Origin of the sequence: Nonomuraea sp. NPDC050394, assembly GCF_044459065.1 — a bacterium.
In the GTDB taxonomy this organism is placed as follows: Bacteria; Actinomycetota; Actinomycetes; order Streptosporangiales; family Streptosporangiaceae; genus Nonomuraea.
The window spans coordinates 1-57671 of the sequence record NZ_JBITIO010000016.1; the positions used below are offsets into that span (position 1 = coordinate 1).

Genomic DNA, 57671 nt, shown 5'->3' on the forward strand with positions numbered 1-57671 from the left:
CGGCACCGACATCTGGACCGCCCTGGCCTGGTGCGCGGGCATCCTCATCGCCGCCTACCTCCTCGCCATGAACACCTACCGCCGCAAGATCGCCTAAGAGCCTGGGGTCGCGGAAAGTCCGCACGGCACCCGAACCTCCTCGAACACGTCATAACGCGAGATGGGAAGTGCCATGAGTGAATCCCTCCACACCGTCACGACGATGCCGGCTGCCCGTCAGCCCGGCTGTCCCTTCGACCCGCCCAAGGAACTGCTCGACATCCGCGAGCGCGGCCCCATCGCCCGCTTCTCCTTCCCTGACGGGCACCAGGGCTGGCTGGTCACCGGGTACGACCTGGTCCGGACGGCGCTGGCGGACAAGCGGTTCAGCTCGCGCAAGGAGCTCATGCGCCACCACCCGACCATCGACTTCGGCGACATCGAGGTGCCGCCGGCGCCGCCGGGTGAGTTCCTGCTGATGGACGATCCGCAGCACAGCCGCTATCGCAAGTCGCTGGTGGGCAGGTTCACGGTACGGCGGATGCGCCGGCTCACCGAGCGGGTCGAGCAGGTCACCGCCGAGCACCTGGACGCGATGGAGCGGGCCGGAACCACGGCGGACCTGGTCACCGCGTTCGCCAAGCCCATCCCGGCCGTCATGATCTGCGAGCTGCTGGGCGTGCCGTACGAGGACCGGGGCTCTTTCCAGGAGAACATCGACAAGTTCATGAGCGGGGAGACCAGCGACGAGGAGCTGATCGCGGCCTACACCGCGGTCCAGGACTACCTCGCCGAACTGGTGGCCGCCAAGCGTGCCGACCCCACCGACGACATCCTCAGCGAGCTCACCGACAGCGACCTCACCGACGAGGAGCTGAAGGGGATGAGCCTGATACTGCTGGCGGCCGGGCTCGACACCACCACGAACATGCTCGCGCTGGGCACCTTCGCCCTGCTGCGGAACCCGGCCCAGCTGGCCGCGCTGCGCGCCGGCCCCGAGCTCATCGACAGCGCCGTCGAGGAACTGATGCGCTACCTCAGCGTCGCCAAAGGCGTCGGGAGGGTCGCGCTGGAGGACGTCGAGCTGGGCGGCCAGACCATCAAGGCCGGGACGACGGTGCTCCTGTCCTACAACACCGCCAACCGGGACCCCAGGCGCTTCGCCGATCCGCACATACTCGACCTCCGGCGGCAGGACGGCGGTCACCTGGGCTTCGGCCACGGCATCCACCAGTGCCTCGGTCAGCAACTGGCCCGCGTGGAAATGCGGGTCGCGTTCACCGCCCTGGTCAAGCGTTTCCCCACGCTGCGGCTGGCCGTACCGGCTGAAGAGGTCGCGCTGCGGCCGGAGACCGCGGACATCTACGGCGTCAAGAGCCTCCCGGTCGCCTGGGACGCATGATGACAAGCAGCGGTGATGCCATGGCCTCGCCTGAGGACGGCCCTTCCGCCGTTCGGTACTCGGCACGGTGGGCAGGCACATGTCGAGACGAAGACCATCTACGGGCGGTGGGACTCTCCACGCAGGACATCCAGGCCGTGCGCGATCGCCTTCTCCATACGTGACCTGTGCATCTGGGTCGTGGGCGGGGAGCGTCGAGCCGCTCCTGATCGAGTTCACGCATGATGGCCGGGCGGGATGGCCGCGGGAGGTGTCGTCTCGGGCCTTCGCGGTCGTGGGCGAAGGCCCGAGGGGCGGTTACCAGGCGATGGGGCCGAGGCGATCGATGAAGATCCCGGTCGGTCCGTCGGCGTCGATCGTCGCGAGTTCGACGATCGGGTCGGTGCCCTCGGTGACGGTGAGCTGGCCGGTGTGGTGGTTCATGTCGGTGGCGGTGAACTTGTGGTTGGCCACCTCGCCGGGAGTGATCATGTTGAACTTGATGTCCGGGAGCGCTTGGGCGTACCTGACGGTGATCATGTTCAGCGCCGTTTTCGACGAGCTGTAGGCGAGCTCGTGCATCTTCGAGGCGGGCTGGTCCGGATCGGTCACGACCGCGAAGGTGCCGACGGCGCTGGACACCATCACCACCCGCGGATGGTCCGCCGCCCGCAGCAGGGGAAGGAACGCGTGTGTGACCCTGACCGGTCCGTACACGTTGGTGTCGTAGACGGAATGCATCTCTTCTGCCGTCGCGTCGGCGGGAGCGATGGCCCGCCCGGTCGCGCCGGCGTTGTTGATCAGCACGTCCAGCCGGTCGGTGTGCTCGCGCACAAGCCGCTGGGCGTCGCTCACCGACTCGTCCGAGGTCACGTCCAGCGGGACCATGACGACGTTGGCGCCGCCGTCGGTCAGCTTGGCGGCGGCCGCCCTTCCTCGCCCCGGGTCGCGTGAGCCGAGGAAGATCGTCCATCCGAGTTCCCCGAGCCGCCGGGCCGTTTCGAGACCGAGTCCTTTGTTTCCTCCGGTGATCAGCACCGAAGTCTGTTCCGGTTTCGTCATGCCCTCTGAGACGAGATGCCCCGCCCGGCTGTGACACACCCGGTCACTGTCACAGGCGGAGGTGCTGTCTCGTCTAAAGGGGTGTAGGCAATCGTCCGTCAAGGAGCAGATGGTGAACATCGCGCTGTGGATCGCCGCCGGACTGCTGGCCGTGGTGGCCTTGGGTGGCGGCGTCATCAAGGTGTTCGTACCCCCGCAGAAGCTGGCCGCGGCGCCGGGTGGTGGCTGGACCGCGGACTTCGGCGTGGGCTTCGTCAAAACCCTCGGTGTCCTGGAGCTCCTGGCCGCGGCGGGCCTGGTCCTGCCTGCCGCGCTGGGCATCGCGCCGGTTCTGGTGCCGGTGACCGCGGTCTGCTGGGTCCTGCTGATGGTCGGCGCGATGATCACCCATGGGCGGCGGGGCGAATCCGCGTTCGTGGCGCTGAACCTGATCTATCTCGCGCTCGCGGCGTTCATCGCGTGGGGCCGCTTCGTCGTCGAGCCCTTCACCGGCTGAGTGGCTACTCTTCCCGGGTGCGTCTGTACGGCCCTGCGAGCGCCGTGTCCGGGTCTGGCGGCAGGGTTCAAGGAGGAGCTGACATGAGCGGTGCCGAGGAGTTTCAGGAGCTCCGGCCACTGTTGTTCTCGATCTCCTACCGGATCCTGGGCAGCGTGAGCGAGGCCGAGGACGCGGTCCAGGAGACCTGGCTGCGCTTCGAGGCCACCCCGACCGAGCCCAGGTCGGTCAAGGCGTTCCTGTCGGCGACGGTGACCCGGATCTCGATCGACGTGCTGCGCTCGGCCCGCGTCAGGCGGGAGGAGTACGTCGGGCCGTGGCTCCCCGAGCCGCTCCTCGCCGACCCCTACGAGGACCCGGAGCGCTCGGCGGAGCTGGCTGACTCGTTGTCGATGGCGGCCTTGGTGTTGCTGGAGCGACTGTCCCCGCTTGAGCGGGCCGTCTTCGTGCTCCGGGAGGTGTTCGACTTCGGCTTTCCCGAGGTCGCGTCGGCTGTGGGGCGCTCGGAGGCGGCGTGCCGCCAGCTGGCGGTGCGGGCGCGGCGCCATGTGGCCGCGGGCCGGCCCCGCTTCGAGGCGGACCGCGAAGAGCGGCGGGAACTGGCGTCGCGGTTCTTCGACGCACTTCGCGAAGGCGACGTCGCCGGTCTGCGGCACCTGCTGGCTGCCGACGTGTCGATGGTCGGCGACGGCGGCGGCAAGGCTCCGCAGCTGGCCAAGGCCGTCATCGGCGCCCAGAACGTGGCCCGGCTGCTCGCCTCCATCTTCCCCCAGATGGCACTGGTCGGCGTGACGAGCGAGCCGCGCGAGCTCAACGGCCAGCCCGGCGCGATCTTCCGCGACCGGGACGGCAAGGTGCTGCACACCCTGGCGCTCGACGTGCTCGACGGGCGCGTCCAGACGATCCGCGCGGTGATCAACCCCGACAAGCTCGGGCACATGGGCCCGGTGGCGGACGCCTGGGAAATCGACCGCGAGGTACGACAGGTGCGCCACCCCAGGCGATAGCCGGACCCCGCTCCAAGCCGTTCGTCGCCGGGGAAGGCGTCCCCGGCCGGCAAGGGACCGTGGAGGAGCTGGGCGGGCGGGCACGCCGGTTGAAGCGGTCACCGCCGGCAGGCGCGCCTGCCTCACGCCTCCAGAGGTGCCGGTTTCAGCAGTTCCTCGCCGCGCCGCAGGGAACGCAGCCAGTTGGCGCGGGCCGCTTCGGCCGCGGCCTTGGCGTCGCCGGCGCGCAACGCGGCGAGCAGGACGCGGTGCTCCTCGTAGGCCTCCTCGTGAACGGGGACGTAGCCCCAGATGTGCCGCTCTATGCGGCGCAGTTGTTCGTCGAGTGATTCGAGCAGCTCGATCAGTACCGGGTTGCCGGCTCTTCGGTAGTAGACCCGGTGGAACTCCTCGTCGAGGGCGCTGAGCCGGTCGGGAGCCGAGGTGCGGGCCATCGAGTCGAGCAGGCCCTGCATGAGGTTCAGATCGGCTTCGGTCATCAGCGGCGTGGCCAGCTCGGCGGCCAGCGCGTCGAGTGGCGCGCCGGCCTGGAACAGGTGCGGCGCCCGGTCGAGAGGCAGCCCGGCGACCCGGGTCATCCGGCTGGCACTGGCCTCGATGAGTCCTTCCTGGCCGAGCCTGATGAGCGCTTCGCGCACGGGCGTACGGCTCACGCCGAGGAACTGCGCGATCTCGACGTCGCGCACGACCTCGTGGGGCTGCAGGACTGCGTTGAGTATCCAGCTGCGCAGCTCCTCGTAGGCGAACTGCTGAGCGCTCGTGTAGCGCCTTGCTGACTTCACTAGCGGGAGGGGCACCGCTCAAATATATCGGTTCTTGGCGCCGGCCGCGATCCCCGGGCCGAATGTGCGCGATGTGCGGCACATAACCAGGGTCTTGTCCTAATTTGGCTGACCGATATACTGGCCGCCATTCCGCGACGAACCCCGGTGATCCCCCAGGTCGGCACGGCCACCGCCGGGGCGCGGCCTGGCCCACGCCCGTGAACCCGCGTGTGGCCAGAGCCTCGTGTGGGCACGGAGAAAGAAGGCAAGCCGGTGAAACCTCAGACTCGGATCGCCGCGTTGTCCCTGGTCGGTCTGCTGGCCGCGGGGTGCTCAAGTGGTCAGGGCACGGCTTCCCCCGCTGCGGGGAAGGGGGGCGGCGTGCTGCGGATCGGCACCACGTTCACCTGTAACTCGATCAACCCGTTCGCGTCCACGGGGACCACCTGCGCGATGATCTTCCGGTACAACTACCCGTTCCTTGTCCAGTACATCAGTTCCGGTGCCGTGGAAGGCGACCTGGCGACGAAGTGGACCACGTCACCCGACGGCCTCACATGGACGTTCGACCTGCGTCCGGGCACGAAGTGGTCCGACGGCGAGCCCCTCACCGCCGCCGACGTGGCCTTCACCATCAACACGATCGTGAAATACCGCAAGGGCGCGACCGCCTCGGAAGCCGCGTCGGTGAAGAACGTCAAGAGCGCCTCCGCCACCAGCCCGGCCCAGGTGGCCATCACCTACGACAAGCCGACCGCCAACGTGCTCGGCCGCCTGGTAAAGATCCCCGTGCTCCCCGCCCACGTGTGGCAGCAGTACGCCACCGGCGACGGGATGCGGCTCAAGCAGACCCCGAACGCCGCGCCCCTGGTCGCCGGTGGACCGTTCCGGCTGGCCAAGTACACCAAGGACCAGATCGCGCTCATGGAGCCCAACCCCCACTGGTACGGCGACAAGCCCAAGCCGGCCGGCTTCGGCCTGCAGTTCTTCAGCAGCCCCGACGCCATGGTGAACGCGCTCAAGACCAACAGGATCGACTACGCCGCGCCGTTGCCCATCACCGCGGCCAAGCCCGTCGAACAGGCGGGCTTCACCGTGACCCGGCAGCCCGGCTTCCGCATGCACAACCTGATCATCAACCAGTCACCCCACCAGAAGGCCCACCCCGAGCTGCGCGAGCCGAAGGTGCGTGAGGCGTTCGAGGCCGCGGTCGACAGGAAGCGCATCATCGAGGTCGCCTACCTCGGCTTCGGCACGCCCGGCAGCTCCATCATCCCGCCGGTGAGCGGCGAGTGGTACGACCCGTCGGTCAAGCCCGACGCCTTCGACCTCACCCGCGCCGCCGCCCTGCTCGACGAGGCCGGATACAAGCCGGGTCCGGACGGCATCCGCGTCGCCGGCGGCGCGACCATGTCGTACGAGGTGATCATTCCGGACGTCGAGGGCGGCGAGGGAGAACGCGCCCTGCAGATCGTCACTGAGGACTTCAAGAAGATCGGCGTCCAGCTCAAGCCGCGACCCGCCGACAACGCCACCGCCTTCGACCAGATGACCGGCACGGACAAGAAGTACGACCAGTACACCGTCGCGCAGTGGGGCTGGATCGCCCAGCGCGACCCCGACTTCCTGCTCAACGCCATGACCTGCGACCAGTGGGGAAGCTGGAACGACAGCGCCTACTGCGACAAGAAGTACGACGAGATGTACGAGCGGCAGGCGAGCACGGTCGAGGACGGAGCGCGCAAGAAGCTCGTCTGGGAGATGCAGAAGACGGTCAAGGACGCCCGGCCGTACGTCGTCACCCACTACGACGACGTCGTGGAGGCCCACACCAGGAGCTGGAGCGGGTTCGCCACCTCCGCGCTCGGCATCCTCGACTCGCAGTCCCGCTTCGGCCTGCTGTCGTCGAGCTCCGGATCCTGAGGATCGCCCGTGTCGCGTACCAGCCATCTGATCAGGCGCCTGCTGGCGGCCCTGGTAACCGTCTACGCGGTGGTGACGCTGAACTTCCTGCTCTTCCGCGTGCTGCCGGGGGACGCCGTGGCGAACATGTCACGCGTCCCCGGCGGTTCGCCGGAGCTGACCGCCGCGCTGCGCCGGCAGTTCGGGCTCGACCTGCCGCTCTGGGACCAGTACTGGATCTATCTCGGCCGCCTGGCGGGCGGCGACCTCGGCGTCTCCTTCGCCACGCAGGAACCGGTCGGCGTGCGCCTGGCGGAGGCGTTCGCCAACACGCTGCCCCTGGTCACCGCCGGGCTGCTGCTGGCCCTGGTGCTCGGCCTGGTCAGCGGCGCGCTGGCGGCCTGGTACCGGGGCGGGTGGGTGGACAAGCTCAGTACCAACACCGCGATCGCCTTCTACTCGGTCCCGACGCACTTCCTGGGACTGCTGCTGATCATGATGTTCGGCGGTTACCTGCCCGCGCAGGGGATGCGCGACGAGTTCCTGATCGACCCGTCCGGGGCCGAACTCGTGGCCGACCTGGTCAAGCACATGACGCTGCCGGCCATGACCATCGCGCTCATCGTGTTCGGCCAGTACACGCTCGTGGTGCGCTCCTCGATGATGGAGACGCTCGGCGACGACCACGTGCTGACGGCGCGGGCGCTCGGCGCCGGACCCGTCCGCATGCTGGCCAGGCACGTGCTGCCCAACGCCATGCTCCCCATCACCACCCTCGTCGCGCTCTCACTCGGCGGCCTCATCGGCGGCTCGATCCTGGTGGAGAGCGTGTTCTCCTGGCCGGGCGTCGGCCGGGCCATGTACGAAGCGGTGGTCCAGCGCGACTACCCGATGCTGCAGGGAGTCTTCCTCGTGCTCACCGTCTCCGTGGTCACCCTCAACCTGCTGGCCGACCTGCTCTACGTCCGGCTCGACCCGCGGGTGGCCCGATGAGACGCCTGCGCGCCAACCCCAGGGCCACGGCGGGCGTGGCCGTCCTGCTGCTGCTCACCGCCATCGCCCTGCTGGCGGGATGGCTCGCGCCGTACGGCCCGGCCGAGCAGGTCGGCCCCGTCTTCGGCCCGCCGGAGCCCGCCCACCCGCTGGGTCTGGACGACGGCGGCCACGACGTCCTCAGCCTCCTGCTGTACGGCACCCGCCCCACGCTGTTCGTCGGCGCGGCGGCGGCCCTGGTCGCCATCCTGGTCGGCGGCGTCATCGGCGTGGTCGCCGGATACTTCGGCGGCTGGATCGACGGGCTGCTCATGAGGATCACCGACTACGCCATCGTGATCCCCGCCCTGCCGCTCGGCATCGTCATCGCGGCGGTGTGGGGCAGCAGCATCGGCCATCTCGTGGTGGTGATCGCGCTGCTGCTGTGGACGACCACCGCCCGCGTCATCAGGGCGGAGACCGCCTCCCTCAGGAACCGGCCCGCCATCCAGCGTGTACTCGGGCTCGGCGCGAGCCATCTCCGCGTCATCGTCCGCTTCCTGGTGCCGCAGCTCGCGCCGCTGCTCAGCGCGATGGCCGCGCTCACCATCGCGCTGGCCGTCTTCACCGAGACCGCGCTCACCTTCCTCGGCCTCGGCGACCCCGACACCGTCACCTGGGGGACCATGATCCGCTTCGCGTTCCAGCGGACGGCGATGACACAGGGCGCCTGGTGGGCCTTCGCGCCGCCCGGCATCGCCATCTCGCTCGTCGTCATGTGCTGCTACTGGGTGTCGCAGTCGATCGAGGACACCCTCAACCCCCGGCTCAAGGTCGCGCACGCGTCCCGGACGTACTTCCAGGTGGTGAACAGATGAGCCTGCTCGGCATCCGCGACCTGGAGGTCACCTTCTCCACCGGCGGCGCGCAGGTGCGCGCGGTGCGCGCGGTCAGCCTCGACCTCGCCCCCGGCGAGCGGATCGCCCTCGTCGGGGAGTCGGGCTGCGGCAAGACCTCGGCCATGCTGGCCATGATGGGCCTGCTGCCCGCGAGCGCCACCGTCTCCGGGCAGGTGCTGCTCGACGGCACGGACATCCTGGCCGGCGGCGAGAGCACGATGCGGCCGCACCGCTGGAGCGACATCGCGATGGTCTTCCAGGGCGCGATGAACGCGCTCAACCCGGTCCGCCGGGTGGGCGCCCAGATCGTCGAGGCGGTCCGCATCCACGGCGGCTCCCGGCAGGAGGGCAGGCTGCGCGCCCGCGAGGTGCTCGACCTGGTCGGCCTGCCGCCGGACGCCGTGTCCCGCTACCCGCACGAGCTGTCGGGCGGCCAGCGGCAGCGGGCGGTCATCGCGCTCGCGCTGTCGTGCCGGCCCAGGATCCTGCTGGCCGACGAGCCGACCACCGCGCTCGACGTGATCGTGCAGGACCAGATCGTCACCCTGCTGAAGGAGCTGAGCGACTCGCTCGGGCTGGCGGTCGTCCTCGTCACCCACGACCTGGCGCTGGTCCCTCGCCTGTGCGACCGGGCCGCCGTGATGTACGCGGGCTCGATCGTGGAGAACGCGCCGTGCGCCGACCTCGTACGCGGCCCGCGCCATCCGTACACCAGACGCCTGATCGAGGCGACCCCCGACCTGGCCGGTGAGCGCCCGCTGACCTCCATCCCCGGCGCGCCGCCCAGGCTCGACGGGCCGCTGCCCGGCTGCGCCTTCCAGCCCCGCTGCGGGGAGGCGCTGGAGCGGTGCGCTACCGCCGCGCCGCCGCTGCTCCAACTGGCCGGCGGCAGATCCTGCGCCTGCCACCTGACGGAGGTGCCCGCGTGAGCCTCGTCGCCGACGACGTCGTCGTCACCTACGGCCGCAAGGGGAGCGCCCCGGCACTTGACGGGGTCGGACTCACCCTCGGCAAGGGGTCCATCGTCGCGCTGGTCGGCGAGTCGGGCTCGGGCAAGAGCACACTGGCCCGCTGCCTCGTCCGCATGCGGGAGCCGGCCGCCGGCCGGGTCAGCCTGGACGGCACCGACCTGCTCACCCTGCGGGGCAGGCGGCTCAAGGCCTTCCGCCGCCGCGTCCAGATGATCTACCAGGACCCCTACGAGTCGCTGATCCCACGCCAGCGGGTCCGCGACATCGTCGCCGAGGGCCTGGCCATCCACGGTGTCCCGAAGGGCGAACGGGACGGGCGGGTCCGCGAGGCGCTGATGGCCGTCGGGCTCACCCCGGTCGAGTCCTTCCTCGACCGCCGGCCGTTCGAGCTGTCCGGCGGGCAGCGGCAACGCGTCGCCATCGCCGGGAGCCTCGTGCTCGAACCCGCGTACCTGATCGCCGACGAGCCGGTCTCGATGCTGGACGTCTCGGTCAGGGCGGGTGTGCTCAGCTTGTTCGGCGACCTGCGCCGCACCAGGGAACTGGGCATTCTGCTCATCACCCACGACCTGGCCACCGCCGTCCACGTCGCCGACCGGATCGTGGTCATGCACCGGGGAAAGATCGTGGAAGAAGGCCCGGCCAGGCGGGTGACGGCGGAACCCGCCCACGACTACACCCGTGCGCTCCTCGCGGCCACGCCGGACCTCGGCCGCCCGTGAAGCCAGGTCAAGAACGGAGATCCATGCGCATCGCCATGGTCCAGATGTCGTCGGGGGACGACCGGGCCGACAACCTCCGCCGGATGGCGGCCACGCTCGACCGGGCGGCCGGCGAGGGGGCGGAGCTCGTCCTGTTCCCCGAGGCGTGCTCCTACCGGGGCGAACTCGCGGCCGAGCACGTCGAGGACAGGACGGGGCCCACGCTGTCGCTGCTGTCGGAGAAGGCCGCGGGTCTCGGGATCGCCGTTTTGGCCGGGGGGCTCTGGCTCACCTCCGGCGATCCGGGCCGGCCGTACAACGCCTGCGTCTTCGTCGGACCCGGCGGCGAGCTCGCCGCGGAGTACCGCAAGGTGCACCTGTTCCGGCTGCGGGCCGCCGACGTGAACGAGGACGAGGGCGCCTACACCACCCCGGGCGAGCGCCTGGTCAACGTCTCCTACCGGGGGTTCAGCTTCGGCCTCTCGATCTGTTACGACCTGCGCTTCCCCGAGCTGTACCGGGCGCTGGCCCGCTCCGGCGCGGACGTGCTGTGCGTGCCGTCGAACTTCTCCGCCGTCACCGGCGCCGTCCACTGGGAGCCACTGCTGCGCGCCCGGGCGATCGAGAACCTCTGCTACGTCCTGGCCCCGGCCCAGGAGGGCGTCAGCCCCGACGGGTTCGTCACCCACGGTCACAGCCTGGCCGCCGACCCCTGGGGCCGCGTGCTCGCCTGCGCCCGGGACGGCGCAGGGCTGGTCATGGTCGAGCTCGACCGCGGCGCGCTCGACCAGGCTCGCGGCGCGCTCAACGCGCCGTACGAGACAGTCCCTTCCGTGTACGGCGGGCCGGTCGCGCAGGAGCCGGTCCATGGGTGAGACGGTGGAGGCGGTGCGGGTGCCGGCCGGCCCACGCCGGTTCGCCTACGACAGCGGCGAGCCCGCCGTGGCCGAGGTCGCCAGCGGGACCAGCCTCGTCTTCGAGACTCTCGACTGCTTCTCCAACCTGCTGACCTCGCCCGAGCAGCGCTTCCGCACCGAGGCCGAGCTGATCGAGCTGGTCGGCGCGTTCAACCCGGTCTCCGGCCCCGTGGCCGTCCGCGGCGCCGTACCCGGGGACGCGCTGGCGATCACCGTCGAGCGCGTCAGCCTCGGCGCGCGGGCCGTGACGGTGCTCCACGCCGACCCCGAACTCGACCTGCCGTACGGTGACACCCGCGTCTGCCCCATCGAGGGCGACACGGTGTGGTTCCCGACCTCGCGGGGGCGCCTGGCGCTGCCGGCCAGACCCATGATCGGCACGCTCGGCGTGGCCCCCGCGGGTCCCGCGTTCCCCTCGCTGCTGTCGCACGGCCGCTGCGGCGGCAACATGGACTGCCAGGCGCTGCGGCCGGGAAGCGTGCTCGTGCTGCCGGTCGAGGTGCCGGGCGGGCTGGTCTCGCTCGGGGACGTGCACGCGCTCATGGGCGACGCCGAGATCACCGGCACAGCGCTGGAGGCCCCGGCCGAGGTCACCGTGACGGTCGAGCTGCTGCCGGGGCTGGGCCGGGCGATGGCGGGGCCGTACCTCGACGAACCCCATCGGATCGGCGCCGTGGGCTGTGCCCACGGCGTGAGCGTCGACCACAACCTCCGCTCGGCGATGACCGAACTCCGGCGCAGGCTGGTCGAGGAGTGCGGCTACCTTCCCGGTGAGGCGTACGAGCTGCTCGGCGCGGTCGCGGAGGTCACCGTGAACCAGTGCGTGCACGGCGGCTGGTCGTCAGTCCACGCGGCCGTACCTCGCTACGTCACTTCCTGATACGAGGCATCATGCACCGATCGCGCAAACTCTCCGTTTGGGACATAGGCCGCACTCCGCTGTACGCGTGCCAGTACGACCAGCGTTTCTCCTACTGCCTGTACGTCCCCGACGACTACGCGCCGGAGGGCGACAAGGTCTACTCGCTCGTCGTGCTCGTCCACGGCACCGAACGGGACGTCCAGTCGTACCGGGACAGCTTCGAGGACTTCGGCAGGGCCAACGACTGCATCGTGCTCGCCCCGCTGTTCCCCGCGGGCATCCCCGACCCCGGCGAGCTCGACGGCTACAAGTATCTCGAACACCGGGGCATCCGCTTCGACGAGATCCTGCTCTCCATGGTCGAGGAGATCTCCGCCTGCTACCGGGTCGAGGGGGCCAGGTTCCTGCTGTTCGGCTACTCGGGCGGCGGGCAGTTCGCGCACCGGTTCGTCTACCTGTATCCCGAGCGGGTCCGCGCGGCCTCGATCGGCGCGCCGGGCGCGGTGACCCTGCTCGACGAGGACCTGCCCTGGCCCGCGGGCTTCGCCGGGGCCGAGGCGGCACTGGGCAGGAACGTGGATCCGGCCGCGCTCAGCGGTACGGCCATGCACCTGGTGATCGGCGCCGACGACACGGGAACCCAGACGAACAGCGTGCCCGCGGGCCATCCCGCCTGGATCCCCGGCGTCAACGACGAGGGGGTTCCGCGCACCACGCGGCTGCGGGCGCTGCGGCGCAGCCTGGAACGGCACGGCATCCCGGTCCGTTACGACGTCGTGCCGGGCGTCGGTCACTACGGTCCCGGTGTGGTGAGCAAAGTGAAGGACTTCTTCACCCACGTGCTCACCGTCGACGCGGAACGGACCACATCGAACACGGGCTGACCCGCACCGGCCGGAGAACCCGCGCGATGAGGCCGGGTCGCGTCCGTGGACCTGACCCGGAACCTGCTTGCGTCTCCCGTGGACCTATGGGCACATTCCAGGTAGCCGTGTAAGGCACGGCGTTCCCGTGTTCACGAGGGCTTGCCCGGTGATCTGTATGGCGGATGTGGACCGATCCCGAACGGACGAGGTCCTGCGGATGCGCGGCGGCATTCGCGCCCGGATGACGGCGATGGCGGGTCAGGCACGCGGCGGTCTGCTCGCCATGGCGCCGAACGCACTGCTGGTCCTGCTGTGCACCAGCGCCCTGGCGCCGCTCATCCCCTTGGGCGGCGCCGTCGCGGTAGGCGGGGTCGTGGGCTCCGTCGGCGCCAACATGCTCAGTGAGCTGATCAGCAGGTCGCTCGACGCGCTTCGCCGCCGCTCCGACGCGCGGCGACCGTCTCTTGACGACGTGGAGCGAGAGCTGTCCCTGCGGATCACGCGGGTCCTTGACCGGCACGACACCGACGCGAACGAACTGCGCGCCGAGATGGCCCTGCTGCTGGAGCGTGCCGATGCCGCCAATGTGGCCATGGAGACGCTGATCGATCACGCGGACCTCGAGACCCAGGTTCACGTCGCCCAGACGATGACGCGCCTGGGTCAGGAGTTCACGGTCTTCGCCGGTCTGATCGCCGGGATCGGGGAGCGGGCCGCCGACATCCAGACCATGCTTCACCGTCAGGAAGCCGAACACCGCCATGACCGTGATCGGATCCGCGAGCAGAGCATGCAGCTGACGCTCCTGCGGGAAGAGCTCTCCGTCATCGAGCAGCGAACCAGGCGGCCCGGACAGCACAGCGAGGGGCGGCCCTGGCCGGGCGGCTGCCCGTATCGAGGGCTCTCCGCCTTCGACGAGCGTGACCTGGACGTCTTCTACGGCAGGGAGCACGCCACGGCGCGCCTCCTGGCCAGGCTGTCGGAGCGGCTGACCGGTCTCGGGATGCTGGTCGTCACCGGCGCCTCGGGGTCCGGCAAGTCGTCCCTGTTACGCGCCGGGCTGATGCCCGCGCTGGCCAGAGGATTGCTGCCGGGGGCCCCGGACAGCCGGCGCTGGCCGCGGCTGTTCATGACGCCCACGCGGGCGCCTCTCCACGAACTGGCCAGTCACCTGGCCGCCCACGCGGGGCTGGATCCGCTCGCGGTGTCCGGAGCCCTCGCACAGGACCCGCACCGCACCCACATGATCGTTCAGCATGTGCTGCTGACCGATGCCGCCCGTCACGAATCCGAAGACCGAGCCCGGCCGCCACGACCTGAACGGCTCGTCCTCGTCGTCGACCAGTTCGAGGAGATCTTCACTCTCGCGCCCGCCGAGGAGGGCGCGGCTTTCGCCAGGGCGCTGCTGGCCGCCGCCGGTGGCGGGTTCGCCGAGGCTCGTCGCGAACCGAACGCACTGGTGATCCTGGGGATCCGCGGAGACTTCCTGCACAGGTGCGCCGCCGACCCGGGGCTCGCTTCGGCCCTGGAGGAGGGCCAGTTCGTGGTCGGCCCGATGAACCGCGCCGACCTGCGGCTCGCGATCACGGGTCCGGCCTCGGTCGCCGGCCTCACCCTTGAGCCAGGTCTGGCCGACCACATCCTGGACGAGCTGGGGGCGCCGATCCTCGGCGCGGACACCGCTGCGGGCACCCTTCCCCTGCTGTCCCAGGCGATGCTCCTCACCTGGGAGAATCGGGAGGGGGAACGGCTGACACTGCGCGGCTACGAACGGTTCGGCGGCGTCAGCGCGGCGGTCGGCACCGGCGCGGAAGCCGCGTACTCCACCCTCTCGGCGAGCGAGGCGGCAGCCGCCCGGCGTATCTTCCAGCACCTGATCGTGGTCGGCCGCGATGGCCACCTCGCGCGCCGCCGCCTGGCGCTGGACGATCTGCCCATCGGGGATCACACCGCCGTGCTCGACGCGTTCGCCCGGCGCCGCCTGCTCGTGCTCCAGGACAGGAGCGTGGAGATCGCCCACGACGTGCTGCCGCAGACGTGGCCACGCCTGCAGGGCTGGATCGAGGACCTGCGGGCGAGCTTGATCGTCTACACCAGGCTGCTCGACGACGCGCAGTCCTGGGATGCCCATGGCAGAGATCCCTCCTTCCTGTATCGGGGCGCCCGGCTGGCCTCCGTCCGGCAGGTTCGGCCGCTGTGGGAGGCGGATCACGACCGCTACCCGGCCCTCACGCGCACGTGCGAGGAGTTTCTGGAGGCCGCGGAACGGGCGAGTAGCCGCTCGGCGCGACGGCGGCGGGCCATGGTCGGCACGCTGGCCGGTCTGCTGGTCGTCGCCGTCGCGGCCGCGGGTGTGGCCGTCAGCCTGGCGACCGCGGCCACCTCGCGAAGCGCGATCGCTCTGTCCCGTCAACTGGCCGCCCAGAGTGAGTCGCTGCACCAGATCGACCCCACGACGGCGCAGCTCCTCGCCGTCGCCGCGTGGCGGGTCCGGCCCACCCCGGACGCACGGCACAGCCTGCTGGCGGTGCTGGCATCGGCCGGCCGGGGCGCGATCAGCAGCTACGGTGGCGTGAATCCCGTTAAGCATCTCGGCCCGACCGCACCCGCCATGGCCTTCAGCCCCGACGGGAAGGTCCTGGCCTCCGCCGACGACAACGGCACGTTCCGGTTGTGGGATCCGGCCACCCGGCGTCAGATCGGTGATCCCTTCACGGGACACACCGATCACGTCAGGCACCTTGCCTTCAGTCCCGACGGGCAGGTCCTTGCCTCGGCGAGCGAGGACGGAACGGTACGCCTGTGGACCACCTCGACCCGGCGCCCTCTCGGCCGCGCCCTTACGCGTCACACCGGCGGACCGCTGGCGTTCAGCCCGGACGGGCGGCTCCTGGTCACCGGTGATCAACTGGATGCCACCCTCCAGCTGTGGGACCTCAGAACCCGCCGGCCCGCCGGCACCGTCCGGACGAACATTGACAAGTACCTTGATTCCTTGGCCTTCAGTCCCGACGGGTCGGCCATTCTCGCCGTCGGCGACAGCCGTACCGCCCGATGGTGGAAGGTGGGCGGCCCGCCGCAGGCCAGCCGTTCGCTGACCGAGCCGCGGATCGCCGTCACGCGGGCACGGATGAGCCCCGAGGGGAGCACGGTCGCCGTCCTGACAAGGGACGGCGCGGTCAGCCTCGTGGATCGGGTCACCCGGCGTAGCCTGGGCCGGAACCTGTCCACCGCGGGCGCTGTCGCCATGGCGTTCAGTCCCGGCGGAGCGGTCCTGGCACTCGCGGACGCCGCCGGATCCGTCCAGTTGTGGGACACCGCCGCCCACGCCCCGATCGGCCACCCGCTGCCGGGACCCGTCGGGGGCGTCTCCAGCCTGGCTTTCAGCCCGGACGGCACGACACTGGCCGCCGCCGCCACCGACGGGTCCATCCATCTGCGGGACACCAGCGTCCACCGGGCCCTGGGGCAGCCACTGCGAGGACACTCTCGCGAGATCACCGGTTCGGCCGTCTCCCCGGACGGCCGGACGCTGGCCACGGCCAGCACCGACGGCAGCGTGCGGTTGTGGGACCTGCCGAAGCGCCGTCTCCTCGGAGCACCCCTTGATCGCGGAACCTGGTTCACCCACGTGACCTTCAGCCCGGCCGACGACATCCTGGCCGTCGCCGAGATCGACGGGAGCGTCAAGCTCTGGCGACTCACCGACCGCCTCCTCGTCGGGCGGCTGGTGGCGGGGAACGAGGGCCTGGCCGACATGACCTTCAGTCCCGACGGGCGTCAGCTGGTGACGGCGACCAGGCAGGGAGAGATCCAGCAGTGGGACGTTCCTACGCTGCGCCGGCTCGGCCCGGCCTTCCCCGGTGGCCCGGGGACCGAGGTCGCCTTCAGCCCGGACGGTTCGCTCCTTGCCGTGGCCACGGCGGACACCGTCAGGCTGTGGAATGCCGCCGGCCGTACCCCCGTGGGCCAGCCGCTGAAGGCGCGGGGCACCGTCCGGGCCCTGGCCTTCGGCCCTGACGGCGCCACGCTGGCGACCGGTGGGGACAGGGGCGAGGTCCTGCTGTGGAACACGGCTGATCAGAGCCTCCTCGGTCAGCCGCTGGCGGGACATACCGAAACGGTGCGCGTTGTGGCCTTCTCCTCCGCGGATGTCCTGGTGACGGGAAGCGAGGACGCCACCGTGAGGCTGTGGGAGGTCTCAAGCCGGCGGCAGGTCGGCGAACCGCTCACCGGACACACCGCCGCCGTCTCCGGAGCCGCCTTCGTGCCTGGTGGGACCCTCCTGATCACGGCGGGCTTCGACCGCACCGCCCGGCTGTGGAAGGTGGCGGTGCCCAGCGACCCCCTCGCTGCCGTATGCGGGATCGCCGGGCGCTCCCTGACGGTCGAGGAGTGGAGCCTCCACCTGCCCAGCGAGTCCTTCCGGCGGGTGTGCCCGTAGGAGCCAAGGTCCCGGCGGCACGCTGCCGTCCCGGTAGTCCTCATGATCGTTTTGAAGCGGCCGCCCGAGCGGAAGGCATAGGGGCATTGACGATGGGGGCGCTCAACGAGGTCGTGACGGTGTGATCCTGCGGACGCACGTGTCGCGGCCGACGTGGCACTTCGTGGCCCGCGCCGACCTGCGTCGGCTGCTGGAGTTGACGGCGCCGCGCTGCGGGTCGCGGCCGGTGAGCTGGGCGCGTTCGTGGGCGTACGCGCCGTCGTCTTGGCCAGACCGCTGTGAACCGGGCGTGCCGTCAGGGCAGCAAGCCGAGTGCCTTGGCGAGGCCGGGGTCGCGGCCGTTCGAGAGGTCCTTCGCGGTGAGGGGGGCGTGGTGGTCCGGCGGGACGCCGATCGTGTTGATGATCTCCTTGTTCGGGCCGAGGCCGTACTGCATGGGCAGTTCCAGAACGCTGCCGTCGTCGAGGAGGAACCCGCCGGCGGGACCGGAGACGAGGCCGGCGGTGCGGGTGCCGACGAGCGTGCCCAGGCCGAGGTCCTTGACCGCGGCGCTGAAGGCGTCGCAGGCCGACGCGCAGCCCCGGTCGGTCAGGACGACGAGCGGCAGATTCAGCAAGGGGACCGTGTCGTCGGTGACCTTGGGCTGACAGGTGTTCTTCGCATCGCACAGGTAGCCGATGGTCTTGCCGTGGGCGAAGGCGCTCACGAGCTTGTTGGCGGTGCCGGGAAAGCCGCCGCCGTTCCCGCGCAGGTCGAGGACAACGCCGCGCAGCGGGCCTTCGTGGCGCATGCGTGCGATGTCCTCGAAGACCCTTTTCTCGCCACCGGGGATGAAGCCGGCCAGTTTGACGTAGGCGACGCCGCCCTCCAGGCGCTTGGAGAAGCCCAGCGGGGATCCCTCGTACGCGGCGGGCTTGATCGTCACGGACCAGGTGCGACCGGTGGCGGGCCGGTGCAGCGTCAGCCGTACCGGCGCCTTCGTGGCCGGATCGCCGATGAGGACGTTCACGGTCTTACGCGGCAGGATCCCGTCGGTCAGCGCCGGGGTGCCGTTGACGGTGCGGATGACGTCGCCGGGACGCACGCCCAGCCGGGCGGCCGGGCTCCCGGCTCGCACCATGGTGATGAACAGCGGCGGCTCGCCGGCCGGATCGTCCTCGGCGGGTGAGTGGCCGGCGATGCCCGTGCCGAACTCGATCATCCGGCCCGGCTTGACCTTCTCCTTCACCGGGGGCGGGCCGGGTTCCTCCCGTACCCAGGCCGCGTGGTTGTCGTGGAGGGCGGAGACCATGGCCTTCATCGTGGCCGCCGCGAGGGCTTGGCGCAGGTCGGGGTCGCTGGGCAGCCGGTCGGCGATCCGCTGGTAGACGGTGCCGAAGGCGGTCCAGTCGGCGGTGCGATCACCGGTGAGCGGGGGCAGCATGGCGTCCGGCCGGTCCCTGCCCCGGCGCTGGAGCTCCTGGGTGAGCCCGGCGAAGGCCGCGGTCAGCAGCACCTGATGGTTCAGTACGGGTCCGCCGGCGTACTTGGCGAAGATGCAGTGGTAGGCCTGGGCGAGCGTGCCGGCGGTGGTCGGCTTGAGCGGTGGCGGCTCGCCCATGGGGGCGGGCGCGCACGGCGCCGCGACGGCCGGGGCCGCCGGTGCCGGCGTGGCCATGCAGCCGAGGGTGACCAGGGGCACGAGGGCCGCCGCGAGGAGTGAGCGTAGGTTCATGCGCCAAGGCTGGAAGAGGCCGAGCCGGCCGCGCATCTGCCCACGGTCATGCTCTGAACCCTGACTTCAGGCATATGGGCGCCCTACGTGTCAGCTCCTAGGCTCGCGAGGGTATGGACACTCTTCTGCGCAAGGCGGCGATCCAGGATGGCGGCCTGGCCGTCGCCCTGCTGATCGCCACGATCGTGCTGAACGACGCGGGCACCGGCGTGCGTAGAGGCGCCGGTCTGCCGGTGGACGCGGAGTGGCCCGCCGCGCTGACGATCTGGTGGATCGCGACCGCGGTCTGCGTGGTGGCCGTGGCCGTCCGCCGCCGATGGCCGATCACCGCGCTGGTCGCAGCCTGTCTCGCGACCGTGGCGCACATGGCCGTGATCGCCGGGCCCACGCCGGCGGACCTGGCCGTCCCGATCACGCTCCACGCCGTCGCGCAGCTTCATCGCCGCAGGGTGCCGCTGGCCCTGTTCGGCGCCACGTTGCTCGTGGCGAGCGGATGGTCGGCGTTCGTGGCGCTGGACGGCCGGACGGACGGCTGGTCCTTCGGCGAGTCGCCCGGAGCCGAGGCTGAGCTCGTCGTACGGCTGCCACCCGGCAAGCAGCAGGCCGTGCCGGTTCCCGACGAGCGGCACCGGCCGCCGATCGGGCCGACGGACTGGGGCGGCTTCCCCATCCTTCTGCCCGTGCTGGTGGCCGGATGGGCGATGGGAGCGGGAGCCCGTAACCGCCGCGACTACCTGGACGAGCTCACCGCGCGCGCCCATGACCTCGAACGCGAGCGCGACCAGCAGGCGGCCCTGTCCGCGGCCGCCGAGCGCGGCCGGATCACCCGTGAACTGCACGACGTGGTCGCCCACGGCCTGTCGGTGATCGTCATGCAGGCGCAAGGTGGCGCGGCCGCGTTCGCCAGGCGCCCGCAGGACACGATCGCCGCGCTCGACACGATCGTCGAGACGGGCCGCGCCTCGCTGGCCGACATGCGGCATGTCCTGGCCGCCACCGGACCGCCCTCCACGCATCCCGTCGCAGGACTCGTCCGGCTTCCTCACCTCGCCGACCAGGTACGCGCGTCAGGCACCCCCGTCGAACTGCACGTCGGCGGCCCGCCGAAGCCCCTGCCGACCGCGGTCGACCTCGCGGGATATCGGATCGTCCAGGAGGCGCTGACCAACACGATGAAGCATGCCGGGCCCGGCGCACGGGCGCGCGTGGACGTCACATACGGCGAACGGGAACTGATCGTCGCGGTGAGCGACGACGGCATCACCGCCCGCCGGCCGGGGAGCGCGGGCAACGGGCTGCGCGGGATGCGCGAGCGCGTGTGGGTGCTGGGCGGCTCGATCAGCGCGGGACCCGGCCCGGACGGCTTCGCCGTACACGCTCGACTGCCTTATGGCGGAGGCCCGGCATGATCAGAGTCCTCCTCGTCGACGATCAGGCCCTGCTCCGCGCCGGCCTCCGGATGATCCTGGACAACGCCGACGACATGGCCGTCGTCGGCGAGGCGGCCGACGGCGGCGACGTGGTGCCGCTGGTCGCCGAGACCGGGCCGGATGTGGTGCTCATGGACATCCGCATGCCCGACGTCGACGGCGTCGAAGCCACGAGCCTGGTCCGCGCCCGCTTCGACCGGCCGCGCATCCTCATCCTGACCACCTTCGACCTCGACGAGTACGTCTACGCGGCGCTGCGGGCCGGCGCCAGCGGCTTCATACTCAAGGACACCCTCGCCCCCGACCTGCTCTCGGCGATACGCGCGGTCGCCAGAGGCGACGCGATCGTGGCGCCCGCCGTGACCAAACGCCTCATCGAGCGTCACATCGGTACGAGCGCGGACCCCATGCCGCGCTCCGACCTCGAACTGCGCACCCTGACCGAGCGGGAACGGGAGGTGCTCGAACTGATCGCCCGCGGCCTGTCCAACGCCGAGATCGCCGGGCGGCTCTTCCTCTCCGAGGGAACGGTCAAGGGGCACGTGAGCCGGATCCTGGCCAAGCTGGAGCTGCGAGATCGTGTCCAGGCGGTGGTGTTCGCCTATGAATGCGGCCTGGTCAGAGCGGGAACCTGGTAGCCGGCCGCCCACGGTGACAGCCGCGACTACCCGGGCGTCTCGGCGAGCGCCGCCTCGACGCGGGCCTCCGCCCACGGCCACATCAGGTAACCGCGCTTGACCGCCAGCACCTGTACGTTGGCCGTCCACGACTGGATGCCGGGGATGGAGGCCAGGGTCCGCGAGGTGAAGTGGTGGATGTCGGCGGTGGTCGGCATGATCACCTCGCACATCAGCGACGCCTGCCCCAGGGTCGCCGTGATGAGCCGGACCCCGCGCTCGGCGTTGAGCCGTTCGGCGACGCTGTCCAGCATGGCCGGCTCGACCGACAGCCAGAAGAGGATCTCCGCCTCGAAACCCAGCGCGGCCGCCGGGATGAAGGTCGCCACGGTCGCGCAGCCCCGTTCGAGCATCGCCTCCAGCCGCCGCCTGGCCGTGCTCTCGCTGATGCCGAGGCCGTCGGCGATCGACTGGAAGCTGGCGCGGCCGTCGGCGCGGGTGGCCGCGAGGATCCCGCGGTCGACCTCGTCGAGGTGGCCGGGCTCGCACGACTGCGGCTTCGGCGGTACGGCCAGCGTCTTGTCGGCCTGGTCCAGCAGTTGCAGGCTCCAGTCGTAGGTCACCTTGTACGTGTGCAGGACCAGGTCCGCGCTGCTGTTGAGCGTGCCGGGGATGTGGTGGACGTAGTCGACGAGCATGGAGTATAGGTCGCGGGCCTTGGGCGCGACGAGCTCGAAGACGATGTCGTGGGCGCCGGTGACGATGGCGACGAACCGGATGTCGGGGTTGCGCGCCAGCAGTCCCGCCACCTGGAGCTGGCTGCCGGGGGCACAGTTGACGCGCACCATGAAGACGTGCACCGGGCCGTCGTGCTCCAGGTTCGGCACGACCGCCACGCGGACGGCCCCGGAGGCGAACAACTGCTGGGCGCGCCGGGCCACCGTGGTGGTCGAGGTGCCGATCACCTGCGCGATGTCGGTCCAGCTGGCTCTGCCGTTCACGTGCAGTGCCGCGAGGATCCTGCGGTCGAGCTCGTCGAGATCATTCATCGGAGGCATCATCGCGCGTTCACCACCCCGCGGGCACCTTCTGGCTGAGGCGAGTTCACCGGGCGCCGAGCGCCTTGCCCAGGAACGCGCGGACGGTCGCCTCCCACAGCTCGGCCTCCTCGACCTGCGGCGAGTGCCCGGAGTGTTCGAAGACGCGCAGCTCGGCGCCGGGTATCAGCGCGGCGATGGTCTCGCTGCACGAGACGGGGGTGATCCAGTCATGGCGGCCCACGGTGACGAGGGCGGGCGCGGTGATGCCCGGCAGCAGGTGCTTGATGTCGTAGTTCGGCTGGTTGTGGGCGAAGGCGTAGTTGTGCGTGCGGTAGTGGTACGGCGTGGCCTCCGCCCGCGCGCGCACGGCGGCCGGGTCGTAGGCGTGGTCGTACAGCGGTAGGATCTCCAGCCAGCACGCGCGCAGGTCGGCGTCGTCGCGTACGGTGCCCGCCATGATCCGGTCGAGTTTGGCGCGGTCGATCCTGACCCGCGCGGAGGCGGCGGCGTTGCGGGTGGCGAGCTCCTGGTTGGCGTTGTCGGCGGAAGTGTCGCGCAGCACCATGGCGCTGACGCGCGAGGGGTGCCTGGCCGCGTACTCCATCGCGATGAACCCGCCGTAGGAGCCGCCCGCGATCACGATCCGCTCGGCGCCCGCCCACTCGCGCAGCGCCTCGACGTCGGCGACCCACTGCTCATGCGTGTACGGCCCGGCCTCGCCGCTGGCCCCGGAGCCGCGGGCGTCGAAGACCACGACCCGGTAGGCGTCGGCCAGCCGGCCGAAGCTGGAGCGCGGCTCGGCCAGCGAACCGAGTCCCGGCGCGCCGTGATGCGCGATGATCGTGTGCTCCCCTTGCCCGAGCACCTCGACGTTGAGCGGGTTGCCGTTGATCTCGACGAACACGTGACTCCTTCAGATGACGACGTCGGACAGCTCGCGCGGGTAGGAGGTGAGGCGGCGCGGCACGCCCTCGGTGACCAGCACGGTGTCCGAGATGCGGTAACCGGCGTGGCCAGGCACGTAGACCCCGGGCTCGCTGGACAGGATCATGCCGGGGGCCAGCACGGTCGGGTCGCCGTCCTCCAGCCAGGGCGGCTCGTGGAAGCCGAGGCCGATGCCGTGGCCCTGGCGGTGCCTGAGGTGGCCGCCCAGCCCGGCGTTCCTGATCACCGACAGGCAGCGGCCGTTGGCCTCCGCGCAGGTGCCGCCCGCGAGCAGCGCCTGGGTGCCGACCTCCTGGGCCTCGCGAACGGTCTCGTAGTAGAGGATCTGCTCGGCGGTGGGCTCGCCGATCACGAACGTGCGCTCGCTCTCGACGAACCGGCCGCCGACGGCGCAGCCGAGCGAGAGCATGAAGGTCTCACCGCGGCGCAGCCGCTCGCCGCCGGGCAGGCGGTGGGGCTGGGCGGAGTTGGGGCCGCCGTAGACGAGGCCGCCGGTGAGCATGGGCACGACGACGACGTCGGTGTGCTCTGCGTACATGAGGCGGGAGCCGTAGCCGATGACGTGGGCGGCCAGTTCGGTCTCCGCGGGCAGCTCGCCGCCGGCGGCCAGGGCGTCGCGTACCAGCTCCACGCCTGCCGCGATCATCGCGTCGGCGATCCTGGCGGCCTCCTCGTGCAGGACGACCTCCTCGGGCAGTTTGCGCTGCCGTACCGGGCCGAGCACGTCGGCCGAGCGCCAGCGGGTGCCGGGGAAGGCCCGCGCGAGCGCGTCGGCGCGGCCGACGCTCGTGGAGGGCGCGTACGCGGCCGTGCCGGGCGCGGGCACCTGAGCGGCCAGTACCTCGAACGGCGAGCGCACGCCGGGGAACTCCGGGTAGACCGCGATCTCGGCCCGCGCTCCCTGGTCGGCGGCGTACTCCCGCTCCAGGTCGGGGACCAGCAGCACCGCGGGGCCGTCGAGGGGCAGCCAGCAGGCGACGGGCCGTTCGTTGGGGAAGTGCGTGAAGCCGGTCAGGTAGGCGACGTCGAGCGGGTCGTCGAGCAGCAGGGCGTCCAGGCCCAGGTCGTACATGGCGGTCCTGACCCGCTCGCATGCCGTGTCGTAGAAGGAGACGGGCAGGCGCTGGGAGAAGCTCATGAGGCGCTCCGGTGGTTGCGCGCGTCGTTGTAGGCCACCGACAGCAGCGTGGTGGACAGGACGAGCAGGAGAATGGCGAGAGAGGGGAACAGCGTGGTCCACCACGCGGAGGCCAGCGCGCCCGACTGCTGCGCCTTGTGCAGGATGGTCCCCCAGGACCAGCTGTTCGGGTCGCCCAGGCCGAGGAAGGAGAGCCCGGCCTCGGCGAGCACCGCCCGCGAGGTGGTCAGCACCACGGACACACCGACCACGGGGACGACCCCGGGCACCAGGTGCTTGCGCACGATCCAGAACGCCGACCCGCCGATCACCTTCGCCGCCGAGACGAACGGCATGGGCACGATCGCGATCGCCGACGAGCGCACCACGCGGGCCACCTCGGGCCAGCTGAACAGCGCGATCACCACGACCAGCGTACGCACGCTGGGCCCGGCCAGCGCCGCCACCAGGATCATCAGCGGCAGCACGGGCAGCGACAACGACAGGTCGACCAGCACGCCGAGCGGGGTGTCGAGGCGGCGGAAGTAGGCGGCGCAGATGCCGACCACCAGGCCGATCACGATGGCCAGCACGGAGGCGCTGAGGCCGACCGCCATGCTCACCCTGGTGCCCCAGATGACCTGGGCGAAGACGTCCTGGCCGATGTCGTCGGTGCCGAACCAGTGCTCGGCGGAGGGCGGCTGGAAGGTGTCCTCGCCGTACCCCTCGGGGAAGGGCGCGATGAGCGGCGCGCACAGCGCGATGACCGCCAGCGCGAGCAGGATCGCGGCGCTGGCCAGGCCGAGCGGGTTGTGCCGGAAGGCGGTCCAGGTCCGTTGCCGGGGAGTGAGGTCGGTGATGACGGCCGTCATGAGGTGCGCACCCGGGGGTCGAGGATTCCGTAGGCCACGTCGGTCAGCAGGTTCGCGGCCACCACGGCCGCCGCCAGCAGGACGAACGCGCCCTGGAGGACGGGGAAGTCGAGCTGGCCGACCGCCTCGTAGATGGCGCGGCCGATGCCGGGGTAGGCGTAGATCGTCTCGGTCAGCACCGCGCCGCCGACGAGCGTGCCGAGCTGGAGGCCGGCGATGGTGGTGGTCGGCAGCAGCGCGTTGCGCAGGGCGTGCTTCCACACCACCGCGCGCGGTTTGACCCCCTTGGCCTTGGCCAGCGCGACGTAGTCTTCGCCGAGCGCCTCGATGAGCGTCGAGCGCATGGTGAGCACGTAGCCGCCGAGCTGGATCAGGACCAGCGACAGGCAGGGCAGTACCAGATGGTGCAGCATGCTGAGCCAGGCGGCCGGGCCGGTGGCGTCGAGGTCGACGGCGCCGCCGATCGGGAACCAGCCGAGCGTGACGCCCATGACGTACATGAGGAAGATGCCGACGCTCGGCACGAACAACGACTGGGCGGTGATGCCGGTCAGCTGGATCACGCGGTCCACCCAGCCCTTGGCCCGGGTGGCGGCCAGTACGCCCAGCGGGATGCCGAGCACGATCGTCACCAGCATCGCCGAGCCGGTGAGGATCAGCGTCCACGGCAGCCGGTCCATGAGCACGGTGGTGACCGGGATCGACTGCCTGAAGGACGTCCCGAGGTTGCCCTGGACGAGCTGGGCCAGATAGTTGAGGTACTGCACGCCGAGCGGCTGGTCCAGGCCGAAGTCGGCCAGCAGTTTGGCGCGCAGTTCCTCGGTCATGTTCGGGTCGGCCACGGCCAGCACGGGATCGCCGGGCAGCAGGCGCACCAGGAAGAAGGTCACGGTGACCGCGAACCACAGGGTGAGCAGGCCGCGCAGCAGCCGGGTGACGACGAACCGCATCGGGATCAGCTCGCCGGCTTCACTGCGGCCAGCGAGAGCGGGTTGACGATGGACAGCAGCTCGCTGGGCATCGGCCTGAACCCGGTCCACTTGGTGGAGTGGGCGATGTTGAAGGTCTCCACGTAGAGGACGTTGTCGTAGACCTGGTCATGGATGATCTTCGCGGCCTCCTGGATGGGCACCTTCGCCTCCTGCCGGGTCAGCGCCCGCTGGCCCTCGTCGATCAGCTTGTCCAGCTTGGGGTCGCTGACCTGGGCGTAGTTGATGAACCCATCGGTCTTGAAGGCCAGGCCGAGGTTGGCGGGAGGGTTGTCCATGATCGCCCAGGAGCCGGCGTAGATGTCGAAGTCCCGCTTGAGGGTCTTGTCCAGGTAGGTGTTGCGCTCCAGGCCCTGCAGCTTGATCTCGATTCCGGCCTGCTTGGCCGCGTCCCTGACCATGGGCGCCCAGCGGGCGATGTTCGGGTCGGCCTGGTCGTAGATCATGCTCAGGCTCAGGTTCGTGACTCCGGCCTCCCGCAGGAGCTGCTTGGACTTGGCCGGGTCGAAGGCGTACTCCGTCACGCTCGGGTCGGCGTAGTCGGGCTGGGAGGGGGTGAGCACGCTGGAGTTGGCCGACTTGGCGTAGCCCTTGAGCGCGATGTTCCTGATCGCCTCGTAGTCCACGGCGTGGGCCAGCGCCTGACGGACGCGTACGTCGTCCATGGGCTCGCGCTTGGTGTTGTACTGCAGGTGCGCCCAGCCCAGCGAGGGCACCTGCACCAGCTTGAGCTTCGGGTCGTTCTTCAGGTCGGCGGCCGTCGAGGGCGGCAGCACGTTGCCGATCAGGTCGATCTCGCCGTTGCGCAACGCCAGCACCTCGGTGTTGACGTCGGGGAAGACCCGGAAGACGATCTCCTTCACGGTCGGCCGGCCCGGCCCGAAGGGCTCCACGCGCTCCATGATGTAGCGCTGCCCGCGCTCGACCTTGGTCAGCTTGTACGGCCCCGCGCTCACCCAGTTGGCGTCGTTGGCGAACTTCTGCACGCTGGGCGCCTTCTCGAAGACGTGCTTGGGCACGATCGGCAGCCAGAAGCCGACGTTGTCCAGGAAGGTGCCGTCCGGCCGGCTGAGCGTGAACTTCACCTCGGTCGGGGAGACCGCCTCCGCCTTCTCCATGGCGGTGATGAGCCCGGCGACCACGCCGAACTTCTCCTTCTGCACGGCCGTCACGGCGAACACCACGTCGTCGGCGGTGACCGGCTTGCCGTCCGACCACTTCATGTCGTCGCGGAGCTTGACGGTGGCGGCCTTGCCGTCCTCGGAGTAGGACCACTCGGTGGCCAGGTACGGGATGCGCTTGCCCGCCTCGTCCATCTGCGTCAGGTGCGGGTACATCAGGTTCGTCACCCACGAGTCGGTACGGCTGTTGCCGACCAGCGGGTTGTAGTTGACCACGTCGGCGGTGGTGCCGATGGTCAGGCGCTCACCCGTCGGCGCCTGGGATCCGCCCTGGCCGGTGGAGCCGGGCACGCTGGGGGTGCTGCACGCGGTGAGCAGGGCGATCGCGGCCGCGGCCGCCAGGAGGAATCCACGTCGCATCAGATCCAGACCTCCTCAAGGACGCGCATGACGTTCCCGCCGACCACCTTGGTGATCTCCTCGTCGGAGTAACCGTGGGTGACCAGCCAGCCGATGATGTTCCAGAAGCACTCGGTCGGGTTCTCCAGGCCGTCGACGTACTCGACCTTGGGGTAGGTCGTGCCCGCGTGCGCCTCGTTGATCGACAGGTGCTGGGCGAAGGCGTCGTGCAGCCCGACGTGGTCGCCGAAGAGCGTGTCGGGGCCGAAGGCGACGTGGTCGATGCCGACCAGGTCCACGCAGTAGGTGAAGTGGTCCATGACCGACTCCAGCGAGTGCCTGGGGTGGCCGGGCGAGAGCGTGGTGTGGGGGGCCGCCTCCAGGCCGATGACGCCGCCGCGCTCGGCCGTCGCCTTGATGACCGAGTCCGGCTTCATCCGGTTGGTCGGCCAGACGGAGCGGGCGCCGGCGTGGGTGATGAGGATCGGCCTGGTGGAGTGGCGGATGGTGTCGAGCGAGGTCTGGTCGCCGGAGTGGGAGACGTCGATGGCGATGCCGAGCTTGTTCATGCGCCGCACGGCCCGCTCGCCGAAGGTGGTCAGGCCGCCGTCACCGCGTTCCTTCAGGCCGCTGCCCAGGGTGTTGGCCTCGCTGTAGGCGATGCCCATCTGCCGTACGCCGAAGCCGTACAGCATGTCGATCCGGTCCACCTCGTTCTCGATCATGGTCGCCGCCTCCAGGGCGAGGACCAGGCCCATCCGGCCGCTCTCGTGCGCCTCGCGCACGTGGGCCAGGCGCTCGACCTTGAGGAGGTAGTCCTGGTGGGCGAGGTCGGACAGGCGCATGCCGATGTCCGCGACCACGTCGGTCCACTTCCAGCCGGCCTGGCTGGTGATGCAGCAGGTGCCGTCCATGAGGTTGTCGAACACGACCGTGATGCCGGAGTGGGCCAGACCCTTGTACCCGGTGTGGTGGCGCGCCGTCCGGTTGTAGTCGACGGTCTGGCCGATGTCCTCGGGGAAGACGGAGGGGTGGTCGTGCAGGGAGACGACGAGGCTGTCGGTCAGCAGGCGCCGTACGCGTGTCTCCTGTTCCGCGCTCAGCTCCAGCCCCTGGTAGGCGGGGACGCGGCCGAGTTCGGGTGCGAGGTCGAAGACCCGGTAATCGGAGCCCGCCTCCAGATATTCGTACGAACGGTAGCCGGTGTAACCCTTTGCCGCTTCTAGCACCCTTTGTCTCCTCTCGGCATTTTTCTTGGAGCTTGCCAGAATCATTCATAGAGGTCAATACTGAAGGTGTTTTCAGGCATGAAGCGTCAGGCTGATGCAAAGTTCCGTCATCGGATAGAGGAGGCGTTGTGAGCGACACGGTTCTTGAGGTGCGTGACCTCCAGGTCACGTTCACCGCCTCGGGACGCCCGCTCCCCGCGGTGCGCGGCGTCGACCTGGTGATCGAGCGCGGCCAGACCCTCGCCCTGCTGGGCGAGTCCGGATCGGGAAAATCCGTCACGGCCAAGGCGATCATGGGGTTGCTCGACCACCCCGGGGTCCAGGTCGGCTCGCGGGTGGCCCGCCTCGGAGAGCACGACCTGCTGACCATGAGCGCCGAGCGACGGCGCGCGTTGCGCGGCAACGACATGACGATGGTCTTCCAGGACGCGCTGTCCGCGCTCAACCCCGTCCTGAGCATCGGTGACCAGCTCGGCGAGCTGTTCCGGGTCCACGTCGGCGCCACGCGCGCCGAAGCCAGGGCACGCTCGATCGAAATGCTGGAGCTCGTCGGCATCCCCGCCCCCCGGAAGAGGATCGACGACTACCCCCACCAGTTCTCCGGCGGCATGCGGCAGCGCATCCTCATCGCCATGGCCGTCGCGCTCGAACCCGATCTGATCATCGCCGACGAGCCCACCACCGCCCTCGACGTGACCGTCCAGGCGCAGATCCTGGAGCTCATCGAACGGCTGCGCCGCGAGCTCGGCACCGCCGTCCTGCTCATCACCCACGACCTCGGCGTGGCCGCGGAGGTCAGCGACCGCGTCGCGGTCATGTACGCCGGCCGGATCGTGGAGACCGGCGACGTCTACGAGCTGTTCGAACGGCCCGCGCACCCCTACACCCGGGCCCTGCTCGGCGCCATCCCCGACCTGGAGCGCCCCGCCAGCGAGCTGCGCGCCATCCCCGGCCAGCCGCCCAGCCCGTCCTCGCTGCCCGCCGGCTGCGCCTTCGCCCCCCGCTGCGACCGGGTCACCGCGCTGTGCACCGGGACCCGCCCGGAACTCACCCTCCTGGACGGCGGGACCGGCCGGGCCGCCGCCTGCCACCACACCAAGGAGCTGCTCGATGTCGGCTGAGCCCGTGCTGCGCGCGGTGAACCTGCACAAGACCTACCGCGGTGGCCTGCTGTCCAAGGGCGGCGCCGTACGCGCGGTGTCGGGGGTGAGCCTGGAGCTGCACGCCGGTGAGACGCTCGGCATCGTCGGCGAGTCAGGGTGCGGCAAGTCCACGCTGGCCAGGATGCTCGTCGGGCTGGAGAAGCCCGACAGCGGCGAGGTCACCTTCCGCGGCCGCCCCTTCCCCGCCCGCGACGTGCGGCGCAGCGTCCAGATGGTCTTCCAGGACCCGCTCACCTCGCTCAACCCGCGCATGACCGTCCAGGACCTCGTCGCCGAGCCTCTGCGGGTGCACCGGCTGGCCGGCGGCGCCCCCGCCAGGCGGGCGCGGGTCGGCGAACTGCTCGACCTCGTCGGCCTCGACCCCGGCCGCATGAACCGCTTCCCCCACGAGTTCTCCGGCGGCCAGCGTCAGCGCATCGGCATCGCCCGCGCGCTGGCCACGGAACCCGACGTCATCGTCTGCGACGAGCCGGTCTCCGCGCTCGACATGTCCGTCCAGGCGCAGGTCGTGAACCTTCTCGCCGAGCTCCAGCGCACCCTCGGCGTGGCCCTGGTCTTCATCGCCCACGACCTCGCCGTCGTCAGGCACGTCTCGCACCGCGTCGGCGTGATGTACCTCGGCCGCGTGGCCGAGATCGGGCCCGCCGCCCAGGTGTACGGCACGCCGGCACACCCCTACACCAGCGCCCTGCTGTCCGCCGCGCCGGTGCCCCGGCCGTCGTTGCGGGGGCGTAAGCGCATCATGCTCGGCGGCGACCCGCCCAGCCCGGTCGCGCCGCCGCCCGGATGCCGCTTCCACACCCGCTGCTGGAAGGCCACCGACGAGTGCTCGCGCCAGGAACCGGTCCTGAAACCCGTCGGCGACCACTTCGCCGCCTGCCACCACGCCGCCCGGCCCGTCTAGACGATCGATCGCCTGGTCGCCCGGAGATCTGTGATCATTTCTCGTATGGTTCGGGCTCGATCCGCAGAACGTTCGCGAACTGGCCGAACATCCAGTAGTAGCCGATGACCTGAATCAGCTCGACGATCTGGCGGGCGCTCAGTTCTGCGCGAACCGGGGCGAACACCGCGTCGTCCACCGGGAGCCCGCGCGCCACAGCCGTCGCGAAGGTGAGCACGGCCAGGTCGATGCCGCCGAATCCGGAGTGGTCGCCGCGGTAGACGGCCTCACGCTCGCCGGGCGTGATCGGGTCATCGGGCGGGTTGTGCCGGACGCGTAGATAGTCGGCGCCGAGAACACGGGCGGTGGCGTTCGCCGCGAGTTCGCGCAGCCGCGCCGGCAGCTCCAGCTCTCTGATCTGCTGCAGACCCACCTGCATGAGCGTCGCCGCGCTCGCTTCGGAGTGGGCGACCATCATGAACAGGTGGGAGTTCGGCGGCAACCTCGCGTGCCACTCCCGCAGCTCGTCGGGCAGAGCGGACATGTCCGCGTACGGGATACGGGCCATGCCCAGAGCCTAGGACACCGGGCACCCAGTGAGACGGGACCTTCGCGTCAACTGCGTCGTCAGGCGAGAAAGCGTCCGGCGATGGTCGTCCAGTTCTCGTCGGAGCCGTAGGAGCGGTGCATGGTGACCTGATCCGCGGCCGAGGTGAACGCGCGCAGCCCCCGCAGAAGAGCCGTACGGGCCGCCACCGGCATCTCGTCGATGACCTTGGCCAGGTCGTCGCGGCGCCGGCCGCGCAGCTCCTCCAGCAGCGCCTTGCCCGAGGCGGTGAGGCGTATGGTGATCTCGCGCCGGTCGTCATCGGCGACCGAGCGGCGCACCCATCCAGTGGCTTCCAGCCGGTCGCACAGGCGGCTGGCGGAGGACGGCTGCGCGTCCAGCGCCTCCCCGAGCTTGGCCAGGTTGACGTGCTCATGGGATTCGATGGTGAGCAGGGCCTGGAGCTGGATGGAGGAAATCGCGGAGGCGGCGGAATGCCGGGAATGAGCCCAGACCGCGATCAGCGCGGCGGCGGCGTTCTCGACGGCTGTCCCGGTCGCGAGTTCGAGGTGGTGGTGGTCGTTCATGCGGCAATCCAAGGTCGGGCGAGGGCGTACATGCTTACGCAGCGCCGGTCACGGGGGAGGGGTTTCGTCTTCCTGGACGGTCCAGTCCAGGCACACCACGACCGCGTCGTCGACGACGTCGACCCCTTCCCTGAAGCTCAGCATGCCACGAATCATTGACCGTACGGCCTCGTCGGCCGGTTGCAGCCGGGTGGATCTGACGACCGCGTCGAGGCTCATCTCGCCGAATTCGGTACCGGCGGCGGATCGGGACCCGTACATTCCGTCGCTGACGATGACCAGCCGATCGCCCGGCTGGAGGGCGATGGACTGCTCGGTGTAGGCGGTGCTGCCGAACATGCCGAGCGGAAGCTGCTGGTCCAGTTCGATGATCTCGACGCCGGTGCCGCGCAGGCGCAATATGCGGGGGGAGCCGGCCTCGACGGCCGACAGTACCCCCGTGGCGGCGTCGAAGCTGAGCAGCAGGGTCGAGACGTACTCGCGCCCGCGGTACTGGGAGTAGACCGCCTCGTCGGCGAGGCCGGCCTGCTCCTCCAGGCCGGCTCCTGAACGGCGGGCGTTGCGCAGAGCGGTGACGGCCAGCGTGGTGAGCAACGCGGCGCGCATGCCCTCGCCCATGCCGTTGGTGATCGAGAGCTCCACTGAGCCGGGGCCGCAGCTCCAGTCGAAGTTGTCGCCGTAGACGGCGTAGGCCGGCTCCAGCTGGCCGGCGACCTCGTAGCCGGTGCCGCGATGGCCGTTGCCGGGCAGCAACTCCCACTGCGTCTCCGCCGCCAGCGTCAACCGGGTCAGACGGCGAGCCCGCTGGTAGCGGTCGGTGAGACGGTCCGCGCCGCGCAGCGTCTGCACGAGGGCACTGGCCACGTCCTGGAGTTCGCGAACCTCGTCGCTCTCCGGCGGGGCGGGCAGCCGGATGCTGAGCACGCCGAACCGCTCGCCGAACGCCGTCACGGGAAGGTGGAGGGTGCCGGCGGCCTGCTCCCACTGCGGCTGCCGGGAGGCGAAGGCCCGGCCCGCGGCGCTGGAGTCGACGCGGATCTCCGCGGTCCGGGGAGAGGGCGGCTCCAGCACGGGCCTGAGCGCGACCAGCGCGTAGTCCGCCAGCAGAAGGTCGACGCCCTGCGCCGCCGTATGGGCGAGGAGCGCGTCACGCACCGCTTCGGCCAGCGCGTACGGCGGTGCGGCACGCAGAGCCCGGTGGACGGCGTCCAGGTCGTTTCGGATTGCCACAGACGGTTCCCGACGGAGAAGGAGACAGACGGACCAGTAGATCACGGTCCCAAGCGGGGCCACGGGACCGTACGCTACTCTCCCTCCGAGAATATTTGTCATAGGGAAAACAATCTCGAGGGGACAGGTGACAGGTGAGCGGCAGCCGGTCGGGTACACGACGGGTCGGTGACGCAGGCGAGCTCGAGCTGCGGCAGCTGCTGGCCGGACTGACGGCCGTCAGGGACGGTGACTTCGGCACCCGGCTGCCCGGCGAGGCCGACGGCCTGCTGGGCGAGATCGCCCAGGTCTTCAACGGCATGGTCGACCAGCTCTCGCTGTTCACCTCGGAGGTCACCCGGGTGGCCCGCGAGGTCGGCACCGAGGGACGGCTCGGCGGGCAGGCCGAGGTGCCCGGCGTGTCGGGCACGTGGAAGGACCTCACCGAGTCGGTCAACGCGATGGCCGGCAACCTCACCGACCAGGTGCGCAGCATCGCCGAGGTGACCACCGCCGTCGCCAAGGGCGACCTCAGCCAGAAGATCACGGTGGACGCCCGCGGCGAGATCCTCGAACTCAAGAACACCGTCAACACCATGGTCGACCAGCTCTCGTCGTTCGCCGACGAGGTCACCCGGGTGGCCCGCGAGGTCGGCACCGAGGGCCAGCTCGGCGGCCAGGCCGACGTCAAGGGGGTGGCCGGCACCTGGCGGGACCTGACCGACTCGGTGAACTACATGGCGGGCAACCTCACCTCCCAGGTGCGCAACATCTCGCAGGTCGCGACCGCGGTGGCGCGCGGCGACCTCAGCCAGAAGATCACCGTTTCGGCTCGGGGCGAGATCCTGGAGCTGAAGAACACCCTCAACACGATGGTCGACCAGCTCTCGTCGTTCGCCGACGAAGTGACCCGCGTGGCCCGCGAAGTGGGCACCGAAGGACGGCTGGGCGGCCAGGCCGATGTCAAGGGCGTCTCCGGCACGTGGAAGGCGCTCACGGAGTCGGTGAACGTCATGGCCGACAACCTCACCGCGCAGGTACGCGGCATCGCCCAGGTCACCACCGCCGTGGCCAAGGGCGACCTCACCAGGAAGATCGACGTCGACGCCCGCGGCGAGATCCTGGAGCTCAAGACCACGATCAACACGATGGTCGACCAGCTGTCCTCCTTCGCGGCCGAGGTCACCCGCGTCGCCCGCGAGGTCGGCAGCGAAGGGCGGCTCGGCGGCCAGGCCGAGGTCGAGGGCGTGTCGGGCACCTGGAAGCGGCTGACGGAGAACGTCAACGAGCTGGCCGGCAACCTGACCCGCCAGGTGCGCGCCATCGCCAAGGTGACCAGCGCCGTCACCTCGGGCGACCTGACCCGCTCCATCACGGTCGACGCCTCCGGCGAGGTGGCCGAGCTCAAGGACAACATCAACTCGATGGTGAAGTCGCTGCGCGAGACCACCAAGGCCAACCAGGACCAGGACTGGCTGAAGTCCAACCTGGCTCGGATGTCGGGCCTCATGCAGGGGCACAGGGACGTGGCCACGGTGGCCGAGCAGGTCATGAACGAGCTGGCGCCGCTGGTGGCCGCGCAGTACGGGGCGTTCTTCCTGGCCGAGGAGAACGAACTGCGGCTCATCAACGCCTACGGCTATCCGGCGGGCGAGTCCGTCACCCGGTTCAGGATGGGCGAGTCGCTGGTCGGCCAGGCCGCCCGCACCCGCCGTACCATCGCGATGGACGAGGTCCCGCCCGGCTACGTCAGGATCTCCTCGGGCCTCGGCCACACCGTGCCCACCTCGCTGATCGTGCTGCCGATCGTGGTGGAGGAGCAGGTGCTCGGGGTCATCGAGCTGGCCTCGCTGTACGCCTTCACCCCCGTGCACCGGACCTTCCTCGACCAGCTGATGGAGACGATCGGGGTCAACGTCAACACCATCGTCGCCAACGCCCGCACCGACGAGCTGCTGACCGAGTCGCAGCGCCTGACCGCCGAGCTCCAGGCCCGCTCGGAGGAACTGCAGAACCAGCAGGAGGAACTGCGGCGCTCCAACGCCGAGCTGGAGGAGAAGGCGGCGCTGCTCGCCTCGCAGAACCAGGACATCGAGACGAAGAACCTGGAGATCGAGCAGGCCAGGCAGGAGCTGGAGGACCGCGCCCAGCAGCTGTCGCTGGCCTCCACCTACAAGAGCGAGTTCCTGGCCAACATGAGCCACGAGCTGCGTACCCCGCTCAACTCCTTGCTCATCCTCGCCCAGCTGCTGGCCCAGAACCCGACCCGCAACCTGACCCCCAAGCAGGTCGAGTACGCCGGCGTCATCCACTCGGCCGGATCGGACCTGCTCCAGCTGATCAACGACATCCTCGACCTGTCCAAGGTGGAGGCGGGAAAGATGGACATCAGTCCCGAGCGGGTGCCGCTGCCCCAGCTGCTCGACTACGTCGAGGCCACCTTCCGGCCGATGACCACGGACAAGAGCCTCGAATTCCGCATCACGACCGCGCCCGGTGTGCCGGACGACCTGCTCACCGACGAGTCCAGGCTGCGCCAGGTGCTGCGCAACCTGCTGTCGAACGCGGTCAAGTTCACCGAGACCGGCAGCGTCGAGCTGCGCATCGAACCGGTCTCCCGGGCGCAGCTTCCCGCCTCGGTCAGGCCGTACGGCTCGGCCGTCGCCTTCCGCGTCATCGACACCGGCGTCGGCATCGCCGAGCAGCAGCTGGAGGTCATCTTCGGCGCCTTCCAGCAGGCCGACGGGACCACCAGCCGCAAGTACGGCGGGACCGGACTCGGCCTGTCGATCAGCCGGGAGATCGCCTACCTGCTCGGCGGGGCGATCACCGCCGAAAGCACGCCGGGCAGCGGCAGCACGTTCACGCTGTTCCTCCCGGTCGCCCGGCCTGACTTCACCGCACCGCCGGTCGAAGCGGCGGCGCCGGCCGCGCTCAGCCCGGCCGTGTACCCCGCTGCCGGAAACGACGACCAGCCCGCCGCGCAGCCGTCCCAGCAGCACCGGCGGTTGCTGGTGGTGGAGACGCGCCCGCACGGCCTGCTGTCGGTGGTGGCCGAGACCGTCCTGGCCGACCTGGCCGACCGTGACGTCGGCGACGGCCCGGTCGAGATCGTGACCGCCGTCGGCGCGGAGGAGGCCGCGGCCACGCTGGCGGCCGCCCCTTGCCATTGCATCGTCCTCGACCTCGACATGCCGGCCAAGACAGGCTTCGGGCTGCTGCAGGCGATCGACGGCGACTCGGCGCTGCGGAGCGTACCCGTGCTGGCGTACAGCAACTGGCGGATGGATCCCGCGCAGGAGCGGGAACTGCAGTCGAGAGCCGGCTCCCCGCCGCTGGAGCTTCTTTCGAGCCTGGACGAGCTGCGCGAGCGCATCGCCCTGCACCTGACCGCCGAGCAGCCGGGCGACGTCCTGCCCCTGATGCGCTCGGAGAAGGAGGGCGAGCCGGCCGACCGCGAGGAGGACGGGACGCTGGCCGGGCGTACCGTGCTGGTGGTCGACGACGACACGCGCAACCTGTTCGCGCTGACCAGCATCCTGGAGATCCACGGCATGCGGGTCCTGCACGCCGAGAACGGGCGCAAGGGCATCGACACGCTCATCGCCCATCACGAGATCGACATCGTGCTGATGGACGTGATGATGCCGGAGATGGACGGCTACGCGGCCACCGCGGCGATCAGGGCCATGCCGCAGTACGCCGCCCTGCCGATCATCGCGGTCACCGCCAAGGCGATGCCGGGCGACCAGGAGAAGAGCCTGGCCTCGGGGGCGAGCGACCACGTCACCAAGCCCGTGGACGCCGATCATCTGCTGGCGCTCATCCAGCATTGGCTCACGGTTTAGCTGTCCGCGTGTCGATATGGGAAGGAACAGAGCACAACATGCCTCCTGGCGATGAATCGGCCCCCAACATCGGCAGGATGGCCGCCACCATCGAGCGGCTGCGCGACGAGATCGCCCGCGCCCAGCACGCGGCCGAGGGGCGGGCGTTGATCGAGCTGGCCAAGGGCATTCTGGTCGAGCGGCTGCACTGCGGACCCACCGAGGCGGCGCTGCAGCTCGCGACGCTGGCCGGCCAGGCCGGGCTCTCCCAGCTGGAGCTGGCCGCCGACCTCATCAACCAGGCCGCACAGGACCGGCTGACCCAGGTGTCGCACGAACTGCTCGCCGAGCACCGGCCAGGAGGCGAGGGCGGCGACTCGGTCGTGGTGCGGTTGCGCGAGGCCGAAAGCGGCGTGCTCGGCGCCGGCGACAGCCAGATGGTGGCCGAGTCTCTGCTACAGCACGCGCTGACACCGATGGGCGCCACCGCGGTCGCCCTGTGGTCGGCCGGACCTGACGGCTCGCTCACCCTGGTCGGCTTCGCCGGGCACAGCACGGAAGAGGCCAGGAGGTGGCATTACGTGCCGCCCGGCGTGGCCACGCCCGCCCGGCGCGCGCTCATGGAACGCCGCGCGGTGTGGTTCGCCGACCTCTCCGAGACGGGCCTGCCGTCCATCGGTCACCGGCAGTCCGTCCCGGCCGGCCGGGTGGTGGTGCCCGCGGGCACCGGCGGCCGCATCCTCGGCGTCCTGGAGATCAGCTGGCCGGGGCCGCTGCGATCGCAGCCCGTACCGATCCACCGCCAGGTCGAGGCGTTGGCCGAGCTGTGCGCGCACACGCTGGAGGACCGCGCGACCGCCCCCGCGGCGGCGCCCAACCTGGCCGAGCTGATCGAACTGGCCGACGCGCTCACCGACCCCGCGCTCGTGCTGCGCCCCGAGCTCGACTCCGGCGGGCTGCTGACCGACTTCCGCATCCAGCACACCAACGTGCGCTTCGCCGACCCGGCCGGCCGGCCCCGTTCCCTGGTCTCCGGCGCCCTGCTGCTGGAGGCGTACCCGGCCGCGGCGGAGCAGCACGGCCTGTTCGAGAAGGTCGAGCACGTCCACGCCACCGGCGAGGCCTTCCACACCGAGCGGATGACGCTCACCGCGCTGATCGACCACGTGCCGCTGACCAGCGTCGCCGACGTGAGCATCACCCGGCACGGCGACTGCGTGCTGCTGATCTGGCGTGTGCAGAACGAGTCGCTCCGCCTGGCCAGCCTGCTGCAGCACGCCCAGCGGCTCGGCCGGATCGGCGGGTTCGAGGAAAACTCCCAGACCGGTGAGATCACCTGGAACATCCAGCTCTACGAGCTGCACGGCCTGGAGCCGGCCGACCGGCCGATCCCGCTGGAGCACCTGCGCGAGCACGCCCACCCCGACGACGGCGCCGCCATCGGCCGTTTCCTGCGCACCGTGCACCACCACCGGCGCCGGGGCTCCACCGCGTTCCGGCTCCAGCGTCCCGACGGCAGTACCCGGCACATCCGCGTCGTCGCCGAGCCGGTCTTCGACGCCGACGATCGGCTGCTCGCCGTCCGGGGCGCGTACCAGGACATATCCGCGCAACACTGGACCGAGGTCGCGCTGGCCGCGACCCGCGACCAGCTCGCTCACTCCGAGCAGCAGGCGGTCGAGCGCAACCGGCTGACGCTGCAGCTCCAGCACGCCATCATGCCGCCCGCTCAGGGGCCCGTGGAGGCGTTCGGCCTCAACATCGCCGTCCGCTACCGGCCCGCCGAGGAGGGTCACCTGGTCGGCGGCGACTGGTACGACGCGGTCGTCCTGCCGTCGAAGAAGATCCTTCTGTCGGTCGGCGACGTCGCCGGGCACGGGATCGAGGCGGCGACCGGCATGGTCGTCCTGCGCAACGCGCTGCGTGGCCTCGCCACCACCGGAGCGAGCCCGGCGCAGCTCATGGGCTGGCTCAACCTGGTCACCCACCATCTGACCGAACGCGTCACCGCCACCGCCATCTGCGGCCTGTACGACCCCGAGACGCGCGTCCTGCGCTGGGCCAGGGCCGGCCACCTGCCGCCTGTGCTGGTGCGCGGCGACACGGCGGCGGAGCTGCCGATGATCGGCGGAATCATGCTCGGAGTGATCTCAGAGGCGGACTACGAGGAGGGTGTCGTCCAGCTGGAGCGCGACGACACCCTGTTCATGTACACCGACGGCCTGATCGAACGGCGCGACGTCACCCTGGAGCGCTCGCAGGAACACCTGCTCGCCACGCTCTCGCAACTGGACACCACCCTGGAACACAGCCTCGACCGGCTCCTGACCCACAGCAACTCCGACACCGACGACGACACCTGCCTCATCGGGGTCGAAGTGCTCTGACCGCTCGTCAAACACACCTCTAAAGGGCCTTCAGCTGGGTTTTTCACGTACGCGTGAAAGTCGTGGAGGGACCCGGGCGGCGCTCCTAGCGTGGATCGTGCGTTGTTCGGCGTCGAACGTGGAGCTTTCGACGCCGGATCCACCCATCCGACAGGAGAGATCATGCGCTTACCTCGGATCGTTGCCGCACAGCAGGCGCCGGTGCCCGCCCGCGACGTAAGGTCAAGAGGATTCCGCCTGGCGGCGACGGCAACGCTGGCCGTACCACTGCTTGCTCTGAGCGCCGCACCGGGGTTCGCGCAGGCGTCGGCCAGGACGGACGCGGCCGGCACGGCAGCCGGGTCGGCCGCGAACGGCTGGATAAGGATTACCAATGCGTTCGACAGAAGCATCCCGCCGAATCAGTGCCTGGACGCGGACGTCGAAGGCGGCGGCGGCAACGGCAACCGGGTGATTGTCTGGCAGTGCAACGGAAACTCGCCGCAGCAGTGGTGGCGGTGGCACGCCAACGGCTGGCTGGAGAACCAGCGGTACCGCGGCATGTGTCTTGACGCCGACCGGCACGGCAGCGGCAACGGCATCAGAGTCATGCTGTGGCGGTGCGCCGACGTGGCGTGGCACAAGTGGTTGAGGGGCAGCGACCCCAGAGACCGCGCCATCTACAACGTGTACCACTACAACGGCGGGGACACCGTTCTTGACCGGGACGCGAACGTTCCCGGCAACGGCGCGCAGGTACAGCTGTGGCGGAAGAACGGCCAGTCACAGCAGTTCTGGGACACGTACTAGCCGCGTGCGGCCAGCGGGCCCGGCCACCAGCACGGGGGCGTGGCCGGGCCCCTGGATCTCTCGCGTGAGGCACGCGCGGGTGCTGACGCCGACCGGCCAGGACGGCCGGCGTCGGACGGCCGGGCGCGGATCTCAGACGGCTCGGGCGGGCCCGGCCATCTCGGCGATGTCCTCGGCTCCGTCGCCGAGGAGCTTGTCGGCCAGGTCCATCAGCGCGCGCCCGGCGGCCAGTTCGTCGCCGATCTCGGGGATGGGACGGTCGTCGGGGTTACGGCGGGCGTAGGCGACGCTCTCGTGCCGCCTGCTGTCGATCGCGTAGAGCACGGCGGTGGCCGAGGTGCGCTTGTCCTCGTCGTCCTCGGTGATGAGGATCTTGACGGTCCACTCCTTGGTGTTCATGACGCCTCCTATGCCACATATGTGATGACGTGGTCATATACCCCAAGCATCTCTCCAAGAGGGCGACGAGCGCGAGGCCAACAGGCCATGAGGTTCGGCCTCGGCGTGATCGGGTAGCTGGGGCGCCATGCCTACCTACGGATTCCACGCCTCGCACGAGCAGGTGCCGCCCGGAGAACTCCTCGACGCGGTCGCGGCCGCCGAGGAAGCCGGATTCGGCGCCGCCATGTCGTCGGACCACTTCTCACCGTGGAGCGCGCGGCAGGGCGAGTCGGGATTCGCCTGGTCCTGGCTCGGCGCCGCGATGGAGCGTACGGCGCTGCCGTTCGGCATCGTCAACGCGCCCGGTCAGCGCTACCACCCGGCGATCATCGCGCAGGCCGTGGCGACTCTCGGCGAGATGTTCCCCGGCAGATTCTGGGCCGCGCTCGGCAGCGGCGAGGCCTCCAACGAGCACATCACCGGCGATCCGTGGCCGCGCAAGCGGGTGCGCAACGCGAGGCTGCGCGAGTGCGTGGAGGTGATCAGGGCGTTGCTGGCGGGGGAGGAGGTCACCCATGAGGGCCTGGTCACGGTGGACAGGGCCAGGCTGTGGACGCTGCCCGCCGAGCCGCCCGCGCTCGTCGGCGCGGCCGTGAGCGAGGAGACCGCGCGCTGGTGCGCCGAGTGGGCGGACGGGCTGATCACCGTGGGCGGGCCGCAGGCGGCGAAGGTGGCGCGTGCCTACAGGGAGGCGGGCGGTCGTGGCCCGCTCCGGGTGCAGGTCCACCTGAGCTGGGCGCCCACCGAGGAGGAGGCCCTGGGCCTGGCCCACGACCAGTGGCGCTCCAACGTGTTCGCCCCGCCGGTCTGCTGGGACCTGGACCGCGTGGAGATGTTCGACATCATCTCCGAGCACGTCCGCCCGGAGAAGGTGGCCGAGGTCGTCCACGTCTCCGCCGACGTGGGCCGCCACGCCGAGCATCTCGGCACGTACGGCGAGCACGGCTTCGACGAGATCTATCTGCACCACGTGGGCAGGGAGCAACGCCCGTTCATCGAGGCCTTCGCCGACATCGTCACGTAGCCGTCAGCTTGCCGGGGGAGGTGAACCCGGCAGTCCCAGCGTGCGGTGGATCATCTGGTGCATGTGGGCGCGGAAGCGCCGCATGGCGCGTGGATCGTCGGGACCGCGCCGCCGTCCCGCCGCGTCGAAGACCCCGCTGAGGACGAACCCGTGCACGCACCACACCAGGGTGTTGATCGTGTAGTGCACGTCGGCGTCCGGGGCCTCGGTCGCCGGGATGATGTTCTCGATGGCGAACTCGGCGAGCGGCTGCACGTACTCCGCCTCAAGGTTGCTGACGTCCCGGGCGTCGGACAGCCACCGGTGCATCCATAGTGCGGGCACCTCGGGATTGCCGGCGGAGAAGTCGATGTAGGCGTCGATGAACCGGTGGATCGCCGTCACCTTCTCCGCGATCGGAGCGGTCTGCACGTCCCTGACCCTGGCCTCCACGACGGCCGAGTGAAGGGCGTGGGCGCGTTCCATGACCGCCAGATAGAGGTCGCGCTTGGCGCCGAACTGGGAGCTCACGGCCTTCGTGCTCAGCCCTGCCGCCTCGGCGATCTGCACGATCTCCGTCGCGTCGTAGCCGAGCGCGGCGAACAGCCGGAACGCTGCCTGGAGGATGCGCTCCCGCTCGTCCCCTTTCGCTGACGTCATACCAGTGACCCTAAGATCCGGCATCTGTTCGGCCAATCACGTGATCGACAAATACCAGTCAAATAGCTGCTGCACACGCTCATCTCTGGACAAGCATGGAGAAAGCCAGCGGGACGTCCTGCCGGGCGGCGGTCCTGGGCGCATCGGCGGTGGCCGGCTCCCACGCAGGTCAGGGGTGGGCTCTCGGCTGCCGCTTGCGGGGCGGATCCAGGCGTGAAATTTTACCTATCACCTTCCCGCTGACCGTCCAGAGCCTCATCCCACCAACCTGACGTGAAGGGGATGACCACGTGCAACTGGAACTCCGTCACTTACGCGCGGTGATGACCATCGCCGAGGTCGGCAGCGTCAGCCGTGCCGCGACCCGGCTCGGCGTCTCCCAGCCCTCGCTCACCGCTCAGCTCCGCCGCATCGAGGACGCGCTGGGCGGCCGGGTGTTCAGCCGCGGCCCATCCGGCGTCAGCGTCACACCGTTCGGGCAGTTCGTCCTGACCCGCGCCCGCGCGGCCCTCGTCACCGTTGACGAGCTTCTCAGTGGCGAGCACCCCGATGCCCGGCCCGGCGTCATCCGTCTCGGCGGGTACGCCGATCCGGTACTGAGCGGCCTGCTCAGACGACTCAGCGACACCCCGCACGCGGGCTTCACCGTCCACACCGAGCACTCTCCCCGCCTGCTCCTCGACCTGCTGGTCGCACGCCGCCTGGACGCCGCCACCCTGATCGACTACCCGGGCCACGCACTGCCCGCCGTGCCGTCCGTCGACATCCGTACGATCGGCACTGAACCGATCTTCGTCGCCATCGGCAGCCGTCACCCGCTCGCGTCCCGGTCCGAGATCTCCCTGGCGGACCTGGCCGGTGAGGACTGGGTCCTGTCGCCTCCCGATGGCGTGGGCTGGCCCGGATACCTGGTGTCCGCCTGCCTGGAAGCCGGCTTCACCCCACGGGTGGCCCATGTGATGGTCGAAGGGGTCATGGTCAGGGAGCTGATCACCAACCATCACGCGATCTCCCCCTGCATGGCCACCTTCGCCGCGGACGCCGACATCGCCGTCCGCCCTCTGGCGGGTACCCCGCTGTGGGTGCGGCACCTGATCGCCTGGCGGCGGGAAGGACCGCTGGCCGGGCGAGGCGACGAGCTGTGGCAGATGGCCGCGGACGCTCATCGGGAAGCCCTCGCCGGCCAGCCTCACCACGCGACGTGGCTGGCCCTGCGGACCGAATGAGCGATCAGCCGGTCTTCGCGCGGATGGCACTGATCATGGCGTTGAGCCCGAGCGTGTTGAACGGGCGCCCCAGAGAACGCATCAGGGAGTTCTCCGACGGACGGTACAGGCCGTACCGGTGGTAACGAGCGCCCTCGTACGTACCGATCACACCCCCGTCCGGGGTGGGCTGACCCAGGTACCGGTACCACTTGAGGCGGTAGGACCGCTGGGTCGCGGCGGGGTAGATGCTCACGTTCGTCTCGTACGGCTCGCCACCGGCATACCGGCCGTTGGGGTAGTCGTACTCATCCGCGAGACCGGCCATCGAGTGGCCAAGCTCATGGACGGCGATCCAGGAGGAGCCGGCGTTGCCGCTGGAGGCCGTCGCGACGCCCCCGCCGGCTCCGCCGTACTTGGTGGAGTTGCCCAGCGCGATGATCTGGTCGGCCTGCGGGGCGTTGGCCGCGTAGGCGCGAGCGGCGCTCTCGTTCACGCACAGCAGGTGTTCGATGTTCGCGCACCAGAAACCCATGCCGAGCGCGGTGTCGCGGGAGACGCCCGGGGCCGGATCGTTGTCGACGCCGGACTGCGGCGAGACCACATCGACCATCCACACGTTGAAGGAGTTCCCGTAGGTTCTGAACGGCTCCACCGTCCGCAGGAACGCCCACTTCTCCGCGACGTGGGCGCGAAAGGCGCCCAGCTGGGACGAGGTGTAGCCGTCGCCCACGAAGACCAGGTCGTAGCGTTGATGGGGCGGTCCCGTCTGCTGCAGCGCGACCACGTCGGCAGGTGGGGGCGCGGCGAACGCGGTCCGCGGCTGAGCGCGTTGGGGCACCTCTACCTGCTTGATCGTGCCGTCTTCCGAGAACACCTCCACCCATTCCGTCGGCTGTCCTGCGTGGTTCGGGCGGGGGTCGGCGAGGGCTGGGGTGCCGGTCAGTACGCTGACCAGCACCGCACTCGCCAACACGCGGGGGGGTGCGCATGGCGGCTCCTGGGGCTGGGGATCTTGCCCCCAGCGTGGCCGCCCGGCTCGCTCGCGAATAATCCCGCCTGTCATACCTCTGGAACTATGCCTGCGACATCCAGGGTTGGTGCCGTGAACTCCTCTGGAAGTGCCCGGACGGAGCGCGTTCTTGAACCGGGCCGCGGCGATCACGGCATGGCGGAGAGACTCGCCCGCGCAGCGACATCCTGGTCCGCGATCCACGCGCAGCCGCTGGCCGGCGTTCCGGTGGAGGCGATGACGGCGTCCAGGTTGTCACGGGTGCGGGTCAGCGCGGTGATCTGCGCGTTGATGCGATCACGCTCGGCCGCCAGCCGCGCGCGCGATTCGGGAGTGCTGACCTTGGCGTCGACGCACGGCAGCAGTTCGGCGACGGTCCGGCTGGACAGGCCGGCGGAGTACAGCGTCTGGATCAGCTCGACGCGGTCGGCCGCGGACTCGGGATAGTGACGTTGCCCGGACTCGCTCCGGTCCGCCTTCAGCAGCCCCTGCTCCTCGTAGTAGCGCAGGGCCCGTACGCTGACGCCCGACCGCGCCGCCAACTCGCCGATACGCACCGTGACCTCCATCACAACACTTGCCTCTTACGTCAACGTCAGGTTTTAGCCTATCCGGCATGCAGATCAACGGAGCACACGTGCTGGTCACCGGCGCGAACCGGGGCCTGGGCCGGCAGTTCATCCTTTCCCTCCTCGACCGCGGCGCCGGCAAGGTGTACGCCACCGCCCGCCGTCCGGACCTCATCGACGTACCGGGAGTCATCCCCCTGCGCCTGGACATCACGGACCCGGCGTCGGGCGCGGCCGCGACCGCCGCTGCACCCGACGTCAAGATCGTCATCAACAACGCGGGCATCTCCACCGGCGCGAACCTCATCACCGGCGACCTGGACACGATCCGCCGCGAGATGGACACCCACTTCTACGGCACCCTCAACATGATCCGCGCCTTCGCACCCCAGCTGGCCGACGGTGCGATCCTCAACGTCCTGTCCGCGATCTCCTGGCTCGCCTTCGACGGCGCGGGCGCCTACCACGCGGCCAAGGCCGCCGAATGGGCGCTCACCAACAGCGCCCGCCTGGAGCTGGCCAGCCAGCGCACCCTGGTGACGGGCCTGCACCTGGGCGCCGCGGACACCGACATGATGGCCTGGTACGAGGGCGACAAGGCGGCCCCCGAGGCGATCGTCGCGGCGGCCCTCGACGGCATCGAGGCGCACCGCCCAGAGGTGCTCGCCGACGCCTGGAGCCGCCAGGTGAAGGCGTGGCTGTCCGAGGACCCGAGCGTCATCTACCGGGAAGCGGAGGCCGCCCTCGCGACCTGACCTCAGGCGGCGGGGTTCACGCCAGCTCACCTCCATCCGCATGGTCACCGGCCGGATGAGGCCACGCTTACAGCGACCGCGCCGCCTGTCGTAGCGCTGTGAGCGCGCTGTCATCGTCGATCGGCATCGTCGAGAGCGTCAAGAACAGCTCTGTGAAAGGCACGACATGACAGGCAACGGGCACGACAAGACCCAGCGGATCCTCGACCGGGCGGTGGCCGAGCTCGGCATCCCCGGCATCGCCATCGAGGTCAAGGACGCCGACGGTTCCTGGTTCGGCACGTCCGGAGTGTCCGACCTCAGGACCGGAGCACCGCGCGTGCCGGGGGAGTTCCTGCCCATCGGCAGCGGCGCCAAGGGCATCACCGCCGCGACGCTCCTCACCTTGGAGGCCGAGGGCCGGGTGGACCTCGAGGACCCGGTGAACAAGTGGCTGCCCGGCGTGCTGACCAACGGCTACGACGGCGACCGGATCACCATCAGGCACCTGCTCGGCAACACCAGCGGGCTGTTCGCCACGGGCCTCGCGCCGGGGCTGATCGGCAACTACGCCAGCCGGTCCACGTTCGACGAGCACCGCTTCGACGAATGGACCCGTGAGGAACTGCTGAAGCTGGCGGTTTCCCAGCCGCCCGTCGGGCAGCCCGGCGAGCGCTTCCTGTACGCCAACGGCGGCTTCTACATCGCCAATGCGATCATCGAGAAGATCACCGGCAACACCTACGCCGAGGAGATCGAGCGCGTGGTCATCCGGCCGCTCGGCCTGACCAACACCTACCCGCGCAGCGGAGGGGACACGGGATACCGCGGTCCGTCGCCGCGGGCGTACTCGACCCAGTTCTACAAGGACGGCGTCGACCCGGCGGACGTCACCACGGAGAACTGGGAGTCGATGTTCGAGGAGCCGGGGCTCGAACCCCTCGACGTCACCGAGTTCAACACGTCCTGGGAGACCGGGAACATCGTCACGACCACCAGCGACGCCATCCGGCTCCTCAACGCCCTGGCCGGCGGCACCCTGCTGCCTCCGGGGCAGCACCGCAAGATGTGGACCACGGTCTCGACCGAGGGCGCCGGCTGGCTGCCGCACACCCGCTACGGCCTCGGCATGTTCGAGCTCGACAAGAAGGTGACGGGCGGGCTCACCGTCCGCGGCATGGCCGGCAGCTACTGGGGACACATGTTCTTCGCGTTGAGCAGCCCGGACAGGGGGGCCGCCTTCGCCTTCCACACCAACACCGAGGCGAAGAGCTGGGACGTGCCCTTCAAGATCGCCGAAGCGGAGTTCGGCTTCACGATGAGCACGTAACACGGGGACACGGGCGGCCGCCCGCAGGGCAACCACTCGCGCGGTTGCCCTGCACCTGAGGGAACTACCGCTGGATCTTGCTACAGGTGTGGCTCTCGTCATCGGTGAGGGTGCCGAAGGATCTCGCACCGTGACCACCGCCCTATGGGGTCTGCCCGGCACGCAGCCGGTCCGGACGTTCCCCACCATCGATCTTCCACGAGACGATGATCGGTGACGTCCCGCCCTCGAAGATCACCCCACAGACGAGCAGCGAGTTCGCTCCCTTTGACTAGCGGACGGGTCGCGCCTGGCTCGGGCGCATCAGCCACACGGCGGCGGCGAGCGTGAGCACCCAGCCGATCACTTCGATGAGCAGGTGATCCGTCGCGCTGGGAACGGACTGCAGCAGGTACACCCGGATGCTGTTGATCGCTCCGTGCGTCAGAACGGCGGGCCATACACTCCCCGACCGCCAGCGAAGCGCGAGCAACAGCGGCGCCCATGGCAGCATGCCCGCGTAGTAGATGACGAGGTCCCAGAAGGGCCGGTCACCGATGACGGCGAGGACGGGCAGGTGCCAGACGATCCAGACCAGGCCGCTGACAAGGGCCAGCGGCCAGAACCCCCATGACGCGGCGCGCGTCGCCAGCCAGCCGCGCCAGCCGAACTCCTCGCCGATGGCGAAGACCGACTGCATGAGGAGGACCGGAACGACCCAGATGGTCGCCACGAGGATCTGGTCGAGCGGGTTGAGCCGCCAGATCCCCAACGCCAGGGCGATGGCGGTCTGGATCGCGGCGATCGCGGCGATGAGGCCGATGCCGATGCCGGCCCACGTGGGCGTGCCGCGCCACCTGGTGGCGAACGTCTCCCGGAACGTTCCCGGTCGCCGGGCAAGCCACATGATGATCGCCGCGAGCAGCGGCGTCAGTTGCAGGACCGGAGTGATCAGGTTGTTGAAGTCCGCCGGGACGAGCCGGAAGACCATCGGAACGGACAACGCGAAACACAGCAGGACGGCGATCGCGAAAAACCACGTGACATCGGAAGTAGTTGATCTGGCAGAACTGGAGCGCGTCGGGGACGCAGTCATGATGACCTCGTTTTCCCCTGGCCACCGGCAAAGGCCGGGGCTGTCCGGCCGGCGCGCATGACAACGCTGAGAAGTATGAGACGTAGGAAACGCACAAACTCGAAAGTAGGCCGGGCGGAATCGGCCCGCCTCACCCGAAGGGGTGAACCCGGTACCGCCCGTCAGGATGGAATTCATGGCGAGCGACGAGCCGCGTGCACGCGGGTCTGGTTTCCGTAGGGCGGCGTGGGGCGGCGTGGGGCGGCAACCCCGCCGGGCGAGGCGTCGGCCGCCGCCGTGCACGATCATGCCGGGGTACCCGCTCCCGCGCCGGGCAGCCGTATGGCCAAGGACACCTCGTGCCGGGTGACCGATCCCGGGCCGTCGCGGTCACGATGGCCACGGGTTGATGTCGACCTTGATGCTGCCCGCGTTGTCGCCGAGGGCCTGGTCGGCGTCGTTGATGCGCAGGTAGAGCCGGGCCGGCCGGTCCCCGGTGTGCTCGAACAGCCCTCCTCCGCCCACCGGGAACACCCGCTGCCCAAGCCTGCCCAGAAGATAGCCGTACGGTCTGCCGGCGTCGTACTTGTAGCCCTGGGCGATCCTTTGATCGTCGGCGGCGGAGTAGCCACCGGCGTCGACGTAGGGGTGGTTGCGGTGGTCCACCGTCCAGGTGCCCTCGTTCAGGTCGCTGACGTTGAACTTGCCGGCGATGTCGATCCCGGTGTCCTGCCAGCCCTGTGCCGACTGGACCTCCATCGTGTCGCCGGTCACCGGAGACGGGGTGGGTGACGGTTCCGGCCGGTAGAGGCCCGAGTGGAGGAGGAACCTGGTGCCGTCCCAGCGCCACCTGACCGTGCGCTTGATCGACGGCCCGGACGCGTGCGAGTCGCCGGGGGCGTAGAACTTGACTTCGGCGGCGAGCAGGCCGCCGGGAAAGGTGGTGGTGCCGGGCTGGAACCACGGGTAGAGCCGCTCGCGGACGAGGGTGGGTACGCGCCCGATGTAGCGGCCGTCGCGGTGGAAGACGCGCAACTCCTGGGTGAAGAAGTTGCCGGGCACGGGGCGGATGCGGAAGAGCACGGCGGTGACCTTGCCCAGCCGGGCGATGCGGCCTTCGGCGATCTGCTCGATCCCCACCTCCCAGCCGCCGCCCGCGCCCGTGCCGTCCGCGATGTCGATCAGCCTGGGCTGGGCGGAGAGGTCGTCACCGTTGAGGTAATAGGACCGGTTGCGCCAGTCGTTCTCGCCCTGTTCCGGCTGGACGGCCAGCTCGAAGCTCTGGGGCAGTTGGGTGAGCTCCCAGGCCGCCGTCAGCACGCTCATGTTCTTGGTCACCACGTCGATGACCCTGGCGAGAAGCTTGGCGAACGCGGCGGGCTTGCCCGTGACGAGGCCGCCGGCGTCGTCGAGCGCCTCGGCCACGGCGTCGGTGAGGGCCGACACGCACTTCACGCCGATCTGCTGGCCCACCAGCAGGTCGGACAGCGGGGCAGGGCCGTCGGTGATCGCGGAGCCCAGGCCTTGGAGCGCCCCTGCGACGCAGTTGACCGTGCCCTTGGTCTCAAGCGCCTTGGCGATGCTCAGCGCTCCGACTGAGGATCCTCTCGACAGGACGAGGGCCACGTCGATGATCACCACCTGGATCACCAGCGCGGCGTACACGGCGAGATGCGGCCGGACGGTGGCGATCTTCAGCGGGCCACCTCGCGCGAGCAGGCCGCCAGGGTCACGGGAGGCGGACAACTTCGCATGGGGTACGGCGATGCCGAGCTGGGACCCGGCGGTGAGCACGGCGCCCTCGTCACCGTAGACCGCCTTGTACGTCAGGTAGGCGAGCCGGGTGAACCCCTCCTCCAGGCTGGAGGGCAGGTCCTGCCGGACCTTCATCCCCGATTCGGCCACGACCACGAACCCCACCGGCCGGTTGTTGGTGACCGATGCCGTGAACTCGCCGTCGCCGTCGGCGAGCGTGCCCCACAACCAGGGATCCGGTGGCTTCCCCCAATCGCCGGGAGCGAAGCTCACCACGCTCTCGATCGACGTCTCGCCGCTCGGCTCGGGCGCTCGTTGCTTGAGCATCTGCGCGGCGAAGGTCGCCACCTGCCGGGCGATCGCCGCGTCGTCCGTCGCGACGGCCCAGAAGTCGCTGAGGTGGTCGATCTCCGCGACGAGGGTACGGCCCGCTTCGTCGTAGCCGGCCGGCAGCAGCCGGGGCGGCCCGCCTTGGGGCGCCGTGGCGATGGCCAGGCGGTCGGCCGGGATGCCCGCGGGCGGGCCGGTCAGCGACAGCCCGAGGCGCAGCGGTTTGGCCGGCTGGGTCCCGGACAGGTCGACGGAGATGCCCGTGCCGAGCTGGTCGGTCAGTCCGGTCACCGGCGCGCTGGGCGGCATCGCGGCCGCGGGCCGTACTCGCAAGGTGGTGGGAGAGGAGATCGCGCCCGGGGGGATCTCGATCCAGCCGCCCTCGAAGGCGACCCGCTCCCCGTCCGGGCCGACGGTGCTCACGCTCTGGGCGGCTGGAGCGGTATCGCGGGTGACGATCAGCCAGGCGGCGACGCCGACGCTGAGCGCGGTCAGCGCGGCGGCGATGAGCACGGTGTTTCGCGATGGCATCGGCGGCTCCCGGGGACTTCAGCCTCCGCTCCGAAATCACGTTCGGCAAGCGTTGATACCGGACCGTTCCAGAGCCTTCCGATCAGGAGCGAAACCCCGCCCCAAGAGCGTGTCTCATATGCCTCCGCGTGGGTGCTCAGCAGGGAGCGGAGCCCAGGGACGAGCTCGCGGCCGAACCGGTCGGCCGGCGCTGCCGGTCGATCACGCTGCGTCGGCCGTGAGAACCGGTACCACGGGGCGGCGGGCGGCCATGTGGGCGGGCAGGGCGGTGAGGGCCACCGTCACCAGGAGGGTCGCGAGCGCGGCGATGAGCATCCAGGAGTCCGGCGCGTGGATCGCGTTGCCGGGGCTGAAGACGGAGAACACGCCGCTGCCCAGGGGGACGCCGATGAGGGCGCCGGGCAGGCAGGGCAGGAGCTGGGCGATGGACAACCCCGCGGAGACCTGCCCGGGGGTGGCGCCGAGCGCACGGGCGATGGCCAGGCTCGGCCGGGCCTCCATCGCCGTGGTCCAGGTGAACGCGATGATGTTCACCACGGCCAGCGCGATCAGCAGGGCGGAGACCACGATCAGCAGATGGCCGGAGTTCTCGGCCCGCAGGTTCGGCAGGGCGGTGGAGCCGTTCAGGCCGTAGCCCCTTGAGGACTGGACGGACAGGGACAGCAGGCCGGTGAGCGCGATCAGCGTGGTGGCGGTCGAGCACGCCTGCAGCACCACCCAGCCCGGACGGCGGGCGGTCAGCCGCAGCCCGAGCAGGAACGGCGTGGGCAGCAGCGCGGACAGCGCGGTCAGCCGGGGACGGTGGCGGGGCCGGTGAACGGTCTCGGACAGGGCGGCGATGGTCGCGGTGCGCAGGGCCCGCAGCGTGGGACGCAGCGCCGACAGCACCGCCACCGCAACGGCCAGGACGGTCGTCGCGGCGATGATGGAACCGCTCGGCCCGCCGACGTCGCCGACCCTGCTGGCGGTGGGGCTTGCGATGACGGGCACGGTCAGCCGCGCGATCACCAGCCCCAGCACGTCGGCCAGCAGTGCCACGGCCAGGTACTCCGTGAGCAGGACGGCGGCGATCAGGCCGGGGGTGGCGCCGACGGCCTTGAGCAGCCCCGCCCGCCGGGTCTGCTGGACGGCACGGCCCGCGGCCAGCGCCGCCACCCCGGTGATGGCCAGGAAACTGAGCAGCCAGCTTCCGAGCACCAGGATCGGCTGGGCACCCCGGAGAATGACGGCGTCCTGATCGGCCTTGAACTGCCAGGAGTGGAAGTTGATCCTGATGGCGTGGTTGCGGTTGGCCTCCCTGAACGCCTCGGTCGCGGCGGGGTCGCGCAGCTTGAGGTCCAGGGCCAGGGTCACCGGGAGATCGTGGGACGAGGCCAGGGCCCGCGCATCGGATCGGGTCATCCAGGCCAGGCCGGTGTAGTCGCTGGCGCCGCCGTACGGGCCGATCTGCGCCGCCCACGGGTAGATGGAGGTGGCCGCGGTCACGGCGATCCCGGTGACGGGGTACGACCGGCCGGCGATGGTCACGTGGTCGCCGACGCCGACGCCCAGCGCGGTGGCGAAGCCGCGCTCAAGGACCGTGCCGCCGGGACGCACCCACTGCCCGGAGGTCACCAGGGGCCGGTTGAGCGCGCCGGGCTTCTCGGCGAAGCCGTGCACCACCACCGGGGACGCCGTGGCGTCGCGCGTGGTGAGGTTCGCGTAGACGATGCGATAGGGGCCGTGGTGTCCGGCCACGCCGGGAGCGTCGGTCAGGCCGGCCAGGGCCGAGGTCGCGGCGGAGCCCGTTTCGCCGGAGAGCGCCACCACATCCGGCCCCGCGGTGGCCGCGCGGGTCTGCTCGTACAGCGTCTGGCTGGTCCCGCTCAGGGACAGGCCAAGAGCCAGAGTGGCGGTGGCGGCGGTTACCGCGAACACGAGCATCACGACCTGGGACGGGTGCCGGCGCACGTCGGCGAGCGCCAGGCGCGCGACGAGCACGATGGAGCCCATGCCGTTCAGCCCTCCAGCCCGATCAGGCCGCCGAGCCCGCGCGGGTGGGAGCCGGCCAAGCTGGTGTCGTCGACGAACATCCCGTCGCGCATCGAGATCAGCCGGTCCGCGCCGGCGGCGACGCGCTCGTCATGCGTGACGATCAGCAGCGTCTGACCGGCCGAACGCAGTTCTTCGAAGATCCGCAGTACGTCGAGGGTGGCCGCGCTGTCGAGGTTGCCGGTCGGCTCGTCGGCCATGACGACGAGCGGCTGGTTGGCCAGCGCGCGGGCGATGGCGACCCGCTGACGCTGCCCGCCCGACAGCTCGGACGGCAGGTGCCGGGCGCGCGCCGTGAGCCCGACCCGTTCGAGCAGGGCGCCCGCGCGCCGCCGGGCCTGGCGCGGCGAGTGCCCGGCCAGCAGCGCGGGCAGTTCCACGTTCTCCGTCGCCGACAGCTCCTCCACCAGGTGGAAGGCCTGGAAGATGAACCCCACCGACTTGCGCCGCATGCGCGCCAGAGCCCTCTCGCTCAAGGTGTCGATGCGCTGCCCGGCCAGCCACACCTCTCCGCGCGACGGCCGTTCCAGGCCGCCGAGCAGGTGCAGCAGGGTCGACTTCCCGCAGCCGCTCGGCCCCATCACCGCCAGCGTCTGTCCCTCGGGCACGTCCAGGCCGACCTCGTCGACCGCCCGTACCCGGCTGTCCCCTTGACCGTGCTCCTTCACCAGGTCACGGACCTGGACCACGGCACCCGGTTCGTTCACGCACCATCCTCGACTCTGTCGTCGGCGGCCCTGGACCAGGTCCGCTCGCAGGCTTCCAGCCACCGCAGGTCCGCCTGCAGCCGCAGCGCGACCCCCTCCAGCAGCAGCACGGCCTTGGAACCCGCCGGCTCGGCCAGGATCGCCCGCTGCGCCTCGCGCAGGCGGCGCAGCAGCTCGCGGCGCTGCGCCGCCACCAGTTCGATCGGGTCGGCGAGCCGGGACGCGGCCGCCGCGACGAGCTTGAGATGAAACTCCGCCTGGTCCGGCTTGGGCCAGCCCACCTCGGTCAGCCATGCCGCCACCCGTTGCTGGCCGGCCGGGGTCAGCGCGTAGACCTTGCGGTCGGGGCGCTCGGGCAGGCCGTCCTCCCGCTCGCAGACGACGAGCCCGGCCTTCTCCAGCCGGGAGAGGGTCACGTAGATCTGGCCGGGGTTCATCGACTCGCCCAGCGGGCCCAGGCTCTGGCGTAGCCGGGCGCGCAGGCCGTACCCGTGCGACGGCTCCTTGGCGAGCATCGCCAGCACTGCGTCCTGCACGGCATCCCCCTAACGGTTAGCCAATAGATAGCCGTTAGCTGTATGGCGTGTCAAACGCCGCATGACGATTCGGCTGTACGGCCGGCATGGTGCTCGGTCATGAGGTGTGGCGCCCGCTACGTCCAGGGAAGTACGCGTTCAGTCCTTTGCAAGGGCCCGGCGTTAGCGTGTGATCATGGACGATCCTGGGCGTCCCTACCAGGTCGGCGGCTACTGGCTCGGGGCCAGGCTGGGCGCCGGCGGGCAGGCCGTGGTCCACGAGGGCTATGACGAGGAAGGCGACAGGGTCGCGGTCAACGTGCTCCGGCCCGGCAGCGGGTTCGGTCCGGATCGGGAGGTCGCGGCGCTGGGCCGGGTGGCCTCCTCCTGCACGGCCCGCGTGCTGGCTCACGATCTCGACGCGGCCACGCCGTACCTGATCAGCGAGTTCGTGGACGGGCCGAGCCTGAGCATCGCCGGGGCGGCGCGGGCGCACATCGAGGACGCCACGATCGGCTCTGCCGGGGGGATTCCTACAGCAGCCCGGTGAGCTGCTGCCGGGTTTCGGCGAGAAGGTCCGGTGCCGTGCGGCGGGCGGCGGACAGCGCCAGGCGTGCGGTTCGGCGGCCCTGGCGCGTCTGTCCCGCCGCGCTCAGCACGAGTGCGCGCGCAGTCAGCGCGACGACCCTTGCCGGGGCATACACCAGCGCGTCCTGGCGTGCCGCTGATCGTGTCAGCTCGACCATGGCCGCACTGGCCGACAACGCCTCGGCCGGGTTCGTCGAGGACAGGATGCGCGCGTGGGTGCCGGTGACCCGCGCGTACAGGCTCAGGTATTCGCCCGCGTAGACCCTGAACAGTTTCTCGCAGCACTCGACCGCCTCCCGCGCCGCCGCGAGCGCCGCCTCCGGCCGGCCGGCCGCCCGCTCGACGGCGGCGATCGCGTCCAGGGCCTCGGCGAGGGAAGGCAGGTAGCTGTAGTCGTCGCGCGCGCCGATCCCCTCCAGCTCCGCCATGGCCTCCTGGCCGATCCGTGCGGCCTCCTCGTGCCGGCCCGCGGCACTGAGCAGCCTCGCCTGGGCCACCAGGGCGAGGGCCACGTCCCGATGGAAGTCGGGACCGCCGCGCCACTCGCCGAGGCCTTCCCGGCGGATCCGCACCGCCTCGGCCGCCGGATCGAGCGCCTCCAGTGGCCGTCCCGCCAGGGCGAGCATGCCGCAGTGCTCGTCGAGGGCGTGGCCGTACCCCTTGAGGCGGGTGCGCCGGTCGGTGTCCAGCAAGGCGCGGTGCCGCTCGACGCGCTCACCGCTCACCGCCGCGGCCTGCTCCAGCCGGCCTGCCAGGAACAGCGCCGTCGCGTACCGGGCCAGCGCGAGGACGAGCTGCTCCTGCTCGGCCGGGAGCCGGGTGCGCAGGAGGTCGGCCGTGGCGGCGAGTCGCCTCAAGTGCCTGCGCCTGAGCACCTTCGGCAGCGACCAGCCCGCCAGGACGACCGCGGCGAGCATCAGCGCGGTCGGCCAGCCCGGCCACAGCAGGAAGGAGATCAGCGCGGCCACGACAATCAGGCCCTGCACGGCCAGAACCGCACAAGATCGCACCATGAGGTTCAGTGTGACGGCCGGCGCGGCGAGCGCAACCCCGACGGCGGAGTCGCCCACGCCTGCCGCAGGTCCGGGGAACCCGGTGAGGCCGGCCGGTGTCGCCGCAGGCCAATGGTCAGGCATGGGCAGCGGGGCACCAGTGGGCCTGATAGCCACGCTACGGGTGAGCGATGTCGTCGTCAGAGGTCCACGACGAGGCGGGGCGAGCGTGCCCGCGACACGCAGGCGTACATGCGGCCCGCCGGAGCGCCGATGTCGTCGCGGTGCTCGGGTTCCCCGTCGATGACGGTGTGGGCGCCCGGCTCCCTGGGCGCCAGCGGGCCGGCGGCGCTCGGAAGATCACCTTGGGATCGGGTCAGTACAGTTCGCGGTAGCCGTGCACCGGCTCATCGCCGCCCCCGATCCCGTCGACGTCTCCCGCTTCGAGAACGAACTGGTGGCCATGCTCACCCGCTACCTCACGGCAGCCGGGTGACAGGGTCGACGGCGGTCCGAGACCGGAAGCGGGCTGACCGCCAACGACCGCCAACGGCTGCCGGGAGGAGGCTGCGTTCCCGGTCATCGGGTGGGCGGATGTGGGGGGTCGGTCATGCGGTGTACTCCCCATCGTGGGGGCCGGCCGCCCGGTCGCCGGCGGCGCGCCGGGTGCGGACGAAGCCCCAGGCGACGAGGGCGGCCGCGACGACGGTGAGGGTGAGGCTCGCCGTGGTGACGGCCTGGTGGAACTCGCCGGTCTGCCGTGGGCTCCAGGGGTACGCGGCGATGCCGCCGGTGAACAGCAGGGCCAGGATGGTGCCGGTGACGGCGATGCCGGTGCCTGAGGTGACCTGGGAGGCGGTGTCGACGAGCGCGGTGCCGATGGTGGTCCGGTTCGCGGGCAGGCCGCGGACCACGTTCAGCCCGGCGACGACTCCGACGACGCGCATCCCGGCCGCCACGAGGACGAGCGCCAGCGCGATCCACACGTAGCCGAACCGGCCGAGCAGGCCGTAGACGGCCAGGCCAGACACGACCGCCGCGGTGCTGGTCCAGGCGGCCCGGTCCAGGCCGACGCGGCGCACGAACGGGTCGACGAACGGGCTGCCCGCGATGAGCACGACGACCTGTGGCAGCATCCCGAGGGCGGCCAGGGCGGGCGGCCAGCCCCAGTCGAGCTGCAGTTGAAGCGTCACCATGTAGCCGAGCCCGGCGGTCGCCAGCCCGGCGGCGGCCTTGTAGGCCAGGCCGCTGGAGACCAGGGGGAGGGCGAGGAGCTTCAGGTCGAGCAGCGGATGACGGGCCCGGCGCTCGCGCAGGACGAAGCAGATCACCGAAGCCGCGGCCGCGGCGGTGGTCGCCCAGGGCGCCCAGGAGCCGGAGCCCTCGTCCACGAACAGCGTCGGCGCGAGGAGCGTGAGCACGATCGCCGCCGTGCCCAGCAGCATTCCGGGCACGTCGAGGGGGTCGTGGTGGAGTCCGGCCGGGTCGTCGGCGGCGATGCCGTACCGCACGCAGAAGAACGCGATCGCGGCGATCGGCACGTTCACCAGCAGCAGGACCTGCCACGGCGCGATCGCCAGCACCAGGCCTCCCGCGGTCGGGCCGATCGCGAGCCCGACCAGGCCCACGGTGGAGATGAGGGTCAGCGCGCGCACGCGCAGGCCGTCCTCGCCGAACAGCCGGAACGCCAGCGCCATCGACCCCGGGGTCGTCATCGCGGCGGCGACCCCCATCGTGGCCCGGACGGCGATCAGCTGCTCGGGGGTGGTGACCACGGCGGTCGCCAGGCTCGCCACGCCGAGCAGGACCAGCCCGAGCAGCATGATCCGCCGCCGGCCGAACCGATCGGCGATCGCGCCGAACGCCAGCATCAACCCGCCGAACACCACCGCGTAGGCGCCGGTCACCCACTGCAGCGCGGTGGTCGAGGCGTGCAGCTCGCGTCCGATCACCGGCAGCGCGACATTCAGGATCGAGTTGTCCAGCATCTCGAAGAGGAACACCGCCGACAGCCCCGCCAACGCGACCCACGCCTCCCGCAGCGATCGGGGAGCGGTGGTGGCGCGCGGCCCGCTGGGGCGCTTTCCGGAGACAATGAAGGATGACATGCCACTAGGTTATGTCAC

48 protein-coding genes are annotated in these 57671 nt (G+C 70.5%); 24 read left to right on the plus strand and 24 right to left on the minus strand.

From position 1 onward, the window contains the following. Positions 1-172 precede the first annotated feature (172 nt). Entirely contained in the window at positions 173-1381 is a 1209-nt protein-coding gene (locus tag ACIBKY_RS43425) for a cytochrome P450 (protein ID WP_397106505.1), read from the plus strand. A gap of 297 nt (positions 1382-1678) precedes the next feature. Here ACIBKY_RS43425 and ACIBKY_RS43430 read toward each other — a convergent pair whose 3' ends face one another. Then, positions 1679-2422 (minus strand): SDR family oxidoreductase, encoded by a 744-nt coding sequence (locus tag ACIBKY_RS43430; protein ID WP_397106507.1) that lies wholly within the window; start codon positions 2420-2422, stop codon positions 1679-1681. A 109-nt stretch (positions 2423-2531) separates the two neighbouring features. Between ACIBKY_RS43430 and ACIBKY_RS43435 the strand changes: the two genes are divergently transcribed. Both ACIBKY_RS43435 and ACIBKY_RS43440 read left to right on the plus strand, forming a co-directional pair. Continuing rightward, the gene (locus ACIBKY_RS43435; protein WP_397106509.1) at positions 2532-2918 is read left to right on the plus strand and encodes a DoxX family protein; all 387 of its coding nucleotides are present in this window, start codon (positions 2532-2534) and stop codon (positions 2916-2918) included. Positions 2919-3001: 83 nt separating this feature from the next. Further along, positions 3002-3925, plus strand: coding sequence for an RNA polymerase sigma-70 factor (locus ACIBKY_RS43440; RefSeq protein ID WP_397106511.1), 924 nt, complete (start codon positions 3002-3004; stop codon positions 3923-3925). Between the two features lie 122 nt (positions 3926-4047). Here ACIBKY_RS43440 and ACIBKY_RS43445 read toward each other — a convergent pair whose 3' ends face one another. Beyond that, complete coding sequence (locus ACIBKY_RS43445) at positions 4048-4722, minus strand: GntR family transcriptional regulator (protein ID WP_397106513.1); 675 nt, start codon at positions 4720-4722, stop codon at positions 4048-4050. A gap of 240 nt (positions 4723-4962) precedes the next feature. Here ACIBKY_RS43445 and ACIBKY_RS43450 point away from each other — a divergent pair, with 240 nt between their 5' ends. From ACIBKY_RS43450 to ACIBKY_RS43490, 9 genes are all read left to right on the plus strand, one after another. Next, on the plus strand, positions 4963-6612 hold the full coding sequence (locus ACIBKY_RS43450) for an ABC transporter substrate-binding protein (protein WP_397106516.1): 1650 nt from the start codon (positions 4963-4965) through the stop codon (positions 6610-6612). 9 nt (positions 6613-6621) lie between these two features. Beyond that, positions 6622-7584, plus strand: coding sequence for an ABC transporter permease (locus ACIBKY_RS43455; protein WP_397106518.1), 963 nt, complete (start codon positions 6622-6624; stop codon positions 7582-7584). Then, complete coding sequence (locus ACIBKY_RS43460; protein WP_397106520.1) at positions 7581-8441, plus strand: ABC transporter permease; 861 nt, start codon at positions 7581-7583, stop codon at positions 8439-8441. The genes ACIBKY_RS43455 and ACIBKY_RS43460 overlap by 4 nt, the downstream gene beginning before the upstream one ends. Then, the gene (locus ACIBKY_RS43465; protein WP_397106522.1) at positions 8438-9391 is read left to right on the plus strand and encodes an ABC transporter ATP-binding protein; all 954 of its coding nucleotides are present in this window, start codon (positions 8438-8440) and stop codon (positions 9389-9391) included. The genes ACIBKY_RS43460 and ACIBKY_RS43465 overlap by 4 nt, the downstream gene beginning before the upstream one ends. Continuing rightward, entirely contained in the window at positions 9388-10155 is a 768-nt protein-coding gene (locus tag ACIBKY_RS43470) for an ABC transporter ATP-binding protein (RefSeq protein WP_397106524.1), read from the plus strand. Before ACIBKY_RS43465 ends, ACIBKY_RS43470 begins: the two co-directional genes overlap by 4 nt. Before the next feature lie 23 nt (positions 10156-10178). Beyond that, positions 10179-11009 (plus strand): carbon-nitrogen hydrolase family protein, encoded by an 831-nt coding sequence (locus tag ACIBKY_RS43475; RefSeq protein WP_397106526.1) that lies wholly within the window; start codon positions 10179-10181, stop codon positions 11007-11009. After that, complete coding sequence (locus ACIBKY_RS43480) at positions 11002-11931, plus strand: acetamidase/formamidase family protein (RefSeq protein ID WP_397106528.1); 930 nt, start codon at positions 11002-11004, stop codon at positions 11929-11931. The genes ACIBKY_RS43475 and ACIBKY_RS43480 overlap by 8 nt, the downstream gene beginning before the upstream one ends. An 11-nt stretch (positions 11932-11942) precedes the next feature. Continuing rightward, positions 11943-12797: a hypothetical protein gene (locus ACIBKY_RS43485; RefSeq protein ID WP_397106530.1), complete on the plus strand. Its 855-nt coding sequence runs from the start codon at positions 11943-11945 to the stop codon at positions 12795-12797. A gap of 166 nt (positions 12798-12963) precedes the next feature. Then, on the plus strand, positions 12964-17223 hold the full coding sequence (locus ACIBKY_RS43490; RefSeq protein WP_397106532.1) for an AAA family ATPase: 4260 nt from the start codon (positions 12964-12966) through the stop codon (positions 17221-17223). Positions 17224-17518: 295 nt separating this feature from the next. On the opposite strand, the gene ACIBKY_RS43495 is transcribed toward ACIBKY_RS43490, so the two are convergent. After that, complete coding sequence (locus tag ACIBKY_RS43495) at positions 17519-18937, minus strand: S41 family peptidase (RefSeq protein WP_397106534.1); 1419 nt, start codon at positions 18935-18937, stop codon at positions 17519-17521. Between the two features lie 113 nt (positions 18938-19050). Here ACIBKY_RS43495 and ACIBKY_RS43500 point away from each other — a divergent pair, with 113 nt between their 5' ends. Together ACIBKY_RS43500 and ACIBKY_RS43505 are read left to right on the plus strand one after the other, a co-directional pair. After that, positions 19051-20346, plus strand: coding sequence for a sensor histidine kinase (locus ACIBKY_RS43500; protein ID WP_397106536.1), 1296 nt, complete (start codon positions 19051-19053; stop codon positions 20344-20346). Next, positions 20343-21005, plus strand: coding sequence for a response regulator (locus tag ACIBKY_RS43505; protein WP_397106538.1), 663 nt, complete (start codon positions 20343-20345; stop codon positions 21003-21005). Before ACIBKY_RS43500 ends, ACIBKY_RS43505 begins: the two co-directional genes overlap by 4 nt. Before the next feature lie 26 nt (positions 21006-21031). On the opposite strand, the gene ACIBKY_RS43510 is transcribed toward ACIBKY_RS43505, so the two are convergent. The 7 genes from ACIBKY_RS43510 to ACIBKY_RS43540 are packed head-to-tail and all read right to left on the minus strand — an operon-like array spanning position 21032 to position 28696. After that, on the minus strand, positions 21032-22033 hold the full coding sequence (locus ACIBKY_RS43510; protein WP_397106540.1) for an Lrp/AsnC family transcriptional regulator: 1002 nt from the start codon (positions 22031-22033) through the stop codon (positions 21032-21034). 55 nt (positions 22034-22088) lie between these two features. Then, positions 22089-22928, minus strand: a complete 840-nt coding sequence (locus ACIBKY_RS43515; RefSeq protein WP_397106542.1) for an alpha/beta fold hydrolase — start codon at positions 22926-22928, stop codon at positions 22089-22091. 9 nt (positions 22929-22937) lie between these two features. After that, on the minus strand, positions 22938-24107 hold the full coding sequence (locus ACIBKY_RS43520) for a M24 family metallopeptidase (RefSeq protein WP_397106544.1): 1170 nt from the start codon (positions 24105-24107) through the stop codon (positions 22938-22940). Then, the gene (locus ACIBKY_RS43525) at positions 24104-24958 is read right to left on the minus strand and encodes an ABC transporter permease (protein WP_397106546.1); all 855 of its coding nucleotides are present in this window, start codon (positions 24956-24958) and stop codon (positions 24104-24106) included. The genes ACIBKY_RS43520 and ACIBKY_RS43525 overlap by 4 nt, the downstream gene beginning before the upstream one ends. Then, positions 24955-25908, minus strand: coding sequence for an ABC transporter permease (locus ACIBKY_RS43530; protein WP_397106548.1), 954 nt, complete (start codon positions 25906-25908; stop codon positions 24955-24957). Before ACIBKY_RS43530 ends, ACIBKY_RS43525 begins: the two co-directional genes overlap by 4 nt. Before the next feature lie 5 nt (positions 25909-25913). Beyond that, positions 25914-27488: an ABC transporter substrate-binding protein gene (locus tag ACIBKY_RS43535; RefSeq protein ID WP_397106550.1), complete on the minus strand. Its 1575-nt coding sequence runs from the start codon at positions 27486-27488 to the stop codon at positions 25914-25916. Then, complete coding sequence (locus tag ACIBKY_RS43540) at positions 27488-28696, minus strand: dipeptidase (protein ID WP_397106552.1); 1209 nt, start codon at positions 28694-28696, stop codon at positions 27488-27490. The genes ACIBKY_RS43535 and ACIBKY_RS43540 overlap by 1 nt, the downstream gene beginning before the upstream one ends. A 128-nt stretch (positions 28697-28824) precedes the next feature. On the opposite strand from ACIBKY_RS43540, the gene ACIBKY_RS43545 reads away from it, so the two are divergent. Next, on the plus strand, positions 28825-29817 hold the full coding sequence (locus ACIBKY_RS43545; protein WP_397106554.1) for an ABC transporter ATP-binding protein: 993 nt from the start codon (positions 28825-28827) through the stop codon (positions 29815-29817). Next, entirely contained in the window at positions 29807-30763 is a 957-nt protein-coding gene (locus tag ACIBKY_RS43550; RefSeq protein ID WP_397106556.1) for an ABC transporter ATP-binding protein, read from the plus strand. The genes ACIBKY_RS43545 and ACIBKY_RS43550 overlap by 11 nt, the downstream gene beginning before the upstream one ends. 34 nt (positions 30764-30797) lie before the next feature. Here the strand turns inward: ACIBKY_RS43550 and ACIBKY_RS43555 are convergent, their stop codons facing one another. Genes ACIBKY_RS43555 through ACIBKY_RS43565 form a run of 3 tightly spaced genes read right to left on the minus strand, consistent with a single transcriptional unit; the run spans position 30798 to position 33106 of the window. Next, positions 30798-31310 (minus strand): carboxymuconolactone decarboxylase family protein, encoded by a 513-nt coding sequence (locus ACIBKY_RS43555; RefSeq protein ID WP_397106558.1) that lies wholly within the window; start codon positions 31308-31310, stop codon positions 30798-30800. A gap of 59 nt (positions 31311-31369) precedes the next feature. Further along, positions 31370-31876, minus strand: coding sequence for a MarR family winged helix-turn-helix transcriptional regulator (locus tag ACIBKY_RS43560; RefSeq protein ID WP_397106560.1), 507 nt, complete (start codon positions 31874-31876; stop codon positions 31370-31372). Positions 31877-31924: 48 nt separating this feature from the next. Next, entirely contained in the window at positions 31925-33106 is a 1182-nt protein-coding gene (locus ACIBKY_RS43565; protein ID WP_397106562.1) for a PP2C family protein-serine/threonine phosphatase, read from the minus strand. Between the two features lie 134 nt (positions 33107-33240). Here ACIBKY_RS43565 and ACIBKY_RS43570 point away from each other — a divergent pair, with 134 nt between their 5' ends. The 3 genes from ACIBKY_RS43570 (at position 33241) to ACIBKY_RS43580 (ending at position 40088) form a co-directional block, all read left to right on the plus strand. Beyond that, positions 33241-36933, plus strand: coding sequence for a HAMP domain-containing protein (locus ACIBKY_RS43570; RefSeq protein ID WP_397106564.1), 3693 nt, complete (start codon positions 33241-33243; stop codon positions 36931-36933). A gap of 77 nt (positions 36934-37010) precedes the next feature. Further along, positions 37011-39299, plus strand: a complete 2289-nt coding sequence (locus ACIBKY_RS43575) for a SpoIIE family protein phosphatase (RefSeq protein WP_397106566.1) — start codon at positions 37011-37013, stop codon at positions 39297-39299. A gap of 102 nt (positions 39300-39401) precedes the next feature. Beyond that, positions 39402-40088, plus strand: a complete 687-nt coding sequence (locus ACIBKY_RS43580; protein WP_397106568.1) for an RICIN domain-containing protein — start codon at positions 39402-39404, stop codon at positions 40086-40088. A gap of 132 nt (positions 40089-40220) precedes the next feature. On the opposite strand, the gene ACIBKY_RS43585 is transcribed toward ACIBKY_RS43580, so the two are convergent. Continuing rightward, positions 40221-40487 (minus strand): DUF1876 domain-containing protein, encoded by a 267-nt coding sequence (locus tag ACIBKY_RS43585; RefSeq protein WP_397106570.1) that lies wholly within the window; start codon positions 40485-40487, stop codon positions 40221-40223. 127 nt (positions 40488-40614) lie between these two features. Between ACIBKY_RS43585 and ACIBKY_RS43590 the strand changes: the two genes are divergently transcribed. Then, entirely contained in the window at positions 40615-41553 is a 939-nt protein-coding gene (locus ACIBKY_RS43590; RefSeq protein WP_397106572.1) for a TIGR03885 family FMN-dependent LLM class oxidoreductase, read from the plus strand. Positions 41554-41556: 3 nt separating this feature from the next. Here the strand turns inward: ACIBKY_RS43590 and ACIBKY_RS43595 are convergent, their stop codons facing one another. After that, on the minus strand, positions 41557-42192 hold the full coding sequence (locus ACIBKY_RS43595; RefSeq protein WP_397106574.1) for a TetR/AcrR family transcriptional regulator: 636 nt from the start codon (positions 42190-42192) through the stop codon (positions 41557-41559). 290 nt (positions 42193-42482) lie between these two features. Here ACIBKY_RS43595 and ACIBKY_RS43600 point away from each other — a divergent pair, with 290 nt between their 5' ends. Next, a complete protein-coding gene (locus ACIBKY_RS43600) occupies positions 42483-43418 on the plus strand; it encodes a LysR family transcriptional regulator (protein WP_397106576.1) in 936 nt (311 codons plus the stop codon). Positions 43419-43422: 4 nt separating this feature from the next. Here ACIBKY_RS43600 and ACIBKY_RS43605 read toward each other — a convergent pair whose 3' ends face one another. Then, complete coding sequence (locus tag ACIBKY_RS43605) at positions 43423-44358, minus strand: M64 family metallopeptidase (protein WP_397106578.1); 936 nt, start codon at positions 44356-44358, stop codon at positions 43423-43425. Between the two features lie 200 nt (positions 44359-44558). Further along, the gene (locus tag ACIBKY_RS43610; protein WP_397106580.1) at positions 44559-44966 is read right to left on the minus strand and encodes a MerR family transcriptional regulator; all 408 of its coding nucleotides are present in this window, start codon (positions 44964-44966) and stop codon (positions 44559-44561) included. 59 nt (positions 44967-45025) lie between these two features. Here ACIBKY_RS43610 and ACIBKY_RS43615 point away from each other — a divergent pair, with 59 nt between their 5' ends. Beyond that, a complete protein-coding gene (locus ACIBKY_RS43615) occupies positions 45026-45733 on the plus strand; it encodes an SDR family oxidoreductase (protein WP_397106582.1) in 708 nt (235 codons plus the stop codon). 166 nt (positions 45734-45899) lie between these two features. Continuing rightward, positions 45900-47042, plus strand: a complete 1143-nt coding sequence (locus ACIBKY_RS43620) for a serine hydrolase domain-containing protein (protein ID WP_397106584.1) — start codon at positions 45900-45902, stop codon at positions 47040-47042. A 271-nt stretch (positions 47043-47313) separates the two neighbouring features. On the opposite strand, the gene ACIBKY_RS43625 is transcribed toward ACIBKY_RS43620, so the two are convergent. From ACIBKY_RS43625 to ACIBKY_RS43645, 5 genes are all read right to left on the minus strand, one after another. Next, the gene (locus ACIBKY_RS43625; protein ID WP_397106586.1) at positions 47314-48024 is read right to left on the minus strand and encodes a lysostaphin resistance A-like protein; all 711 of its coding nucleotides are present in this window, start codon (positions 48022-48024) and stop codon (positions 47314-47316) included. Between the two features lie 462 nt (positions 48025-48486). Next, positions 48487-50712 (minus strand): hypothetical protein, encoded by a 2226-nt coding sequence (locus ACIBKY_RS43630; protein WP_397106588.1) that lies wholly within the window; start codon positions 50710-50712, stop codon positions 48487-48489. Between the two features lie 201 nt (positions 50713-50913). Then, positions 50914-52704, minus strand: coding sequence for an FtsX-like permease family protein (locus ACIBKY_RS43635; protein ID WP_397106590.1), 1791 nt, complete (start codon positions 52702-52704; stop codon positions 50914-50916). Between the two features lie 5 nt (positions 52705-52709). Then, positions 52710-53450 carry an ABC transporter ATP-binding protein gene (locus ACIBKY_RS43640; RefSeq protein WP_397106592.1) on the minus strand — a complete coding sequence of 247 codons (741 nt, stop codon included), beginning with the start codon at positions 53448-53450 and terminating at the stop codon, positions 52710-52712. Further along, a complete protein-coding gene (locus tag ACIBKY_RS43645) occupies positions 53447-53986 on the minus strand; it encodes a PadR family transcriptional regulator (protein WP_397106594.1) in 540 nt (179 codons plus the stop codon). Before ACIBKY_RS43645 ends, ACIBKY_RS43640 begins: the two co-directional genes overlap by 4 nt. Before the next feature lie 175 nt (positions 53987-54161). Between ACIBKY_RS43645 and ACIBKY_RS43650 the strand changes: the two genes are divergently transcribed. Further along, the gene (locus ACIBKY_RS43650) at positions 54162-54515 is read left to right on the plus strand and encodes a hypothetical protein (protein ID WP_397106596.1); all 354 of its coding nucleotides are present in this window, start codon (positions 54162-54164) and stop codon (positions 54513-54515) included. On the opposite strand, the gene ACIBKY_RS43655 is transcribed toward ACIBKY_RS43650, so the two are convergent. Together ACIBKY_RS43655 and ACIBKY_RS43660 are read right to left on the minus strand one after the other, a co-directional pair. Then, a complete protein-coding gene (locus ACIBKY_RS43655; protein WP_397106598.1) occupies positions 54499-55566 on the minus strand; it encodes a hypothetical protein in 1068 nt (355 codons plus the stop codon). The genes ACIBKY_RS43650 and ACIBKY_RS43655 overlap by 17 nt on opposite strands. A 587-nt stretch (positions 55567-56153) precedes the next feature. Then, the gene (locus ACIBKY_RS43660; RefSeq protein ID WP_397106600.1) at positions 56154-57653 is read right to left on the minus strand and encodes an MFS transporter; all 1500 of its coding nucleotides are present in this window, start codon (positions 57651-57653) and stop codon (positions 56154-56156) included. Positions 57654-57671 lie beyond the last annotated feature (18 nt).

Bases quoted from the DNA above. Each gene is read 5' to 3' on its own strand.
- ACIBKY_RS43425 (WP_397106505.1), top strand. From the start codon at position 173: ATGAGTGAATCCCTCCACACCGTCACGACGATGCCGGCTGCCCGTCAG.
- ACIBKY_RS43430 (WP_397106507.1), bottom strand. From the start codon at position 2,422: ATGACGAAACCGGAACAGACTTCGGTGCTGATCACCGGAGGAAACAAA.
- ACIBKY_RS43435 (WP_397106509.1), top strand. From the start codon at position 2,532: ATGGTGAACATCGCGCTGTGGATCGCCGCCGGACTGCTGGCCGTGGTG.
- ACIBKY_RS43440 (WP_397106511.1), top strand. From the start codon at position 3,002: ATGAGCGGTGCCGAGGAGTTTCAGGAGCTCCGGCCACTGTTGTTCTCG.
- ACIBKY_RS43460 (WP_397106520.1), top strand. From the start codon at position 7,581: ATGAGACGCCTGCGCGCCAACCCCAGGGCCACGGCGGGCGTGGCCGTC.
- ACIBKY_RS43465 (WP_397106522.1), top strand. From the start codon at position 8,438: ATGAGCCTGCTCGGCATCCGCGACCTGGAGGTCACCTTCTCCACCGGC.
- ACIBKY_RS43475 (WP_397106526.1), top strand. From the start codon at position 10,179: ATGCGCATCGCCATGGTCCAGATGTCGTCGGGGGACGACCGGGCCGAC.
- ACIBKY_RS43480 (WP_397106528.1), top strand. From the start codon at position 11,002: ATGGGTGAGACGGTGGAGGCGGTGCGGGTGCCGGCCGGCCCACGCCGG.
- ACIBKY_RS43485 (WP_397106530.1), top strand. From the start codon at position 11,943: ATGCACCGATCGCGCAAACTCTCCGTTTGGGACATAGGCCGCACTCCG.
- ACIBKY_RS43495 (WP_397106534.1), bottom strand. From the start codon at position 18,937: ATGAACCTACGCTCACTCCTCGCGGCGGCCCTCGTGCCCCTGGTCACC.
- ACIBKY_RS43500 (WP_397106536.1), top strand. From the start codon at position 19,051: ATGGACACTCTTCTGCGCAAGGCGGCGATCCAGGATGGCGGCCTGGCC.
- ACIBKY_RS43505 (WP_397106538.1), top strand. From the start codon at position 20,343: ATGATCAGAGTCCTCCTCGTCGACGATCAGGCCCTGCTCCGCGCCGGC.
- ACIBKY_RS43510 (WP_397106540.1), bottom strand. From the start codon at position 22,033: ATGAATGATCTCGACGAGCTCGACCGCAGGATCCTCGCGGCACTGCAC.
- ACIBKY_RS43520 (WP_397106544.1), bottom strand. From the start codon at position 24,107: ATGAGCTTCTCCCAGCGCCTGCCCGTCTCCTTCTACGACACGGCATGC.
- ACIBKY_RS43525 (WP_397106546.1), bottom strand. From the start codon at position 24,958: ATGACGGCCGTCATCACCGACCTCACTCCCCGGCAACGGACCTGGACC.
- ACIBKY_RS43530 (WP_397106548.1), bottom strand. From the start codon at position 25,908: ATGCGGTTCGTCGTCACCCGGCTGCTGCGCGGCCTGCTCACCCTGTGG.
- ACIBKY_RS43535 (WP_397106550.1), bottom strand. From the start codon at position 27,488: ATGCGACGTGGATTCCTCCTGGCGGCCGCGGCCGCGATCGCCCTGCTC.
- ACIBKY_RS43550 (WP_397106556.1), top strand. From the start codon at position 29,807: ATGTCGGCTGAGCCCGTGCTGCGCGCGGTGAACCTGCACAAGACCTAC.
- ACIBKY_RS43555 (WP_397106558.1), bottom strand. From the start codon at position 31,310: ATGGCCCGTATCCCGTACGCGGACATGTCCGCTCTGCCCGACGAGCTG.
- ACIBKY_RS43560 (WP_397106560.1), bottom strand. From the start codon at position 31,876: ATGAACGACCACCACCACCTCGAACTCGCGACCGGGACAGCCGTCGAG.
- ACIBKY_RS43575 (WP_397106566.1), top strand. From the start codon at position 37,011: ATGGCCGCCACCATCGAGCGGCTGCGCGACGAGATCGCCCGCGCCCAG.
- ACIBKY_RS43585 (WP_397106570.1), bottom strand. From the start codon at position 40,487: ATGAACACCAAGGAGTGGACCGTCAAGATCCTCATCACCGAGGACGAC.
- ACIBKY_RS43590 (WP_397106572.1), top strand. From the start codon at position 40,615: ATGCCTACCTACGGATTCCACGCCTCGCACGAGCAGGTGCCGCCCGGA.
- ACIBKY_RS43595 (WP_397106574.1), bottom strand. From the start codon at position 42,192: ATGACGTCAGCGAAAGGGGACGAGCGGGAGCGCATCCTCCAGGCAGCG.
- ACIBKY_RS43615 (WP_397106582.1), top strand. From the start codon at position 45,026: ATGCAGATCAACGGAGCACACGTGCTGGTCACCGGCGCGAACCGGGGC.
- ACIBKY_RS43620 (WP_397106584.1), top strand. From the start codon at position 45,900: ATGACAGGCAACGGGCACGACAAGACCCAGCGGATCCTCGACCGGGCG.
- ACIBKY_RS43630 (WP_397106588.1), bottom strand. From the start codon at position 50,712: ATGCCATCGCGAAACACCGTGCTCATCGCCGCCGCGCTGACCGCGCTC.
- ACIBKY_RS43635 (WP_397106590.1), bottom strand. From the start codon at position 52,704: ATGGGCTCCATCGTGCTCGTCGCGCGCCTGGCGCTCGCCGACGTGCGC.
- ACIBKY_RS43650 (WP_397106596.1), top strand. From the start codon at position 54,162: ATGGACGATCCTGGGCGTCCCTACCAGGTCGGCGGCTACTGGCTCGGG.
- ACIBKY_RS43655 (WP_397106598.1), bottom strand. From the start codon at position 55,566: ATGGTGCGATCTTGTGCGGTTCTGGCCGTGCAGGGCCTGATTGTCGTG.
- ACIBKY_RS43660 (WP_397106600.1), bottom strand. From the start codon at position 57,653: ATGTCATCCTTCATTGTCTCCGGAAAGCGCCCCAGCGGGCCGCGCGCC.